This is a genomic window from Xenorhabdus budapestensis (assembly GCF_002632465.1).
GTDB classification, from domain to species: Bacteria; Pseudomonadota; Gammaproteobacteria; order Enterobacterales; family Enterobacteriaceae; genus Xenorhabdus; species Xenorhabdus budapestensis.
The window spans coordinates 1-56068 of sequence record NZ_NIBS01000017.1; the positions used below are offsets into that span (position 1 = coordinate 1).

The following is a 56068-nucleotide window of genomic DNA, read 5'->3' on the forward strand; positions in this document are numbered from 1 at the left end:
TGGTCCCACCTGACCCCATGCCGAACTCAGCAGTGAAACGCCGTAGCGCCGATGGTAGTGTGGGGTCTCCCCATGTGAGAGTAGGGCACTGCCAGACATCAATTCAGTCAGAGAAGCCATCCGTCCCCGGATGGCTTTTTTGCGTTATGAGAATAGTTCATAAATATAATTATCAGACTACTTATGCAGGTCATTCTTTTTATGTAAATCGTAAGGCTCCGGTGATCTCACCTTGTTCCGTCCATTCGGCTCATGCACGCTACAGCTTCTTATCTTTTATTTGGAGCCCCAATCATGCGCCGTAACCGATACACCCCGGAACAAAAACAGCAACATGTGACCCAATGGTGGCACAGTGGCCTGACCCGAAACAGTATTGTGAGCAGCACCAGCTGAACTTTTCCTCTTTTCGGGACTGGATCGCCGACAGTAAAAAAATCCGCCGAGACCCCAACCCGAGTTTGTCAGCAGTGTTACCCGTTTCACTCCAGCCGGCCCAGACACACACAGTCACCCTGCAGACGCCCGACGGCTATGCCACATCTGCCCGCTGGCATTATTGCCGGAGGTGATTCAGGTACTATTGAACCTGCGCTGGCAGGAAGAGGAGGCATTTGTTTTTTCAACAAGGCCCGCTCCCGCCTCAAGGTGTTGCGCTGGGATCGCCGTGGTGTACTACGAGTTGCATCCTGGCCGCATGCCCGGCGCAAGTTTTTTGACTATTACTAGGCCAGCCAAAGCCCGGTGGCAAAACAGGCGTTGGACGGTATTCGGGAACTGTATAAACTGGAGCGAAAAATCCGGCGGCGCCCCTCGGATAAACGGCGGCAGCGTTATGCACGTCCCTGGCTACAAACTTGTCAGGCCAAAACCGCGCCCAACTCGGGATGACACAAGGCGATAACCTATACGTTGAAACGCTGGGCGGCGCTGGTGTGCTATCTGGATGATGGCCGGGTCCCGATAGACAAAAACCGGGCGGAAAATGCGCTCCGGGGTGTGGCCGTGGGACGAAAAAACGGGCTGTTTGCGGGCTCATTAGCCGCAGGGCAGCGGGCCGCCATGGTGATGAGTTTGTTGGAAACGGCCAACGCGAATGGTCATGATCCCTGGGTCTGGTTGCGTGATGTCCTCCGCCGATTATCCACCTGGCCGAACAACCGGTTGAATGAACTCCTTCCCTGGTCTGAAAACCCGTTTAGCTAAATCCCACTTTGTGCTTATCTGGCAAAGCAAGGTGAGATCACCGGACGCTTACGCTGATGGCAGTGCTTTGTGGTTTTTATCTGTGGATGGTGGATATATTTAACGTGATTAGAAACAAAATCACCGTCTGGAAGGCAGTTGAAATGGGGTAATGAGGAAAAATAGGAAGTAGATTATTTATGATGTAATCAATAAATCCTGTTATTTTCAACGAGATTTGTCAGCAGTCTGAAACCGCTTTTAAAGCGGTTTTCACATTTTTTCCTGAGTAGTACGTTTACTGTTTTGCCCCAATTTTGGTATCAACCGAATATAAATCAGTTCGCTGACAAGTTCGACCATGGTCTGCGTCACTATAACCGCAGGCAGTACTGGAACCGTGCCCGGAACCGCCAGAGCAAGAGGGAGAACAACCAGTGAATTGAGTGTAGCCGCGCTGAAAGCAACTGCTCTTCCAGACGGAGTATCAAGTTGGAAAAGACGAGCCACTGCCCAGCCGACAAAAGGTGCTGTGACAGCGAAAGCTGTATACATCGGTAGGATATGTCCTGCTGCTGCTTTTCCCAGTTGTGGAACCATTGCTGTCACTACAATGAAAAGCACCAAGGCGGTGGCTGGCACAGGCAAGAATTTAAGTCTGTCTGACACCTGTTTCCCAGATTGACTGCGACCGGCCCAGAATTGGGTTAATGCCGCCAGGCACAGGGGAGCTGCAATCAGCCACATAAATGCATGGAGGAATGGCCCTGGACGGACAAGATCGACTGCGTGGCTACTGAGGAAAAACCTCAGATAAATAGGTAGTAACAGAATCTGCATTATCAACAGAATCGGAGTTGACGCCAAGAGTAGCCGGGAATCAGCTTGGCCAAATTGAGAAAATGTCACAACATAATCAATGCAGGGGGTAAGCAATACCAAAAGAACACCAGGAATGAGTATGGGGTCGGTAGGCAGAAATTGAATCAGTATCGCAACCAGTAACGGAACGGCTACAAAATTGGTTAGGAGAAGAGGGATCAAAAAACGGACTCGGATAGCGGCCTGGCTGAGTTCAGTTACCGGCATTTGCAGGAAAGTGACAAAAAGCATCAGCGCCAGAGCCGGATTAATTGCCGTTTCGAGCTCGGATGTCCACGGTAACAGCCAAGCAGTAGCAGCCGCCATAACCACCACAGCAAAATAAATGATGATCTGGTTATTTTCCAGGCGCTCTCTCATCATTTCCATGCTATGTTCTCTTTAATATTTTTCACTTCAGAAAATGAAGGATGATACGTGGCAGAAACTTTATGTAAAGCATAAAGAGATTCGTTGTACACTCTATATGCAGGTCATTCTTTTTATGTAAAAAGCCCGATTTTTCTTGAGATAGCTAGGCTTTTTTTGACCTATGTTGTGATTAGTTTTATTTTGAAATTGCTACAGTTGGATAGGTAAAAGAGATAGAGTTTGTAGCGCATTTAAGGTTAGGGTATACTGCTTTCCCGTCCTGTTATATTCATCATCCTTTTAAACCTAAACTTTCAGGTTCAGCATGAAAACTAATTATATTTTTGTGACCGGCGGGGTCGTATCCTCTCTGGGTAAAGGCATTGCCGCAGCCTCTTTGGCGGCCATACTCGAAGCCCGTGGACTCAATGTCACCATTATGAAACTGGACCCGTATATCAACGTTGATCCAGGTACAATGAGCCCAACCCAACACGGGGAAGTTTTCGTTACCGAAGATGGCGCTGAAACTGATCTCGATTTAGGCCATTACGAACGTTTCATTCGAACCAAAATGACACGTCGCAATAATTTCACGACAGGTCGTGTTTACTCCGAAGTTTTGCGTAAAGAACGCCGTGGCGATTATCTGGGCGCAACCATTCAGGTTATTCCTCACATCACTAATGAAATCAAAGACCGTATCATCCGGGGCGCGGAAGGTTACGATGTTGTGCTGGTAGAAATTGGCGGTACTGTAGGTGATATTGAATCTCTGCCATTCCTTGAAGCTATCCGTCAGATGGCGGTAGAAGTAGGCCGTGAGAATACGCTGTTTATGCATCTGACTCTGGTACCTTATATGGCAGCAGCAGGCGAAGTGAAAACTAAACCTACCCAGCATTCTGTGAAAGAGCTGCTTTCCATTGGTATTCAGCCGGATGTTTTGATCTGCCGTTCAGATCGCACTATCCCCGCTAACGAGCGAGCAAAAATTGCACTTTTCTGTAACGTACCAGAGAAAGCCGTTATCTCTTTGAAAGATGTTGATTCTATTTATAAAATTCCTGGCCACTTGAAATCTCAGGGTTTAGATGATTATATTTGTAAACGATTCAGCCTAGAATGCTCAGAAGCTGACTTGTCTGAATGGGAACAGGTCATTTATGAAGAAGCAAATCCATCAGGCGAAGTGACCATCGGTATGGTGGGCAAATATATTGAGCTGCCGGATGCGTATAAATCAGTTATTGAAGCACTGAAACACGGTGGTTTGAAAAAACGTCTGACCGTCAACATCAAATTGATTGATTCTCAGGATGTGGAAACCCGCGGTGTTGAAGTATTGAAAGGTCTGGATGCGATTCTGGTGCCAGGTGGCTTCGGTGGTCGTGGCATCGAAGGCAAAATTATGACGGCACGCTACGCCCGTGAAAATAAAGTCCCTTACCTGGGAATTTGTCTGGGCATGCAGGTTGCCCTGATTGAATTTGCACGCAATGTTGCAGGTATAGAAAGGGCTAACTCTACTGAATTTGAGCCTGAATGTAAGTTACCAGTTGTAGGTCTGATCACTGAATGGCGTGATGAGAACGGCAACTTAGAAGTACGCAGTGAAGAGAGCGATCTCGGCGGAACGATGCGTGTTGGTGGCCAACAGTGTCATCTGACTGAAAACAGTCTGGTACGTAAACTTTATGGCCAGGACGATATTATTGAACGTCACCGCCATCGTTACGAAGTGAACAATCTATTGTTGAAACGCATTGAAGACGCGGGCTTACGTGTTGCCGGCCGCTCAATCGACAATAAATTGGTGGAAATTATTGAGAACCCGAACCATCCATGGTTTGTGGCATGTCAGTTCCACCCTGAATTTACTTCAACGCCTCGCGATGGTCATCCGTTATTTGCCGGTTTTGTTGAAGCCGCGCGCAAATACCAGAAAGGCCAGTGAAATAAGATATGGGATGATTGATGGGGTTTCACTTGATCCTTTGAGTGACCATCAATTGCCCGGAATTTAACTTGTACTGAGGAAAACCTAATGTCCAAAATCGTTAAAGTGCTCGGCCGTGAAATCATCGACTCCCGTGGTAATCCAACGGTAGAAGCGGAAGTACATCTGGAAGGCGGCTTTGTTGGTCTGGCTGCGGCACCATCAGGTGCATCAACGGGTTCTCGCGAAGCGCTGGAACTGCGTGATGGCGACAAATCCCGCTTTATGGGTAAAGGTGTACTGAAAGCAATTGCAGCGGTTAACGGCCCAATTGCTCAAGCTCTGGTTGGTCAGGATGCGAAAGATCAGGCCAATATCGATAAGATCATGATTGAGTTGGATGGTACTGAAAACAAATCTAACTTCGGTGCTAATGCGATTTTGGCCGTTTCTCTTGCGAACGCCAAAGCGGCGGCAGCGGCAAAAGGTATGCCTCTGTACGAGCACATTGCTGAACTGAACGGTACTCCGGGTAAATTCTCCATGCCTCTGCCAATGATGAACATCATCAATGGTGGTGAACATGCTGACAACAACGTAGATATTCAGGAATTCATGATCCAGCCAGTAGGTGCGGGCACGCTGAAAGAAGCGGTACGTATGGGTTCTGAAGTTTTCCATAATCTGGCAAAAGTACTGAAAGCAAAAGGCATGAGTACTGCGGTGGGCGATGAAGGTGGTTATGCACCAAATTTAGAATCTAACGCAGCAGCACTGGCAGCTATTAAAGAAGCCGTAGAAAAAGCAGGTTATGTGTTGGGTAAAGATATCACTCTGGCGATGGACTGTGCTGCTTCTGAATTCTATAACGAAGAAACTGGTAACTATGAACTGAAAGGCGAAGGCAAAACTTTTACTTCTCAGGAATTCACTCACTATCTGGAAGAACTGACTAAAGAATACCCAATTGTTTCTATCGAAGATGGCCTGAATGAATCTGATTGGGACGGTTTTGCTTACCAGACCAAGGTACTGGGCGATAAAATCCAATTGGTTGGTGACGATCTGTTCGTAACCAATACCAAGATCCTGAAAGAAGGTATCGAAAAAGGTATTGCTAACTCCATCCTGATCAAATTTAACCAGATTGGCTCTCTGACTGAAACGCTGGCTGCAATCAAGATGGCGAAAGATGCAGGTTACACTGCGGTTATCTCTCACCGTTCTGGTGAAACTGAGGACGCAACCATTGCTGACCTGGCAGTAGGTACTGCGGCAGGTCAAATCAAGACTGGTTCTATGAGCCGTTCTGACCGTGTTGCTAAATACAACCAGCTGATCCGTATCGAAGAAGCATTGGGTAACCGTGCTCCTTTCAATGGCTTGAGAGAAGTGAAAGGTCAGGCATAATCGCTGACTGGCTTCGATAAAAAATAAATATTATTTATATTTTGGCGGAAGAGTAATACTCTTTCGCCTTTCTTAAAAAGGTAATTTTAGCTATGTGCTTTTTTTCTTTATTGCATAATAGAGGATTATTTAACCATTCGTAAAATAAGAAATGTGACATAACCTATTAAAATATGCTCTTTTTTTACTCCTTTGATTAATAATTAAGCAAATCTCGCGTGGCAGATCCCAAAATCTCACACCTTGTATTTTATTTATCGTTCAGACTCCTTATTATTTCATATGTAATGTAATTCATTAACATTTAGAGCAATGATTCATCAATTATTATTTTTACATTACAGGGTTATGTTTCATTGTTGTATGGAGTCTTCATGGATGCTTCAGAATCTTTAACCCCAGCGGTTGGGCCAATACCCTCAAGTAAAAGAGGCTTAATTATTCTCGCGCTGGATATCATTTTGCTAATTGCTTTGCTGAAGTTTTTGCCTTATAGCGAAAAAGCAAATGCCGGTTTGGCATTAATGGCATTTATCGGGGTGTTATGGCTGACTGAAGCCATTCACGTCATTATTACTGCACTTTGTGTTCCAATTCTGGCGGTCGGAATGGGATTGATGAATACAGGTGACGCGCTGAAATCTTTTGCAAACCCGATTATCTTTTTGTTCTTTGGTGGCTTTGCACTGGCGACAGCACTACATATTCAAGGTCTGGATAGACTGATAGCTAACCGTCTTCTGATGATTGCCCGCGGGCGTTTATCAGTGGCGGTCATGCTGATATTTGGTATCACGGCTCTACTTTCGATGTGGATCAGCAATACAGCGACCGCAGCGATGATGTTGCCACTGGTTCTGGGTATTCTGGCTAATCTGGATGTCCGTACTGAACGTAATACATTTGTTTTTGTGTTGCTGGGTGTGGCATATAGCGCCAGTATTGGTGGTTTGGGCACGTTGGTAGGTAGCCCACCCAATGCAATTGCAGCAGCACAGTTAGGTATGGATTTCATTACATGGATGAAGTACGGCGTACCAATGGTGATCATCCTGTTGCCAGTTATGGTAATGCTGATGTATATCATGTTGCGTCCGAATCTGAATCATAAATTTGATCTGGAACTGGAACATCTGGAATGGAATAGTAAACGTGTTATCGCCATGTTTATTTTCCTGCTGGCTGTTGTGTGCTGGATTTTCAGTTCCTTCATCAGTGACGCTCTTGGCGGTATCAAAGACTTAGATACTCTCATTGCTGTGAGTGCAGCTATTCTGATTGGCATTACTGGTATATCAACATGGTCACAGATCCAAAATAACACTGAATGGGGCGTGTTGATGCTGTTTGGTGGTGGTCTGACACTGAGCGCTGTTCTGAAAAACTCCGGTGCAAGTGAAGTTATGGCGAATGGCATGGCTGCAACATTTGGCTCAAGTTCGTGGTTTGTGATTATTGTTGCTATTGCTACATTCATTATCTTCCTGACCGAATTTACCAGTAATACAGCCAGTGCCGCGTTACTTGTGCCTATTTTTGCCACAGTTGCAGAAGCTCTGGGAATGCCAGTTATCGTGTTGACCATGATTATCGGTATTGGTGCATCTTGTGCATTTATGCTACCTGTAGCCACACCACCGAATGCCATTGTTTATGGCACTGGCTATATCAAGCAGATTGAAATGGTGCGGGTGGGTCTTGTGCTGAACTTGGCATGTATTGCGATTATTTCTGTAATTGCCTGGTTCTTCTGGATGTAATTTGTATCAATAAATAAATTATAAATGAAATCGCTACCTAAAAGGTGACGATTTCATTTCAGACTAAGGGGCCACTAATTCACGGATGAATTCAAAATCAATGGCTGCCTCTAATTTGCGAACCGGATGATTTTTAGGCACGAGTTCGTCAAGCGAGAGAGAAAAATCTGGGGAGGGGAAGTTCTTGACATAGTGGTAAGCTCCGTTTGGTGAACGGAACTTGATTAAAGCAAAGTGCCGGATAAAAAACCGCACTTTGTCAATAACCGAAAACCGCCCCCATATGTGGGCGGCTTGTTTTACTACAGCAATATATTATGTAATGTTTTAATCACAGTAATGTTTGTAGTGATATTATTTTTTTATAACCAAACTTATTTGATAAATAAAGCAGATTATTTTATTGATTCGTATTTAAATATTTAGGATAGAAAGCACTTCCCGAATGATAAGTGACTTTTCCTGAAGAAGTATCTCGTTTTATAGAAATAAAAGAAGAATGACTCAGATGTTCTGGTATTTGATGCTTACTATCACTGGAATCGAGATTCAGAAGAGAAATAGTCACTCTGCGTTTAGATTTACTTAACTTATGAGACATGCCCAACAACCTTCTTGCAGCTCTATTACTAAACATAATCAACTCCTTTTCAGTTGTAAGTGAGTCTCTCAGTATAGCAACTTATTAGAAAACCAAAATATTGTCGGCATGATTATTTATTAAGATATCGTTAATATCACATATCTCTGTAGAGAAACCAGATTAATTTGTATTAAAAAAATGAAATCTGTTTATAAATAAAAAACTGCACCTTAAATGCGTAGAGAATATAAGGTACAGTTTTTCCGAAGGATATTATCAGAGACTTAATGCTACTGAGCTACCCTTCAACACGCACAGACTCACCGTTAAAGGTAACAACTTTCCCAGAGACGATTTTGCAGCGTTTGCGGGTTTCCACCTGAGAATCAACTTCTACTAAACCCTCTGCAATTACAGTCTTCGCAGCAGCACCACTTTCACACCACCCTTGAAACTTCAGCAGATCACACAGTTCTACATAAGGGTGACTATCTAAATAAAAAATTTCCATCAGTATCCTTCAGTTGTATCTACATCATGGTATTCCTCACATGCCTGCAAGGTATTTTGAATTAATGTCGCAACTGTCATCGGGCCGACACCACCCGGCACAGGAGAAATCCAACTTGCGCATTCAGATGCCTTATCGAAATCGACATCCCCAATGACTTTACCATTTTCCAGACGGTTGATGCCGACATCAACCACAATTGCCCCGGGTTTAATCCATTCACCAGGAATGAAGTTGGGTTTACCAACAGCCACGACTAATAAATCGGCCTGTTCAACATGCTGGCGCAGATTCTTGGTAAAACGATGCGTTACTGTGGTGGTACAGCCTGCTAACAGTAATTCAAGGCTCATTGGACGCCCGACAATATTGGAAGCACCAATGATAACGGCATTCAGCCCATAGGTATTGATATTACAGCGCTCCAGTAACGTCACAATACCTCGTGGAGTACAAGGGCGCAGCTTTGGTGCACGTTGACACAATCGGCCGATATTGTAAGGGTGAAACCCATCAACATCTTTATCGGGATGAATACGTTCCAGTACTTTAACATTATCAATACCGGCAGGGAGGGGAAGTTGAACTAAGATACCGTCGATTTCTGTATCTTTGTTCAGGTTATCTATCAAAGTGAGTAATTCGGCTTCGCTGGTGGTGTCTGGTAAGTCATAAGAGCGGGAAGTAAAACCAACTTCCTCACAAGCGCGGCGTTTGCTCGCGACATAAATCTGGGAGGCGGGATTTTCTCCTACTAAAACGACGGCAAGTCCGGGGGCACGTTTTCCAGTAGCAACACGCTGTCTGACTTTTTCTGCAACTTCTTTTCTGATTGTCTGCGCAATCGTTTTCCCATCAATAATTTTTGCTGGCATATATTTAAGATTCCATCATCGGGTATAGGAACAGGAGCTATTTTGTCAGAACATGAACCGCCTGTCAGTTATTAATAATTAATCATAAAATGAGCATATGAGCTAAAAGGTCATTGACTCAAGCCATTATGCCCGTATAATCCACCCCTGCATTAATTGTGCTTCTTATTTCACATCCCAATGCGCCCTTAGCTCAGCTGGATAGAGCAACGGCCTTCTAAGCCGTAGGTCACAGGTTCGAATCCTGTAGGGCGTACCATAAAATCAATAAGTTACGATAAAAAATGAAAAACCCGCCATAACAACGGGTCAGGTAATGGGTCAAGTTATCGCTACTTCTTCTCTCTCACCCAAGCCTCATAGACCTCTTCAGGCCATCCTAGAAATGTTCCACCAGCAGTTTTATCTGGTTTAGGAAACTCATTTCTTTTTGCATACATTCTCCAAAGGGTTGTTTTGCTTTTTCCTGTGAGTCGTTGCATCTCTTCACGCTTAATGTATCTTATCGCCATGACTTGCCTCCCTCTCTGATAGCCATTTCTCAAAACTCCCTTGCTTGTGCTCGGGCTATCTGTAGTAACAGCAGGGCGTATCTCTTGTTGTTTTGATTACTGATATGCATTGCTCAGTGTTTTGTTTGTTCCCAATGTGACGATGTAAGATGATATTTTTTCTGGCTCCATTTGAGCCATTTTATTTGCAGTTTCCATATAACAGACTTCTTTCGTGTTCTCTTCTTGTACGTAACCATTCTGAATTTAGAGTGAAACATTCCCCAGCGCAGGCGCTGTCATTCAGTTTTAATATTGATTGAAATTTATAGATTGTATTTATAGTCGTTTATTGTGTGGCTATTTTTATTACTGGCCGTGTTTTCTTGTCTGCTTTAATCAGAGGAATGATATCAATTAAATGCATATATCGTCCTCTCCGCTTATAGAGTGCATAACCGTAATCGACAATCAGTTCTAAATTATAGCAAGGAACAGGCTCTGTATGTTTTGGGCTGACTCGATACGTTGTTAAGATATGATGTTTAAATTCATCTTTATTTTGTATATCCATGCCGTGATTCTGGGTTTTGCCCTGATGATATTGATCTGCCAAAAAGGTGATATGTGTTGTTCCTGTATGCAGGCTGTTTGTTTGTGCGATATTGGCAACAATACCATTAATGGTGATAGCATTTTTTTGTTTTGTTGCCGGTTTCTTGATGATGGCAGAAATGAAGGTACGCATAAATCCTCTCGCTGACTATGGTAGTGATTATTCCTATCACTTTGATGTGGCTAACATTATCACTTAAATTTCATCAAATCCATACCTATAGTGATATATATCAAATTTTTTAATTATCTTATTGATATCAAATAGTTTTAATTTGATATTATTTGAATGATTTTGGATCTTGAGGGTGATAATAATTTCAATGAAACTAAAGATACTGCATTAAAAACAGTATCTTGTCGCAAATAGAGGCAGGGTTTGGCGGTGTTTAGAGCAGGGAGAGGAATGTTATCGTTTTCGCTTCATGTTACGGAATAAATAAACAATCACACCGACGATTTCCATGTCAGGAGAGAAGGTTATCAAGGGGATACGCGAGTCATCAACAGATAAAAAATTGGCTGCCCCCCCTTGTTTATAACGATAAACTGAATAGTGCTCTCCGATGCGTGCATAGACTAAATCATCATTGGCGATCTCTTCCTGTGTATCCACCACAATCACCGTCCTTTCCGGCGCTTCAGCGCAGCCGGTATTTTGGGTGATGCGATAAGCCCGGCAGGATTCAAACGAGGTTTGCTGTTCAGAAAAGGCCGGCACCATGAAGAACTCTGGGGTTTCTTGTTCTGCTTCATAAATTTTTACCGGTGCATAACGGTTGTCATGCCTGACAGCAAAATCAGTATCACCGGACTGCGATTTATGACCACTGCCATCACTAAGCCATTCCGGGCGCACGTCAAGCGCCTTGGCCAAATCAACGAGTCTGCCTGTTTTGACGGCGTTCCCGGAAAGTAATTTCCATATCATGGATTGTGCCATGCCGGCTTTTTTTGCCAGAGCAGATTGGGTCAGCCCCTTATCTGCCATGGCTTCTTTTAATCTATCAGCAAGCGTCATAAGTGCCTCATGAGTGGTTCCCGCATTTACGTGAAATACAGGTGATAAGCCCAAGAACCGCTGTCTTGGAACATTTTTTTCTTATTCTATCTCTAAAGTGATACCTTTACAAATACTCCAATAGTGATTTATATTGACTGTTAGTGATATTGTTATTGCCGTGGTGTTGGAGAAAGGAACTAATGAAAAACAGTGTGATAAAAAAAGTGATAGATATCGCAGGCAGTCAGGCCAAATTGGCTCAGGTTCTGGGGTGTGCGCAATCGCTCATCAGTGCATGGTTGTACGGAAAAAACGGGTTTCGGTATCACGGGTCCCCGATATTGTGGTTTTTTCAAACGGGGCGGTTCAGGCTCATGAATTGCGTCCTGATCTGCCTACCGTTTTCCCGCCACCTGAAGCCAAAACCCCTAAATAAATTTCCAATTACCACTGGTGGCGGATGATGCCGGGTGTTTGAGGTGCGTCCGGGATGAACATGGGGATGGGATTTAACATACGGTAACAGGGAGAAACAGCATGAGTATGAGTCTGATGGCAAAGGCAATGAGTATCCGGGTGGGCAATCCTCTGAGGAAACTGGTGCTGATTAAACTAGCCGATAATGCAAACGACAAAGGGGAGTGCTGGCCCTCGTATCAGCATATTGCAGATCACTGTGAATGCAGCAAAAGCGCCGTGCGAAGTCACATTGGTGTCCTGATTAAGATGGGCTTGCTGACCAAGGAAAATCGGCTGGGTAATCACAACGGGAAAGGGAATGCCTCGAATGTCTATTACCTGAATTTATCCGCTGACCCTGTGTCACCCAAAAGCATACCCCCTGTGCCACTGGCTGGCAGCCCTATGCCATCTGCTGACACCCCTGTGCCGCCAAATGGCAGACCCCCTATGCCGTCAGATGGCACCAGAATCAGTCACTCTTTTGAACCAGTCAAGGAATCAGTCAAAGAACCTATAAAACCCCAAGGGGCTGGGCAGGAAAAACAGGCAAAAAAATCAGTATTCGATCCCCTGACGGCCAAACCCGAGAATGTCAGTGCCGAAATGTGGGCGGATTGGGTGACATTCAGGCAGGAAATCAGGAAACCCCTGACCGAAACCAGTTGCCGCCAGCAGGCCAGGCAATTAGCGGGATGCACTCATCCTGACGAGGTGATTTGCACCTCCATTGCCAACAGTTGGCAAGGGTTATTTCCTGACAAGCAGAAATCTGGTCGGCAGCCCCAAGTCAACACCCATAGCGGATTTGAGCACAAGTGTTATGAATCACACGGCGCGAGCTGGACAAAAAATCTTTAAGGAGCAGCAGACGTGATGGAAACAACGGAACCGGGAATATTGAAAATCGTTCCCCGCTTTGCGCAGGCCAGCTTTGCCACCTACCAGCCACAGAACCGCAGGGCAGAAACCAATCTGAAAACCTGTCAGGGCTACGTCCAGACATGGGCGGAACGCAAGCGAGCAGGGGAAGGTATGATCCTGTGTGGGCGTCAGGGCACAGGCAAAACTCACCTTGCCGTCGCCCTCTGCCGTGAAATTGCAACAGGCTATGATGAAGCGGTTTTTATCACCACTGCGTCACGCATCATCCGGGCGTTTCGTCGCTCATGGAACAGCGAGGGTGAAATGAGTGAATTTGACACTCTGAAATTTTACAGCGAGCTGGATTTGCTGGTGATTGACGAAATCGGCGTGCAGTACGGCACGGAGTCTGAACGCCATATTCTGTTTGAGGTACTGAATAATCGCTATGAAGACCTGCTGCCCACCATTCTGATCAGTAATTTGCCCGTGACTGAGCTGGCGCAGTTTTTGGGTGACCGGACGCTGGATAGAGTGTTTCAGGGCGGCACGGTATTGGCCTTTGACTGGGAAAGCTACCGGAGGGAAATCGCATGAATGTCTATGATTTGGAAATGGCCGTTATCAGTGGCTTGTTATCCGGCGGGGCAACACCGGACGCTTACGATGTATTAGCGATGCTACCGGATGAGGCGTTCAGCTCCGTTCATCTGCGCCGGGTGTACGGAGAAATCAAAAGGCAGGCCCTGAGCAGTGCGATTATCGATCCCTTTTTCATTGCGGATGCGATGGGTGAAGAACGCGGTATTCTGGCTCACCTACTCGAACTGGCCAAAACGCCGGTCTGGCGAGCCAATTTAAAAGGCTATGCGGAAAAAGTCATGCGTTACTGGCGGGTACGTCAAGTCACTGAGCTGATTAACCGTTACCAGCAAGAGATTCAAGCCTGTGGCAATCACACGCAAGCGGAAGCACTGATTGAGGCGTTTGCGTCCCAGTTTAATGGGATATCCCAGAGCGAGAGTAGCTTACAACCTGTTGTCATCGGTACCTTACTGGACAGGTACGTTGAAACACTGGAGGCGCGCAATCAGGGCAAGACCGGTATGATCCTGACGGGCATTGAGCCGCTGGACGAACTGACCGGCGGATTTAACCCGACTGACCTGATTTTGCTGGGCGGACGTCCGGGCATGGGAAAAACGGAACTGGCCCTGTGCATGATTGACGGCATGACCTGCGACGGCGGTGGTGCTTTGTTGTTTTCCATGGAAATGGCGGCGCAACAAATTGCCGAGCGCATGGTGGCGAGTTCGGCGGCGATGCCGGTGTCTAAACTCAGGAACTGTGAACTGTATGATGAGGACTGGGGGCGGATTGGCAATGCACTGGGTTCGCTCATCGACCGGGATATTCATGTGCTGGATGCCAGCGACCTGAGTATCGAACAAATTTGCGCTATCAGTGAAACTCATAAGCGTCGTCACCCGAACTTAAAGGGCATTTTCGTCGACTATCTTGGGTTGATTAGAAAACCCCGGGCTGACCGCCACGACTTAGCTGTGGCAGAAATATCGAAAGCACTGAAAGGCTTGGCGAAACGGCTGCATACTCCGGTCACGGCTTTGAGCCAGCTCTCAAGGGACGTGGATAAGCGTCCTTTGCATCAGCGCCGCCCGATAGCGGCTGACTTACGTGATTCCGGCTCACTGGAGCAGGATGCGGATCGCATTATTTTTACTTATCGGGATGGGGTGTATAACCCACTCAGCCCCGCCAGTCAGTACGCGGAAATTATTCTGGAGAAGAACCGTCACGGGCAAACCGGCACGGTTTATCAGGCATTCCGGCACGGTCATTACCTGCCGACGGATCAGATATCGGCAGCCGAAATTTGCCGCAGGTCGCAACAAACCCAACAAAAACAACGTCGTTATGCCGACAGGGCGCTTTAATCACAGGGGAGTGCATGAATGCGTGATATTCAGTTAGTGATGGAGCGCTGGGGCGCATGGGCTGCGGATAATCGTGACGGGGTTTACTGGTCTTCCATTGCGGCAGGTTTCAAAGGGTTAATCCCGAACCGGGTGAAATCCCGCGTACAGTGTTGTGATGACGATGCCATGATTATCGCCAGTTGCATGGCAAAACTGAATCAACAGTGTAACGATGCGCACGATCTGCTATTTGATTATTACGTGTTCGGTAAAACCTTTATGCAACTCGCCCATGATCATCATTGTTCGGATACGCACATCGGGAAGCGATTACAAAAGGCCGAAGGCGTTATTGAAGGGATGTTAATGATGCTGGATATTGCACTGGACATGGATAAAGACATCCCGTTAATGCAATATCCATGATGTGACTGCATATAAAAATAACGCTTTACGATCGTAAAAACGGTGCTATTGTGATAAACGTGATAGCAAAGTCACCCAGCTTATTAATACCAGACAGCTTAAACCTTGCCCCGTGCAAGGTTTTTTTACGCCTGAAATAAAACATAAGACTTGCTGTTGTCTTTGGTCAGAGTTACATGTGTGTTCATGCATAAAAACTGCCCGGAGGGTTAAATTTATCATGCTAAAACATGAAGATATGACAATAACAGCCGCCTGTGTTTTAGACGCCGTTCCTTTGCATACGTGGTTTTCTGTTTCTGAAGTGTCTAAATTAATGGGGCTGCCTGAGCCCCGTTGCCAATTACTGTTAACGCAATTTCGTCTGGCGGGTTTAATGGAAAGCCGGGAAGATGACACGTTTTTCAAACGTTCTCCCTGATGGGGGTATTTCCCAGAACGTGAAAGTGTAGCCGGTAAATGCCGGCTTTTCGTGTTGTGGTTTTCCTGAGAACAGTCAGCGTCGAGAGGAAAAAAGCGGATGGATTTACGCCCTGTCACCTTAGTCAACGATGACTCCCTGAAATTTATCAAAACCCTGCCTGATAACTGCATCGACTTAATTGCCACGGACCCGCCGTACTTTCGCGTGAAAGATTGTCACTGGGATAACCAGTGGGAGGATGCCACGGCCTACCTTGCGTGGCTGGATGAAGTGCTGGCTGAATTCTGGCGGATACTGAAACCGAACGGCAGCCTGTATATGTTCTGCGGTTCGCGTCTGGCCTCGGATACGGAACTGCTGGTGCGGGAACGGTTTAACGTGCTGAACCATATTATCTGGGCGAAACCGTCTGGCCCGTGGCGCAGGCAGCATAAAGAAAGCCTGCGGATGTATTTTCCGGCCACAGAACGTATTATTTTTGCCGAACATTACCAAGGTCCCTATCACCCGAAAGGCGATGGCTATTTCAAACAATGCCGGGAACTAAAACAGTCGGTGTTTAAACCGCTGGTGGATTATTTTCGTGATGCTCGTAAAGCGTTAGGCATCACGGCAAAAGACATACACAAAGCCACCGGAAAGCAGATGGCCAGTCACTGGTTCAGCGATAGTCAATGGCAGTTACCCAGTGAAACTGACTACCAAAAGTTGCAGGGACTGTTTGAGCGTATCGCTAACGAAAAGCACCAGCGTGGTGAACTGAACACCCCGTATCCTGAGCTGGTGGACTCTCATTTCACCCTGTCGCGTCAGTATGATGAATTGCGGCAGGAATATGGCTTAATGCGCCGTTCGTTCTCAGTCACGGCAGCAGTGCCTTATACCGACGTCTGGCAGTTTGCACCTGTTCAGTATTATCCAGGCAAGCACCCTTGCGAAAAGCCCGCTGATTTAATGGCACATATTATCCAGTCCAGCAGCCGGGAAGGGGATGTGGTGGCCGATTTCTTTATGGGTTCTGGGGCAACGTTAAAAGCGGCGTTAAAGTTAAATCGTCGTGTTTTGGGTGTGGAGCTGGAAGAGGCACGGTTTAAGCAGACTGTACAGGAGATCAACGGGCAGTTGTCAACTTAGCGTTTACAACTCAACTCACCGGAATGACCGGATAGTTGAAGTGGTTCGGCAATACCTAACCACTTCATCATTACAGATGTGCAAATATCGGCCTGATTTCGGGGCGCTGTTGTTGAGAAGCCTGCCACAACTCATACTGGGACTGCATATTTGTCCACATTTCGGCACTGGTTCCTAATGCCGCTTCTAAACGAAGTGCCATATCTGCGGATATGCCTGCGCTGCCATTTAAAATACGGGATAAAGCCACACGGGTGACACCCAGCGCTTTCGCAGCTTCGGTAACAGAAATGTCGCCTAAATATTCGCGTAAGACAATGCCGGGATGTGCGGGATTATACATTCTGCTCATTATGTGATTCCTCAGTGATAATCTTGATAATTAACCAAGATGGCATCTTCGCCTTCAAAGCGAAATGTCAGCCGCCAGTTCCCGTTGACAGAAACAGCCCAGTGGCCTTTTAAATCAGCGCCTTTTAACGGGTGTAATTTCCAGCCGGGCGCGTTCATGTCATCGGGTTTTTTGGCGGTGTTTAACGCGGTTAATTGAATATTCAGTTTTACAGCATGGTTTGCCTGAATGCCTGCTGTAGAGCCTGTTTTAAAGAATTTTTCTAACCCTTTATGTTTAAAACTCTTAATCATTGTGCGCCGCCGTATACTGTATAGCGTCAGTATACGTTAAGTGTGTGCAGTGTCAACCGACTTTGCCACCGCAATCACTCTCATCACATCTGTATCCACGTATTGCGGCTGGCATCCTATTAACTCACTCACAAGGGCTGACGTCACTCACCCCACAGATACCTATTGCTCTAATGGGGGAATATGAAAATGAAAGAAGATCCTGATGTCTGGGGACACCTCGGTGACTGGCTTATTTCAATAAAAGAACAAGGCATAGGGGCGGTACTCGCCGGAACAATGGCATTTCTCCGAGGTCGCTATAATGGTGTAGGTTGGTTAAAAGTATCTATCGATGCCTTTATATGTGCCATGTTTGCCTGGTTCATTCGTGATGTATTAAATCTGTTTGGTCTGAATCCTGATTTAGCTTATATCGGCAGTGTGGTGATGGGTTATTTAGGGGCAGACTTTATCGGCCAATGGCTGCGTAAAGCGGCAGAGAAAAGAACGGGAGCATCTTCTGATGGAAATCAGCGATAAAGGCCTTGAGTGCATCAAACAATATGAAGGCCTGAAACGAAAAGCCTATCCTGATCCAGCAACAGGTGGCGTGCCTTGGACCATTGGTTATGGCCATATAAAAGGGGTTAAAAAAGGGGATGTGATTACAGAGCAGCAAGCCGAAGCATTCCTACATGATGATCTCCAACCTATTTACATCACATTAAAGCAATGGGTTAAAGTTCCTTTGAGTCAAAGCCAGTTCGATGCCCTATGCTCGTTTATATTCAATTGTGGCTGTGGTAACTTTTCGGGTTCCACTTTATTGAAGAAACTCAATCAAGGTGATTATTCAGGTGCAGCAGCAGAGTTTTCCCGCTGGAATAAAGTGGCAGGCAAGGTCATGCGTGGGCTGGATAATCGTCGGGCATCTGAACGCCAGATGTTTTTATCATGAAGTTCAATTTCACCTCCGGCGTTGTTATTGCATTGATGATTTCCTCATCCGCTACCTTCTTATACCGCTCTGGCTATAAGAAACAGCTCGGCATTAATAGCGACCAAATAACTGAAATCCAGCAACTGACTGACACTATTAACTACCAGAACACGCATATTGAAATACTGCATGAACTGGATACCCGCCACACTCAGGAACTTGCCAATGCCAAGACTGAAATTGACACTCTTCGGGCTGATGTTGCCGCTGGCCGTCGTAAACTGCTCATCCAAGCCACCTGTCCTGTGTCAGAAACCACTTCCTCCGGCAGCGTGGGCGATGCAGGGCCCCCACAACTTACAGAGTCAGCTAAACAAAATTATTACGATCTCCTCCGAATGATGGTGGAGAACGTGCAGCAGACCAAGTACTTACAAGATTACATCAAAACGGAGTGTTTGTACTAATAGCTATCCCACCATATTGAACAGTGGGGGATTATATAAACCGAGGTAGTTATTTATTCTGAATAGGTTAAAACTCAAGGTCACAAAACATATTGAAAGTTCCAATTTTTTTCAAGGATAATAACCTCACGATCACTTAATGAGGTTCTTTATGGATACAGATTTGATTAGTTTTGAAGCCATGATAGCGGCACAGCAATCAGCCAAATGGGCATATTGGGCAATGTTTGGTACTTGGTTTGCGGGAATTGCAACTTTTTTCGCTGTATTAGTAGCTTTGTTTAACGCGTCTGCTTGGAAAAATCAATTGATAGTGAAGGAAGAACAACTATGGGCTACTGCACTGATGCAATATATCTCTTGTCTTGACAAATGCCCTGATATAATAACAAGTGACGAAAGAATGCAATACTCAACTGAATTAAGCAAACTTGATGGTACTTATGATTTATTGCTTACCCAATTTGCATCATTAAAAATAGCATTAATGGTTAGCAAAACTGGAACCAACAAGTTTGAAACTAAATATAAGGATAAGTTTAATAACTTTATGCCTTTTCATTACTCTTATATCTGTGGAAGCATGGAAAGGGATGTATTATTAGATGTATTACCAGAACTGACTAAAGGTTTAATAGAATTCAAGTAAACCACCTTCGGGTGGTTTTTTGCTATGTGGAGGCCAGAATATGCCACCCCGCATCCCTCGCGCCTGCCGCAAGTCAGGTTGCCCCAAAACCACTACCGATCGCAGTGGTTACTGTACTGAACATCTGCACATAGGCTGGCAATATCACCAACAGGGTAAGAGCCGACATGCCCGTGGCTACGGCAACAAATGGGATAAGCTAAAGATACGAGTCAAACAGCGGGATAACCACCTGTGCCAGCACTGCTTACGGCGGGGGCGAGAGGTCACCGGCTCCACGGTTGACCATATCCAACCCAAAGCCCACGGCGGCACTGATGCGTTAAGCAACTTACAGTTATTGTGTGAATCCTGCCATCGACAGAAGACCGCGACAGAGCGATTACGCTAAAGGTTGAGTGAATATTAATTTCTAATGGCAATCATTGTAGATGTTATCGTTATCGGGGGAGGGGCGGGTCAAATCCCTACCTCTCTTGCTCCCAAGGACCGCCACCTTGGGTCTTTTTTCATACCCGCGAAAAATGAAATTTAAATCGGATGCTTTTATCCCTCTTTCACTGTTTTTGAGCACGGGAGGTGCTGTGTATGGCCGGAACGGCGGGCAAGTCAGGTCGTCGCCCCAAGCCGACGGCACGCAAAGCACTGGCAGGCAATCCGGGCAAACGCAAGCTGAACCGGGATGAACCGACTTTTACCCCGTTGATAAGTGTTTCACCGCCGGACTGGTTTGCTGAGAGTAAAATGTCGCTGGCTGGGGTGATGTGGGAGCTAACCAGCAAGGAGTTATGCGCACAGGGGTTACTGTGCGTGACTGACCTCGCGGTGCTCGAACGCTGGTGTGTGGCTTACCAATTCTGGCGCAACGCTGTGGTGAATATTGCCCAGCAGGGCAATACCGTGACCGGGGCAACTGGCGGCCCGATTAAAAATCCAGAGCTGACCGCCAAAAAAGAGCAACAGTCTGAAATGGATACGACCGGTTCCATGCTAGGTTTAGATCCCAGCAGCCGCCAGCGCCTGATTGGGGCGGCCGGACAGGCCAAAACGGACAACCCGTTTATGAGGATGATTTCATCATGAGCCGCAAAGCTTATCTGAATGTCAATGCCGCGAACCAGTACGCCCGTGATGTGGTACGCGGCAAGATTGAGGCCGGGCGTTATGTCAAAGAGGCCTGCCAGCGCCATCTGGACAACGTGAGTCAGGAAAAGACAAAAGCATTTAAGTATCGGTTCGATAAAGATTTGGCCGAACGTGCCGCAAAATTTATTCAGCTGCTGCCGCATACCAAGGGAGAATGGGCGTTTAAGCGTATGCCGATCACGCTGGAGCCGTGGCAGTTATTTATTGTCTGCTCGGCCTTTGGCTGGGTGCATAAAGGCAGCCGGTTACGCCGCTTTCGGGAAGTCTATACCGAAATTCCGCGTAAAAATGGCAAATCCGCAATTTCAGCGGGGGTGGCACTCTATTGCTTTACTTGTGATGACGAATTCGGCGCGGAAGTCTATTCCGGCGCGACTACGGAGAAACAGGCGTGGGAAGTGTTCCGGCCTGCCCGCCTGATGTGCAAGCGGACTCCGCTGCTACTTGAGGCATTCGGCATTGAAGTGAATGCTTCCAATATGAACCGCCCGGCAGACGGTGCCCGGTTTGAGCCGCTGATCGGCAATCCCGGAGATGGGCAGTCACCCAGTTGTGCGATTGTGGACGAATATCATGAACACGATACTGATGATCTTTATACCACCATGCTGACGGGGATGGGGGCACGGCGTCAGCCGCTGATGTGGGCGATCACCACGGCAGGTTACAACATTGAAGGGCCTTGCTATGACAAGCGGCGCGAAGTGATTGAAATGCTGTCCGGCAATGTACCCAATGAAGAGCTGTTCGGCGTGATCTATACCGTGGACGAGGGCGATGACTGGACCTCACCGGACGTATTACGCAAAGCCAATCCCAATATGGGCGTCTCGGTCTATGCTGATTTTTTGCTGAGCCAGCAACAACGCGCCCTGAATAACCCGCGTTTAGCCAGCGTATTCAAGACCAAACACCTGAATATCTGGGTGTCTGCGCGGGAGGCTTACTTCAATATGGTGAGCTGGAAGCAGTGTGAAGATACTTCACTGACGCTGGAGCAGTGCGAGGGTCAGCCCTGTTTTCTGGCCTTTGATCTCGCCCGAAAGCTGGATATGAACAGTATGGCACGGCTTTTTTCGCGTGAAATAGACGGTAAACGGCATTTCTACAGTATCGCCCCACGTTTCTGGGTGCCATACGACACTGTATACAGTGTGGAGCAGAACGAAAATCGGCGCAGCGCCGAGCGTTTTCAGAAGTGGGTGGAAATGGATATGCTGACTGTCACAGAAGGCGCTGAAGTCGATTACCGTTACATTCTTGAAGAAGCCAAGCTCGCTTGTCACCTGAACCCGGTTAATGAAGCCCCGATTGATCCCTTTGGGGCAACCGGCTTATCTCACGCACTGGCGGACGAGGGTATTAATCCCATCATCATTACTCAGAATTTTACTCATATGAGCGATCCGATGAAAGAGCTGGAGGCCGCCATCCAGTCCGGGCGTTTCCATCATGACGGTAACCCGATCATGTCGTGGTGTATCGGTAATGTCGTCGGGAAAACGATGGGAGGTAATGATGATATCGTGCGCCCGATTAAAGAGCATAAAGACAGCAAAATTGATGGCGCGGTAGCGCTGATTATGGCGATGGGGCGGGCTATTTTGCACGAAGAACCCAGTCTCTCAGATCATTTGATCTCCCACGGTGTTCGCTCACTCTGAGGTTTTTTCATGAAAGGATTAATGATTGCTGCCCTGTTGGTTGGGCTGGCAGGCGGCACTTTGCTGTCTTACGGTGCATGGCTGCTGCTACCGGCCGCAGGATTTATGGTTGCCGGCAGCCTGTGCCTCGGCTGGTCGTATCTGGTCTCACGTATGTTGAGCCAGAAACCCGATAAGGAGACCTGATGTTTTTTCCCGGATTATTTTACAAATCCGCCGACCCCATGACCTCCCGTGACTTAAGTGAGCTGATCGGCCTGTCTTATGACTCTTACAGTGGACGGCGGGTCAGTCCGCAGTTAGCCATGCAGCTCACCGCCGTGTTCAGTTGTGTGCGGGTGTTGGCGGAATCGGTCGGCATGCTGCCCTGTTCGCTGTATGAGCAACTGGATCGCGGCAATAAACGGGCAACCCGTGAACGGCTGCATAAGCTGCTGTCGGTAAAACCCAATAACTACATGACTCCGCAGGAGTTCTGGGAACTGCTGATTGCCTGTCTGTGTCTGCGGGGAAATTTCTACGCTTACAAAATAAAAGTACTTGGGGAAGTGGTGGAGTTACTGCCCCTCGATCCGGGCTGCGTCACCTCAAAACTCAATAATGACTGGCAGCCGAAATATCAGGTGACCTTTCCGAACGGAGAAAACCGGACACTGACACAGGATGAACTCTGGCATGTGCGTATTTTTACGCTGGATGGCCTGACCGGGTTAAGTCCGATTGCCTATGCGCGGCAGGCGATAGGGTTAGGACTGGCGACCGAAGAGCACGGTTCACGGTTATTCGGTAACGGGGCAGTCACCAGTGGCGTACTGCAAACGGATCAGGCACTGAAAGACGAGGCGTATCACCGGCTGAAAACGGATTTTGAAGCCCGTCATCAGGGGCTGGTCAACGCTCATAAGCCGATGATTCTGGAAATGGGGCTGAAATGGCATCAAATCAGTTTATCGGCTGAGGATGCGCAGTTTCTGGAAACCCGCAAGTTTCAGCTTGAGGAAATCTGCCGCATCTTCCGGGTACCGTTGCATATGGTGCAGAACACCGACCGCGCCACCTTTAACAACATCGAAAATCTGGGGATCGGGTTTATTAATTACTCGCTGGTACCTTACCTCACCCGCATTGAACAGCGTATCAATGCCGGGCTGGTTAAAACTACTAAACAGGGGCGGTTTTATGCCAAGTTCAACACCGGGGCTTTGCTACGCGGGGACATGAAATCCCGCTTTGAAGCCTATGCCACCGGCATTAACTGGGGCATTTATGCACCGAACGAATGCCGGGAGCTGGAAGAACTCAATCCCCGCGAGGGCGGTGATATTTATCTCACGCCGATGAACATGACCACGAAACCCGAACAAGCCCCGACAAAAGAGGAAGAATCCCATGCCGATGATAACCAAGCAACGGCTTGATATGCCCCTGAGAATCAAATCGGTCAGCGATTCCGGTGAGTTTGAGGGTTACGGCTCAGTGTTCGGACTCAAAGACAGCGCTAACGACATCGTTTTACCCGGCGCTTTTGCCAATACGCTGAAGCAATGGGGCGAAAAAGGCGGCCTGCCTGCGCTGCTCTGGCAGCACCGAATGGATGAACCCATCGGTATCTATACCGAAATGAAAGAAGACGAGACAGGGCTGTATCTCAAAGGGCGACTGTTGATTGATGACGATCCGCTGGCAAAACGTGCCCATGCCCATATGAAAGCAGGATCACTCTCCGGTCTGTCTATCGGCTACATCCTGAAAGACTGGGAATATGACCGGACAAAAGAGGCTTTTTTACTGAAAGATCTCGATTTATGGGAAGTGAGCCTAGTGACCTTTCCCGCCAACGAGGATGCCCGGGTGAGCAACGTGAAATCGGCCTTTGCCCGAGGTGATATCCCCAATCCCAGTCGTATTGAACGGGTCCTGCGCGATGTTGGACTCTCCCGCTCTCAGGCCAGGGTCTTTATGGAGGAGGGCTACGGAGCCTTGTCTTTGCGTGATGCTGAGACCGTCTCGGCATTAACTGCACTGGAATCATTACATTTTAACTAACCGGAGTTTTTGATGGCTATTGAAGTCAAAGATGTACAACAGGTTGCGCAGGAAATTCAGCAGCGTTTCGATGAATTCAGACAGAAGAACGATCAGCGTATTGAGGCAATCGAAGCTCAGAAAGGTAAGTTGTCCGAGCAGGTGGATACCCTGAATGGCAAACTGTCTGAGCTGGACAGCTTGAAATCCGCGCTGGAAGAGGAGCTGGCGGGGCTGAAACGTCCGGCAGGCGGCAGCAATACGCCAGCGGTGAGCGAGCACAAAGCGGCGTTTGCCCAGTTTATCCGCAAGGGCAAAGAAGACGGTTTGTCAGAGTTGGAGCAAAAAGCGATGCAGACCACTGCCGATCCTGAAGGAGGCTATGCCGTCCCGGAGGCGTTGGATCGCAATATTATCAGCGCGTTGAAAGAGGAAGTGGTGATGCGGGCGGAGTGTAACGTGGTCTCCGTAGGCAGCCCGAACTTCAAGCGGCTGGTGAATCAGGGTGGTGCTAACAGCGGCTGGGTGGGCGAAACCGATGAGCGCCCGGAAACTAAAACGCCGAAGCTGACGCCAATCGAACCGACATGGGGCGAGATTTACGGCAATCCTGCCGCGACCCAGACCATGCTGGATGATGCCTTTTTCGATGTGGAAGCCTTTATCTCATCTGAACTGACACAAGAGTTTGCTGAGCAGGAGGAGAGTGCTTTTACCCACGGTGACGGCAAAAATAAACCGAAAGGTTTGCTGGCCTACGGCAGTGATGTGCAGGAAGACAAAGACCGTAAATGGGGTAAGTTACAGCATCTGATGCTGAAAAAAGCGACCGAGGTGACCGCGGATGAAGTCATGCAACTGATCTACACCCTGCGTAAACCGTACCGCACCGGAGCAAAGTTCATGATGAACAACAAAATGCTGTTTCAGGTACGCACTCTGAAAGACAGTCAGGGCAACTATCTGTGGCAGCCGGGTCTGCAACTGGGGCAACCGTCTTCTCTGCTGGGTTACGGTATCGCGGAAAACGAGCAGTTTGCTGATTTGAGCACAGGTGCCGTGCCGATGGCGTTCGGTAACTTCAAACGCTGCTACACCATTTTGGATCGCCTCGGGGTGCGTATGTTACGTGATCCGTACACGCACAAACCGTTTATTCACTTCTACACCACTAAACGGGTGGGTTCTCTGCTGGTGGACAGCAACGCAGTGAAACTGCTGAAAGTAGCAGAAGGTAAGGCCTAACCACCTTATTATCAGGAGAGTACATGCCTTTTCCCACGCTTGATCTGCTTCGGCAGCAGTGCCGTATCGACAGTGATAACCCCGCCGAAGATGATTTATTAAACACGTATTCCCGCGCGGCCATCAAACGGGCAGAAAGCTACCTGAACCGTCGCCTGTATGAGAACGCAGTGCCGGAGGATGATCCTGATGGTCTGCTCGTTATCGACGATGTGGCACTGGCGATTATGTTAATTGTAGGGTTCTGGTACGACAACCGGGAGGCCCAGTCATTACCGATGGGCTTTCAGGCATTGCTGGAACCCTATCGTTTTATTCCGTTATAGGAGAACCACATGAAAGCAGGGGAACTGCGTTATCGCATCCGGTTACTTCGTCCGGTGAGCAGTCGTGATGAACTGGGTTCAGAAATGATCAGTCATCATGATGTTGCCACCGTCTGGGCGAAAGCCGAAGCCCTGTCAAACCGAAAGATCCGTACTGCTGACCAACAACAGGTGGTCGAGGTACAGCAATTTACCGTCAGGCCCCGGCGTGATATCGAACCGGGCTGGCTGATTGAACATCAGGAGCGGAGGTTCACGGTACGCACCATTGATCGCAACCTTGCTGACCGCGCAGTGATTACCACGGAGGCAGATGTGCGTCATGATTGAATCTGAACTTAAAGCCGATTTAGAACGGTTAACGAGCCTGCCGGTTTATCCGTTGATATTGCCCTCGACGGTATTAGAGGGAGTGACCTATCAGCGCATCAGCGATCCCCGATTTAATATCGGGCTGGTGGCTTCGCCGTTAATCGAAGCGCGCTTCCAAATCAGCATTATGGTGCTGAATGATTACACCCAGGCCCTGAGGCTGGAAGCGAAAATCCGTTCCGCATGGGAATCCGTGCAGCATGGCCTGCTCGGTGGTTATCCGGTGCAAACTGTTTCACGCGGGCTCTTGCATCAGGAGGCGGAAGAGCTGACCGGAAATCGCAAGCGTTACCGTATCACACGGGACTTTATCATCACTTACACGGAGAATCCGGCATGATCACAGCACAAACGACGGGATGGGCAGAGCTGGGACGCAAATTGCAGGCGCTGGATACCACTCTCCAGACTGACATGATGCGAAAAGCCGGTAAAGTTGCGATGCAGATTGTACAGGAAGATATGCAGGCTCATGCCGGTTATGACAAGAAAAGCAACGCCGCGCATCTGCGGGATAATATCCTTATCCGCACCACAAAATCCACGAAATATCAGGGGGACGTGATGATCACGGTTGGCCCGGCGAAAACACACCGCATGAAAGCACTGGCGCAGGAAATGGGCACCATCAAACAAGTGCCAAAACCGTTTATCCGTCCGGCGCTGGATTACAACAAACAGGCCGTTTTAAACGTGCTGGCGCGGGAAATCCGTGATGCACTGGACGGTTACAACCAATAAGATTGGAGTAAAACATCATGGCAACGTCCCCTGAATACGCTGTATTGCCGGTAGGTACTTTGGTGAAGTTCGGCAAACCGGGCGATAGCGTGACGCAAATGAAACCGTTAATTAACTGTAAGACACTGGGTGCAACAGGGCTGACCGGCAGTTTTGTCGACTGCACCACCCTGATGGATACCAATAAGCAGTTTATCTCCGATATGCCGGAAGGCCCGGAAAAATCCCTCGGTTTTATTGATGATCCGGCGAACGAAAATTTCGTCTCTTTCCTGAACGCGGCTGAAAAGCGCGAAACCGTGCAGTTTTACATCGCTCTGCCGAATAAACGTACTGCCACGATGGTACTGGCGCTTTCCGGCTGGGAAATGAACGACATTAACGCCCCGGCGAATGAAGTGATCCAGATGACCGTCAAAGGCAAACAAAACAACCTTGTTTGGGGTATCGCAGACATCAAAACAGGAGTGACCCAATGAAAGCACTGAAAGCGGCCTTACTCACTCCGCGTCCGCAGATTAAAGTGGTGGAACTGTTCGGTACTCAAATCAACCTGCGCCGGATGACGGCACTAGAACTGCTGGAGCTGGAAGAAAAAGCTGAAAAGCTGAGTGAAGCGGGAGACGGGCGTGGGGCCTCCCGCCTGAATGTTCAGATGGTATTGGATTGTCTGGTGGATGATAAGGGTAAATCTATTCCCGCCGATTATCTGCCCACCGCAGAGGAATTGATGATCGTCCATGATAACGCCACCCTGATTGAAGCCATCCAGACCGTGAAGCGTCATTCCATCGGCACACTGGAGGAGGCCGAAAAAAACTAATCTACTCGCCGTGGCTGCATTTTGCCTTCACGTTAGCTGAACAGCTCGGTGAAATCGACCCTTATCGTATCTTGTCCTTGCCTGCGTCCACGCTCAACGAGTGGCAGGTCTATTACCGACTGAAAAACCGCCAACAGCCAGACAGTCCGCCTGCTGCATCCGTATCTGCTCCGTGTGATACGGTCCGGGCACAGTGTGATGCTGTCATGAAATTATTGGGTTAAGTTATGGCTAATTTATCGACATTGACGGTCGGCTTGCTGGTTAATGCCACCGCGTTTAAATCCCGGATCATGGATGCCTATCGTTATGCCGGGCGGGAATCAGAACGTTTTACGGATAAGGCGGGATTGGATGCCAAGAAACTGAAAAAGACCTACAGTTCACTGGCATCACATATTAAATCCGTTTCCGGGCAACTGGCGTTACTGGCAGGCACCGGCTTTTCACTGAATACGGTTATCTCCCATACCCGTAAATACGGGCAGGCGTTATCTGACCTGTCCGCCATTACTGGTGCAACAGGCGAGCAGTTAAAGAAACTGGATGAAAACGCCCAACGGATTGGACGTACCACGGAATTCGGCGCAACCCGCATTGCTGAGGCGTTTAAGCTGATGGCCTCAGCAAAGCCAGAACTGCTGAAAAGTACCGAGGCACTGACGTTGGCAACCGAGAAAGCGGTGATACTGGCGCAGGCATCCGGTATTGATTTACCGGATGCGACTCGTGCATTGGCGTTATCGCTTAATCAGTTCGGTGCCAGTGCAGAACAGGCTGACCGCTTTATTAACATACTGGCGGCTGGGGCGAAATACGGTTCTTCCGAAATTAACGAAACGGCGCAGGCCATTAAAAATGGTGGCACCGCAGCGGCACAGGCAGGGATCAGCTTTGAAGAGTTAGGCGCAGCTATCCAGATACTGGCGGAACGTGGCATTAAAGGCGGCGAGGCAGGCACTGCCATTCGTAACGTGATACTGGCGCTGGAACGCTCGACAGACAAAAATCTGAAACCTTCGGTTGTTGGTCTGTCGTCGGCATTGGGATCCCTGACGGGCAAAAACCTCTCGACCGCACAGGCGGTGAAATTATTCGGGCGGGCGAATGTCAGTGCGGCGTCTAATTTAGTCACCGGGCGGGAAAAACTGGAAGAACTGACCCAAGCTCTGACCGGAACGCAGGTCGCTTATGAACAGGTCAGTGCGCGTGCTAATAACCTTGGGGCTGATCTGGATGTGCTGATGAGTGCCTTTGAAGGCATGGCTTTGAAAATCGGGCAGAGTGCTGACGGCTCATTACGTACCGGGGTGCAGGGGGCAACCAATGCGATTAATGCGTTGTCCGAAAACTTTAATCTGGTTGCCAGTGTGGCATTGCATACGTTAATTCCTGTGATGGCGACTAAGCTGACTGCGGGATTACGTGAAAATATGATGGCATGGCGCGCCACCGAAAAAGCAGCTCGTGATGTTGCTAAACAGCAGGCAGAAACCGCAAAACGGACAATTGAACAGGCCAATGCCACGCTGCGTTCAACGGAAGCACAGGGCAGGCACATTCAATATCTGGAAAGAACAAACCGTTTGCACGGTCTTTCCGTCAATTACGCAAAAGAAAAAAGAACCCTGATCCGGCAGGAAACTGAAGCTCTCAAATTGCAAACACAGGCAACCGGGCAACTTGAAGCGGCTAACCGCCGGCTTTCTTATTCCTATCGGGCATTATCTGCCGCCGGGGGAGTTGCCCGTGGCGCACTTGCCATGATTGGTGGGCCATTTGGTGCAGCGATGTTGGCGGGTTCAGCCTTGTATGGATTATATAACCATAGCGTTCAAGCCAGAGAGGGGTTGCGGCACTTAAAGGATGAAACCGTTGAAACGGTGGCTGGACTGCAACGTCTTTCCAGAATTAAGGTGGACGTCGAGCTTGATAAAACTGACGATGATATCAACCAACTGAAAGAAGAACTCAAGCAGATTGATAGCCAACTGGAACGGTATTCTCAAACCCGAATCAAGCGATTACAAAATCGTCAAAAAGGGTTCTTGAGTTTTCTTTATGAAGACCCGAAAGCAGTTGAAAAGCAAGGTCGGGTATTACTCAGTCGGCGAGAAGATGTTCTAAAAGGGATAGAAAATAAAACCGCCAGAAAGAAAAACCTGCAGGCAACATCGGTAGCGGGTATCTTTGACCAGCCACCGTCTGAGCCGCCAAAATACGAGGGGAACGGCACGGGTAATCCGTGGACAGGCCAGGATCTCATCAAAGAAGAGAAACAAGGCAAACAACTACTTAACCTTTATCAGCAGTTACGCAAGGAAATTGAGCAGACCCATGCCATCAGCCTGGATCGCATCCGATTCAGCGAGAAAGAAATGCTGGGTAAAATCCATGAAGTCGGCAAATCGGGTATGGCTTCGGAAAGTGAGCTTCAACGCTTAAAAGTACTCAATGCTGAAAATCACCAAAAACAGCGGCTGGAACTGGCAGAAAAATATGCTCCGGCAGCCGCATTGATCCGGCAGGAAAGAGACGCCAGTGCAGAACTGAAAGCGCTGTATAACGAACGGTTATTAACCGAACAGGAATACCTGTCCGCCAGTAAAACGCTGTATCAAACGTCGATGAAAGACAAATTAGCGGAACAGGCAAAGCAAATTGCCGCCCCGTATCTGGATAGGGCGGGGGAGGTCGATCCGGTTGTGCAACTGCAAAATCAGCTGACTGAGCAACAAGCGCTCTATGACAGCTATTACCGCAATGGCCTTATCAGCAAGGAACGTCATGAACAGTTAATGACTGCTGCCGCTTATCGTTCTAACGGCGCGCAATTGGCTGTCGCTAAAGATTTATACGCCTCGCAAGGGGATTTCCAGAAAATGCAGATGGATCTGCTGGATGTGGTCGAGCAACGTACGGGGAGTGCGTTAACCGGCATGTTGACGGGCACAAAATCCTTTTCAGAATCCATGCGGGAACTGTCGGCCTCACTGGCGCAATCTATTATTCAGGATCTGGTTCGTATTGCAGTACAGGCATTGATCACCAAAGCCCTCTTCGGTTTCTTTGGGGGTGCTATGGGAAGCATGGGTGCCAGCGCATTGTCTTCGGCGGGAGGCGGCCTGTCTTTGATGGGTTCTGGCACAACAATGACCCCGGATGTCTGGAAGAGTCCCATCATGAATGCGAAAGGCGGCGTTTATCAATCTGAGGATTTAAGTCAGTACAGCGGGCAGATTGTCAGTCAACCGACTCTGTTTGCTTTTGCCAAAGGCGGTGGGGTGATGGGGGAAGCCGGCCCAGAAGCGATCTTACCTTTAAAACGGGGTGCTGACGGCAAGCTGGGGGTTCAGGCCACAGGTAGTACGGGCAACCAGACCTTTAACTCCGTCCATATTGTGATCCATTCCGAGGGGACTCATGACACGAAAACATCGAGTGGTGCCGAGTCTGCGGGGCAGGACATCGCGAAATTTGTCGATCAGCGATTCAAATTTTTGCTGCATAAAAGTCTGAGTCAAGGTGGTGAACTCAGTGCTGCGATTAAAGGAGGCCGATGATGATAAAAACCTTTGATTTTCCTGTAAGGATAGGCGCGAGTGGCGAGTTTGAGCCGATTGTACGTGCTGTCCAATTCGGTGATGGTTATAAGCAGACATCCGGCGATGGGATCAACGCGCAGCGCGAAAATTGGCCCTTGTCTTTTGTCGGGACACTGTCTGATATCCAGCCGATTATCGCTTTTTTGCGTGAGCATCAGGGCTGGCGCGCATTTAAATGGCGTAATCCGCTCTCTGAACCGGGATTGTATCAGGCAGGAAAATTCACTGTTCAGGCCAATGGCGTTTATTTCACGCTCTCCGTGACCTTCACCCGTATCTATCATCCGTAAGGGATTTCATCATGACCATGAATGCAACACTTCAGCGGCTTGAGCCGGGAAGTAAAATTGTCTTATTGGCTGTCGATGGCTCGGTATTTGGCGGGCCTGTCTTGTACTTTCACAATCATCCTATCCCTTATACCGAGGCTGAGCTGGAAAATAGCGGGAACTTACCGGTGAAATCTCTCTGGTGGCAGGGTGTAGAATACAAACCGTGGCCCGTCAGCATTGAAGGGCTGGAAGTGACCAGTGATGGAAGGGCGGTATCTCCTACTCTCAATGTGGCCAATCTGGACGGCACGCTCAGTGCATTGTGTTTGGCTTACCAAAACATGGTGCAAGCGCGTGTCACGATCCGCATGACCTTTACGCATTATCTGGATGCGCGTAATTTCCCTGACGGCAACCCGCAAGCTGATCCGAAACAGGAAAAAATCGATGTTTTCTACATCGACAGCAAAACTCAGGAAGATAACGAAAGCATCCAGTTTTCGCTCTCTTCTCCCGCCGATTTACAGGGAATTAAAATTCCGACCCGGCAAATTCACAGCCTGTGTACATGGTGCATCCGTGGACAGTATCGCCAGTCACCGTGTGGCTATACCGGCACCCGTTATTTTAATGAAAGAGGCAAGCCGACTGATGATCCGGCCTCTGATGCCTGTGGGGGATTAATGAGCGATTGTAAAAAACGTTTTGGTGACACAGAGCAATTGCCCTTTGGCGGGTTTCCCGGTTCGGCTTTACTGAGGCGCTAACTATGACAATACTGAGAAAATCGACCACCCGCGCCATTATGGCGCATGCCCAAGCCGCCTACCCGGATGAATGCTGCGGGCTGATCATTCAGCAGCGTCGCCGACAGCACTATCTTCCCTGTCGCAATACCGCACCGTCATCCACGGAACAGTTCCGTATTCACCCGGAGGATTATACTGTTGCCGAAGACCAAGGCACGATTGTTGCCATTGTCCACAGCCACCCCGATGCGACGACACAACCGAGCCCGTTGGATATAGCCCAATGTGATCTGTCACAAACGCCATGGGTGATTGTTTCATGGCCGGAAGGGGATATCCGTACTCTGATGCCCATGGCAGGCATTAAGCCATTAATAGGTCGCCCGTTCGTGCACGGTATTTGGGATTGTTATGCCATCGTGAGTGATTGGTACAAACTGGAACGAACTCTTGAACTCCCTGATTTTGAACGTACCGATGGCTGGTGGGATCGGGGAGAAAATCTGTATATGAAACAGTATGCCGCTGCCGGATTTGTCGCGTGTAGCGGTGAATTACAGGCAGGGGATGTGATCATTATGCAGGTACAGGCCAATGAACCCAACCATGCCGGTGTTTATCTGGGTGACGGCCTGATGTTACACCATCTGTACGGGCAGCTCAGTAAGCGCGAACCCTATCATGGCTACTGGCAGGAACGCACCATCATAACCTTGCGTCACGCATCCGTTTCGGCGGATTTTTTGTTTAGGGGAGTCACATCATGAACACATTACGCACCGTGCGGCTTTACGGTGTACTGGGGACTCAGTTCGGCCGAGTGCATCAACTGGCTGTCTCTACCCCGCAGGAAGCAATCCGGGCATTATCCGTGCTGATGAAAGGGTTTGAACGCTTCCTGCTGACTGCCAAAGAGCAGGGGCTGACCTTTGCCGTGTTTAACGGAAAACGTAATATCAGCCGGGAAGAGCTGGTGTTTTCCGGACAGGACGATATCCGCATTGCGCCAATGATTATCGGCAGCAAAAATGCCGGTGTCTTTCAGACTATTCTGGGCGCGGTCATGGTGGTGGCCGGCACGTTCTTGTGGGCAACCCCGTTTGGTGCGCCGATGGTCATGTCCGGGGTGGGGATGATGTTGGGTGGCGTGGTGCAAATGCTCTCACCGATGCCGGGCGGACTGGCCCGGCGCGAAGATCCCGATAACAAGCCCTCCTATGCGTTCGGGGGACCGGTGAATACGGTTGCGCAGGGCAATCCCGTACCTATTGGCTACGGCAGACGCCGCATTGGTGGCGCTATTATTTCAGCCGGTATCTATGCTGAAGACCAACAATAACGTGCTGAGGATGAAGTATGGAAAAGCAGCCCATTTTGGGTAATAAAGGCGGACGCCAGCAGCCACGCACGCCGGTGGAAGCACCGGACTCGCTGCAATCCACTTCCTATACCAAGATCCTTCTTGCCCTCGGTGAAGGCGAATTTGCCGGCGAGCTGGATGGCCGACGTATTTTTCTGGATAACACGCCACTTATCGGTGCCGATGGCTCGCCTAATTTTGAAGGGGTCAAATGGGAATTCCGTCCCGGTACGCCCCATCAGGCCTATATTCCCGGTATGCCGGCGGTCGAAAATGCCCGAACGGTGAGTGCTGAACTGGTCAACTCGTGGGTCACGACGGTCACCAATACCCAACTGTCAGCGGTTCGCCTGCGGTTATCGTGGCCCCAGTTGCAGCAGCAAAAAGAGAACGGAGACACGGTGGGTTATCGCATTGACTATGCCATTGACCTTGCCACTGATGGCGGCGCTTTCAAGGAAATCCTGAAAACCGCTGTTGATGGCAAAACTACCACCAAATATGAACGTTCCCATCGGGTAGATTTACCCGCTGCTTATTCGGGCTGGCAGGTGCGCCTTCGGCGGTTGACGCCAAAACAAAACAGCAACCGGATCGCGGATGCCATGGTAGTGGAAGCCATTACTGAGGTGATCGACGCTAAATTAAGCTACCCGGAAACGGCCCTGTTATTTATTCAGTTTGATGCCAAACAGTTCCGCAATATCCCGCAAATCACCTGTGAGCCGAAGATGCGCATCATCCGCGTGCCCGCCAATTATAACCCGGACAGCCGCCGCTATTATGGTAGTTGGGACGGCACCTTCAAATGGGCATGGAGTGACAATCCGGCCTGGGTGCTGTACGACCTGATGATCAATGACCGATTCAGTATCGGCATCCGGGTGAAAGCGGAAAACCTGACTCTGGCAAAATGGGATCTGTACACCATCGCACAATATTGTGATCAGATGGTGTCGGATGGTGAAGGTGGCGAAGAGCCCCGTTTTACCTGCAATGTGTATATTCAGTCACAGGAAGACGCCTGGGTTGTGTTGCGTGATATTGCGGGGATCTTCCGGGGGATGACGTTCTGGGCCAATAATAACATGAACGTGCTGGCGGATATGCCCCGTGACAGGGATTATCTCTTTACGGGGGCCAATGTACGTGACGGTAAATTCACCTATGCCAGTGCCAGTGAGAAAACCCATTATTCTACGGCGATGGTGAGTTGGTCTGATCCGCAGAACGGCTATCAGGATGCGATCGAACCGGTGTTTGAGCATCGCCTGATACGTCGCTATGGTATCCGGCAGGCCGATATTACCGCCATTGGTTGTACCCGCCAGAGTGAAGCTATCCGGCGTGGAAAATGGGTACTGTATACCAATGAACACGACCGGACCGTCACCTTCACTGTTGGACTGGAGGGGCGTATTCCTCTGCCGGGTTACCTTATCGGCATATCGGATAATCTGCTGTCAGGAGCCGGCAGAAGTGGGCGTATTCAGGCTGTGCCGAGGCGATATATGCTCACGTTGGATCGGGTGCCATCAGCAAAATCGGGGGACTGGTTGGTCGTCAACCTGCCTTCCGGTAAAACAGGAAAGGATCTCATTACCGCGATCAACGGACAGGACGTTTCCGTGAGTAGCGGTGGCTATGCTTATTCAGATCTCCCGGAGGCGGGGGCCGTCTGGTCCATTGAATCCAGCTATAGCGTGGAACACCCTTTCCGGGTGATGGGTATCAAAGCAGGGGAAGACGGTGTCTCGTTTGAGATTACGGCAGTTGAGCATAACCCAGACAAGTATGCGCTTATCGACAGGAACACCCGTATTGACGAACGCCCCGTGGCTACTCTTCCACCCAGTGTTCAGCCCGCGCCGAAGCATGTCCGTATCGACAGTGATACGGCAATCAATCAGGGTATAATCACTGCAACGTTGCAAATCACATGGGATGCCGCCGACAGTGCCGTGGCCTATGACGTCGAATGGCGTAAAGACAACGGCAACTGGATAACCGCGCCCCGGACGACCGCCCGGCGTCTTGAGGTGCCGAACGTCGATGAGGGTCGTTATGAGGCACGGGTCAGGGCGATGAATGCCGCGGCAATCTCCAGTCTTTGGACGACCACACGGGATACCCTGCTGGAAAGATACACAAGGCCGCCATCGGAACCGCAGTCCTTCCAAACCACGCCGCTACTTTTTGGTATTCGGTTGGACTGGGATTTTGCTAATCCGGCCGATATTCTGCTGAAAACGGAAATTGGCTACAACAAAAGCGGAGAAGATGATGACACGTTGCAGTTCGCTGATATTGCCTATCCGCAACGCACCCACACGTTGCAGGGGCTGACAGCCGGGGAGAAACTGTACTTTCGGGCACGGCTGGTGGACAAATCAGGTCATGCTTCAGCGTGGACGTCTCTGGTCAGTGGCCACGCATCCAATGATACCGGCTGGATAGTGGAAGCCAGTCGGGATCATTTTCTGGATGCCGAAACCGGGCGGTGCTTGCAGGAACAGCTTGCTGAACAGGCCAGAGTCGATACGCGTCACAAGCAATCCGCTGCAGAGAATGCGCAGGCCATTGAGAAATTGCATGACATGCTGAAAGATCTTCAGCAACGCACACGGTAATCTGCTAACGATAGTCTCCGAGTATCATTATGGGTTCGGCTCCCATGGGTTGAGGAGCGTCACCCCTGAGGACTGAAAATCGGCTACGTTACGCGTGACTACCGTCATACCATGCACGAGCGCTGTCGCCGCAATCAGCGCATCACGCTCGCTGCATCTGTCTGGTACGTGCAATCGGGCGCAGCGTTGTGCTACGGCTGTATCGACAGGCAAGGTTCGTTCAGAGAACTCCGGTAAGACATGTTGCTCCAGCCACGCCCGCAGTATAGCCCCCTGTGTGGCGTCCTTACGCTCAATCAATAAAATGCCAAGTTCTAATTCCATGATGGTGATGGCGGACACAAAGAGATCGGCGGCATCAACTTTTTCAGCCCATGCCGCTACGTTCGGATCAGCCTTCCCAGCGCGAATTTTTCGTAGCTCGGACACGACATTGGTATCGAGTACATACATCATGAGAAATCAGCCGGACGAGTGCCGATAGTCACGGGCTGGGGTTCAAACTCAATGTCCGCAACGCCCGGCATCGCCAGCGAATCGGCAATGTTGCGATGCTGCTTTGTTAGCAGACGGTATTCTTCGATGCTCAACAGCACATGCGCAGGCTTGCCGCGATCAGTGATGAATACCGGGCCATTTTTGGTTGCTTTCTTCGCGCGGGTCACATCCTGGTTCAGCTCCCGGCTGGAGAGAGTGGTGATAGTCATGGTTGTACCTCCTGCTTAAATTAGCTATATAGGTACATTACTACATTATAAATAATAGTGCAAAGTTTGTTCACTTTGCCATTTTCCCAAATGGCGGCGGGTAATACGGCTGTTGGTTTTACCACTCTTTGATGTCCGGTATGAGGCAGCTATTCCGAGCCGATAGTCAATAGAAATGGAATACATTCGCTGTCGTTATTTTGCGAGCCGTTTTGCAAAGGTCATTTTTGTCAGTGGCATGTTATTTGGGCGGGGGATAGAGTGGCGGTGAAAATTTAGACGCGGCTTTAACGTGCTGGAAACACGATAAAACCGCTAACCACAACAACTACAGGACTAGTTCTTATGGCTAACGCGCATTCTACTGCAGGCACTCGCATTTACAAAATTTCCCAACCGGAACGTTATCAGAAAGTGGTTTACCGCCCCAAGGGGGTTAACCGCACGATCCCTGCCATCAATTTAAGCGGAAAATGGCTGCTGGAAGCCGGGTTCTCTATTAATGATCCGTTAAAAATCAGAGTGATGCCTGGTTGTTTGATCATCACGGCCCAAAATTTTCATGAACTGTGGCATTGCTTAAAAAGCCTGAATGAAGGCGAATGGGATGATATCGCCGTGGCACGCTGGCTGCGGCAATTTCCCGGAAAATTAAGTAAAAAGCTACCAGGATAAACTCATAATGCCATGTTTTATCAATTAAAACACAATATTGAACGCTCCTGCGTTAGTTGCGCTTTGCACTGAAATGGCAAAATTTTTCTTTTGCGAAGTCGCTCGCATTTTATTTTATTAATCAACAAAGAAGGAACCTATGGAACTTAAATTTTCTACTGAAGACGCTGCAAAACCAGAATGTGTGTTAAGTGGTGACGATATGCAGCAGATGGGATTTACGCCCAATACCCTGTTTCTTATCCAGCAATATAACAACGGGCTGATGTTGACGTTGGCGAAGCCTGACGATGATCCGGCTACCCTGTTCCACGCAGTGGAAGATGATCCGAAACAGGGCATTGATTGGGTACGTGACAATGGTGAGCTGTATCTGGCTGGCGATTGGTTAACGGAAACCGGTTTGCTGGATAACCCCGTTCAAATTGCTTTCGGCTACGGCAAGATTATGTTGATGACAGGCTCTGACCTGATACCTGTCTAAACCGTATAGTACTTTTTTATTGCTAATTGCATTGATGTGTTAACTATAGTTGACACATCATATCATTTATATACAATAATAAGGGGTACGCATGATATCCATTGAAAGGACTCAAGATTTTGAAAAATGGTTAAAATCCTTAAAAGACAGAATAGCCAAAGCCAAGATTTTAATCAGAGTTGAAAGAATGGAAGAGGGAAATTTTGGTGATGTTGAACCTGTGGGAAACGGAGTTTCGGAACTCAGAATACATTACGGGCAAGGCTATCGTGTCTATTTTGCTAATAAAAATAATAAAATCATATTATTACTCTGTGGCGGAGATAAAAGCGGCCAGCAGGCAGATATAAAGAAAGCCAAACAACTCGCGAAAGAATGGGGATTTTAAAATGAAAACAGCACCAAAAAAATTCGATGTTGTGGAGTTTTTAGAAACAGAAGAAGATATTCAGGCATACTTAAATGCCGCTATCGAAGAGAACGATACAAAATATTTATTTAAAGCGTTAGGCAACATTGCCAGAATAAAAAATATCAGCCAAATTTCTAAAGAATCAGGAATAAGCCGAGAGGGGATATATAAGGCATTATCCGGCGAAGGCAACCCATCGTTTAATACGGTATATAAAATATCAAAAGCACTGGGTTTGAAACTACATTTCATCGGGACTTAATCCAACCCTATTTTTAACATAAATAAGTTCTTTATTGATAAATTACATCATTACGATGTAATTTATCTTTTATTAACAAGGTCATTCAATAAACAAACCGCGAAGTATGGTTATTGTTTTCCTCCTCAATCAACTCTTTCATAATTGAGCAGAAACTGAGGTTTTCTGGAACAGAAACAATGCTGTTATATTCATCAGATTTCAACTCCATTGAAAACATGTCCTGACCATTTTCCAATAACCGGAGTCTATCCATCTTTTCAAGTTGGAAAAGAAGAAGATCATCTGCTGTTTTGATGATCATTTTCTCCACATAGGTTTTTCCTTTGGCTGAACCAGTATAATAAAGTTCACGTATCGGTTTATATTTTTCGGGTAAATTATCATTCAACGGAGCCAGTAAATAGCTACGTATCTCTTCTCTTTTTTTTATCATCTGATCATAAATATATTGATATACAGTTATCATGGTATTCCTTTTTGATTGTTGAAGTGAGAATATCACCTCTATGCCATGCTATAGCACTGCGCGCTATGTCAGGCGCATAACAATAAGCCGGAAGATCATGGGGATCTTTCCAGCTTTGTGTGCTAACAGTAGTGAAAATAAATGTCACTAATTAATTTTCCATCGTCTTGCATAACTGTTTTTACACCAAATTTATTAAGGTCTGCCAATATTCCTTTTACTGGAACATTTTCTCGTTGAATATAAATGTATAGCTCTTTTTTTCTTTCATTATCTGGTATGTACTTATCTACCAAATATGTAAGATTTTTTCTCAGTTCTTTCTCTGTCATTCTCTTCAATTTTTTATCTGCCATATTTCTACTCAAAAAAATAATAGTTATCCCTGACAGCGACGACACTCGCAAGATCCCGGCAACAATACAAACGTCAGCAGGTCCAACTCAGGATGTGTGTACTCATTGGCGACTATAAAAGCGCTAAGGGTAGAGATTGATCTGCTCTTAAAAAGAACAAAGCCGGAAGATCATGGGGATCTTTCCGGCTTTGAATTTATCACTTGTATTAGCTCTTTCTTATTTTTTGGTAATAATAAGCAACATCAACCAAGGTTGATATGACCCCTGTTTCATCAGGCCAATCCATGATAAATCTTGGATAAGATGGCTTATAAACTTGGGGATTCATAACTCTTATCATTTCCTCTAACTCTTTTTTTACCTGAGTTAACACATCGATAGATAATGGTGCATTCTTCCCACTTTGATGTAATTCAATTGCATCCTGAACCAATTGAAGAGCATCAATCAAAAACGTTTTACCCGAAGTTTTCATTTCATTAGAGATCCATATTTCCACGGTTCAAGTACAAACATTTGCTCTGCACCACCAGTATACTGAGAGCCAAATTCATATTGTGGTGCTGCTCGCCCTTTGATGATTGTCGTTCCTGGTTTTATCTGAAACTGTTGGATTCCTGTCATTCCATTCCAATCAGGAGGCAATGCTAATCCACTCCTATTGGTTTGCGGGGTGAAAGTTTCAAACACATATTGTCCTTCAGGTCTGGCTCTTTTTCCAAAATCATGGAAACGTGTACCGTAAAGGCTATCACTTGCTTTGTGTACAGACATTCCAGAAAGTTCAAATGAGTCAATGACCTGTTTTCTTTGATTTCTACCTACTCCCATAGAACGCAAATATTCGGATGCATCTCGAACTCCTTGATATGGATGTGGAGGTTCCCCTTTGTTGCCTACCCCGCCCGCAAGCCCATACGGATCGATCCACTTCGCTGGATTATGCACATACCCGTAAGGATTCACGCCCCCCAACAACCCAATAGGATCGGCCGAGATATACTGCGCCGTCTCCGGCGAATAATATCGGTGCCGATTATAGCAAAGCCCCGACTCCGCATCCTCATACTGCCCTAAAAACCGCAGGTTACAGCCAACATGATAATCCGGATTATTGGAGGCGATGACCTGAAAACGTTCTGCTTTGCCCCATGTCGTCAGCCGCTGCGCCCAGACCAGTACCCCTTCCTCGGACAACATTTCGCGCGGCGTACCCTGATGATCACTGACAATATAGTGTAGCTTGCCTTTTTCAAAACGTGCCGACGGCGTTAATGAACCGGGTTCATATAACCAACGGATACACTGACCTTCCACGGGGGTACCGTCGGCGTAAATCAGCGCTTCTTCGATAAGCTGGTTGCCGCTCCACAGGTAATCCTGCCCCATGATGGCATCGGCTCTTGGTGCTAAATCCGGTTTGCCTGCCAGCCACAACTGTAAATTAGCCGCGGCCAGTTTACCATCGTGAACTTTCAGTTTACGAATTCGGCGCCCAAACGCATCGTAGCGATAATGCCAACGCGATCCATCCGGGGTTTCACTGTGGGTAAGCTGATTTTGGGTGTCCCAGCGGTAGCGCCAGATTTGGGGGCGGAATCCGTCACGTTGTTTGGTTTTTTCCACCAGACGTCCATTGTCATCATAGCGATAGCGGATATCCCCCTGCTGCACCACCCGCCCGGCTTTTTGACGCTGCGTGATTTGTGCCATTGCGCCGTAGGCATCCACAGGCAAATGTTGGTTCAGGTTACCGTTAGTATCATAGCTGAATTGCTCTTCATGCGGACGCGCACCCTCGAACAGAGTATGCAGTATTTGGTCGTTGGCATTGTAACGGTAACGGGTTTGCCCCCAGCGGCTGTCGTCAATCACTCGCACATTATGAGCACGGTCATATTGCCAGCTCCGGTTGACCGCAGAGGCTTGCGGAGGAAAATGTGGGTCATTCTGTGTCAGCGTTTCCCTGAAAAATTGGGTAGCCTGTCCTGCCGACTGATGCGCCAGTAAACCGGTTGCGGTGTAGCGGCTGGCAAGGATAAAACCGTTGGCACTTTCGCGTACCGCTTCCCGCCCCAGTGCATCATGCTGGAATGTCAATGGCTCATGCTGGTTGAGCTGAAAGTGATTCAGGTCCCCCGACAGGTTATAACCAAAGTGCAGGGTATTGCCATCCACACTTTCACTGACTGGACGTCCGGTTAGGTTATCCCATTTGCGAGTGATTTCCCGTCCATTGATACGTTCACAGATCGGCTGGCCGGTGGTTTTGTCATACTCGTACTCAACGATAGCATCGGCATTAGTGGCTTTCACCAATTGATACCGTTTGTTGTATTCGTAAGTAGTGGTGTTTTTAAGCACCCGTTGGTTTTCTTCCGGCTGCCAGCTTTCCTGTTTGACCAGTAAGCCCGCAGTGGAATAGTACCAGCGAAGTTGCTGACCATCGGGATAGCTAGTCTGTATGCGGCGCCCCAGTTTATCGTACTGATATTCGAGGGTACGTCCGGTAAAATCGGTTTCCCGGATGATCTGGCCAGCGGCATCACGCTCATAGCGATAAGTTTCACCCGTGGAGGTGGTGACCGAATTCAGACGGGTCAGACGGTCATAGCCAAAGCGCAAGATAGTGCCATCAGGTCGGGTAACCTGATTGAGCAGGTCAAATGCGCCGTAAGTGTAGCGAGTGGTACGGCCTTCGCCGTCGGTGACCGCCACCACGCGCCGTTCACTGTCATATTCCAGTTTCTGAGTAACGCCATCCGGCAGTTCAACTTCGGTCAGGCTGCCATTGAGGCTGGCATGGGCGTCACTGTAGCGGTAGTGGGTTTGTTGTTTAAGGGCATCGGTGATTTGGCGCAGGCGACCCAGTTCATCCAGCTCCAGCCCCGTGGTTTCGCCGTTTGGCATCATCACGGCGGCGAGGCGCTGGTGTTCATCATAGGCGTAGTGCCACGTCTGGCCGTCCGGCAGCAAGCGCTGGCGTAATTCACCGTGGAGACCATATTGGTATTCTTCCCGATGGCCGAGCGGGTTGGTCAGCGCGGTCAGGTTGCCCTGTTCGTCATAATGCCATTGCCAGCGTTCGCCAGTAGGGAGGTGGCTTTCGGTCAGTTGTCCGTGTTCGTCATAAGCATAGACAAAGGTCTCTCCCGTCGGCAATACCACCTCGGTCAGCGCCCCGTCCGCATTGTAATCAAAGGTCGTCATCTGCCCTGATGGATTGCTTTCCCACATCAGCAGGCTGCCTCGCCATTGGCGGCGGGTGATGCGCCCTAGCGGGTCAATTTCCCGTATCACCAGCCCGTTTGGGTCGTAGTGGTAGTGGGTTTCGCCTCCTTCGCCATCCAGATAAGTGGTAATACGGGCGTTATCATCGTAGCGGAAGCGGTCATGCCAGTAGCCACTGGGTGAGGTGGTACTGAGTACCCGACCGCGTTCGTCATAGGTTATCGTCAGGTCAGTTTGGTCGGTATCGTGCCAGCGTGTCATCCGTCCCTGTTGGTCGTACTCGTGCCACAGGTGGTTGTGCTGGAAGGCATCACATTCGTTCAGATACCCCTGCGGATCATACTGGCAGGTCAGCAGGCGTTGCCCGACAAGTTGGCCATCGCGGATTTCATGCATATCAAGCGTGTGGAGCCGACCATCCAGATATTGCAGGCTTAACCGCAGGCCGTCATTACGGGTGACTTCAATCAGCCGGGCGTGTTTATCGTAGATAAAGTCAATCCGGTTCTGGCGTCGGTCAGTGATGGCGGACAATTTTCGTGTGCTGCCTGAAATCGGGCTGAAATGGTACGTCAACTGGGCGAGGCGGTCAGTCAGGCACAGTTCGCCTGTCAGTTCTCCCGTCAGCAGGCAATGGGGAAGATGTTGGTTACGGGACAAGACCCGGTTATCCGGAGTGACAAAATCGTAGACCACGCCATCGGTATGAGTATAGTGCATTTCCCCTTGACCGATAGCCAATTGCAGTGACCAGTCATCTGCCCATTTGGGACCGAACAGGCCGTGTAAATCCGCGGTGGAGCGGTAGGTCCGGTTGAGGCTTATCGGCAATAACCCCGGTATGGCCAGCACCGGCCAGACTTGCAGGAAGTCGCCGGTGGTCATGTCGACCGGGTCGCCCTCTTTGGTCGATAGCCCATTGTCATTGCCGTCTTTTTTGTTGGACGGTGTGGCGTCATCTTTGGGCGGCACTTTCTGGGGTTTCGCGTCCGGCGCGTCCTGGGGTTTTTCTTTGACTTTGGCGCCGGGTGCAGGTTTAGTGGCTTTAGCCGTCGCTTTCGCGCCTTGTTTGGCCGCACCTTTGACCAGCCCGCCCACGCCCGTAGCCAGGCTGACGCCATCAAAAATCAGCGCCCCCCCTTGTTCCGCCTTATCCGTGATGTCGAACCGGATGGCATCCACATGGCTCAACTCAACGGCCTTATCGACAACCTGCTTATTCCATGTATCGGCGGCGGCAAGAGCTGTATCGCCTAACGCGTCAGCGCCCGCGTATTTCAATACCGTACCAGAAGCGGACATCATGGCAGCAGGCATACCTGCTGTCGTTCGAAAGAGGAATTCACCCACATCAGGCACCGTATTCCACACCCCTTTTGCGGCACCGATGGCGGCTTTTCCCGGATTATCCCAAGCGGCACCCAGTTTTTCTCCGGCTTCTTTCCCCCATTTTGTTACGCCTTCTTTGGTCTCATCCCACCATTCTCCGGCCTTGTCCAAAAATCCTTTTTCTTGCTCGGTTTCCGGTGTGACGGCAGCATTCGCCTCCTGCGGCGGATTCGTCCCCTGTGATGCCTGACCGACGATTTTACCTATCGTGTTGCCCGTGCCGCTCGGGCTGTCATCGTGCGCTTTAGTAGGCAAAGACTCATTCGGTTCAGGGGGAGTATGTTTCCATTCCTCTAACGGAAATTCCCCGCTTTTGAATTTATCAATGACCTTGACGGCAAGCCGGCCTTCAGCTTCTGTAATCTGTTCAATATCCTCGGCGGTGAGCCAACGATTACCCATAGTCTCTTGTTGGATGAGGGCGGGTATGTGTTTTTGGATCGCTTCCGCCTCAGCCAAGGTCCGGATATTGTAAGCTTCACAAAATACTTTTTCATCACGGCCACCGGTAATGCTAATCGTTTCTCCCATTGCGATTCTTCCTTATGCTCCATTCATCCAGAATTCATCCCCATGGCGCAGCACCAGTTTGTTACCGGCCCGGACGGTTTGGGTATGCGCTTTCGGGTGGCATTTTGCGCCCACGGTGCCGCTTTTCACGCCGTTGGCCACCCCGGGCTGGTCGCCGAGTGTTTGCGGCACAAAACTCTGGGCGAAGACCACCACTGGTTGTCCATTGGCCCGCACCGATTTAACCGGCACATCGCTGCCCGCCAGTTTGGCGATGACCGGGTACGGAATGGGCGGGGTTGACGCGCCCATCGGGGTTTTGCATACGTCCGGCAAGATGCCGACTATCAGCCATTCGCCCGCAGTGCGGGCAATGTAGTTATCCGCCATGGGCGGTCTCCTTTTCAGGTTCAGGGGGGGCGAGTTTGAGTAACGGAGCATCCGGATCGATTTCAAACCGCGCCTCCGCCACCCGAACCGGCAGGCTGGTTTTAAAATTCAGCCGACAGGTGATATGCAGGGTCAGGGCATCGCTGTCGAGGATCAGCGTATCGAGGCGCATCGGCACGGGGAGCAACCCTCCTTCGTGCATCCGCAGCAGAATAAACGGCCGATGCCCCGGCAGGGTGACGTGCAGGTTGCCACCGGGAGTCATGCTCTGCAGGCTCAGCGAGATATCGGTGTCAGGCCAGTCAATCTGCTGATCCGCGGGGGCGCCGTTCCAGTATCTGAAGTCGAAGTCTTTGGGCAGATAAGGATGACGGTGGGCAAGCCAGTCGTCATCGTACGTGCCGGCGAGCTGGCGGCGGGGTAGCCACGGACGGCCGATAAAGCCCATGCCCTGCGGTTGGCTGGCTGGGGTATCGGCAGGCAGTGTTCCCCCTAGTTGAGCTGCAAAATGTTGGGCAGTGAACTGAGCATCCGGCCGGATAATACGCGGCGCAGGGTAACGGGTGAGCTGTTTCGCGTTGGCATACCACGGAGTGATAAACCCCGTTCCCAGCGGATTGCTTTCACAGGCGGCGTGAGCAATCGGTGATTTTTCTCTGTCCGGGTGCTGCTGGCGTTGTTCGGGAGTGAGCAGGTCACCTTCTTGGAGGTGCTGACTTGCTTCTTCGTCAGCATAGATTTTGCACTGACCGCCAAAGGCATAGCGGTAATCCAGCGGCAATGTTGCAAAGGGTTTCGGCGCGGTCAGTTGCCAGTTGCCGCCGGCATCGCGGATGAATTCCCGTTCGCCGCCGACGGTGAGCGTCTTATTGAGCAATGTTTGCCCCTGTTTGCTCTGCACCTGTAATCGAATGGGGAATTCGGTACAGGGCTTACCTTCCGGCGCATATGCTGTGCCATTGACAATCACATCACAGCGCGGTTTAAACGGGGCGAGGTCACTTTCCTGCAATACCGGTGAGGAGTTCATCGTCCCACGATATTCATCCTGTAAGCATAGAGGCGGTGCAGGCAGTAGTTCGGCATTATATTCCCCCTGCCCAGCAGGTAGGAGCTGGTAGCCAATTTTCATCACCACAACATGATGTTCGGTATCTTCGATATCGAGCATCTGATAGTTCATGACCGCAAAGGGGGTCAGGTTACGAAATTCCATCTCAGTACCTCCTTATCAGTTCAGATCGATATCTTTACCTGTGATTTGCATCGGGCCACTGGCCTCAAACTTGAGTTCACTGCCCTGAATGGTGATACGTCCGGCACTGTCCATGCGCAACACACTCAGGCCGCAGCGCAGTTCAATTACATCCCCGACTGCTATGGATAGGGTGTTTTTGATATTCACCTTTTTGTGCTTACCAACCGTGATAATGTAGTTCTTGCCGGTGGTCAGTTCACGCACCTCTCCTACGGTTTCTGTGCTGTTGAGTGTGACCGTCTCTTTTTTATTCTTATGAACCCTGATGGTTTGGTTTTTCTCCACGGTCTCGGTGTGGTTGGCGATCACATGAGTATCGCGATTGTTCAGTACCTTGGTATACATATCTTTCTGCGCATGTAATGCCAGCTGTTCACTGCCCTTGGCATCCTCAAACAGCAATTCGTTGTAGCCTTGACCCTTGTGGGTTTTGGAACGAAACGCCATCTGGGTCTTGCTGCCCGGCAAGGCACCCGGCGGGATGTTGCTGGCATGGTAAGTACGTCCGGTGACTATCGGTTGATCGGGGTCACCGTGCAGAAAGTCCACCACGACTTCCTGTCCGATACGCGGGATAGCCAACATCCCCCAGCCCTGACCGGCCCATGGTTGGCTGACCCGGATCCAGCAGGAACTCTGGTCGTCGCTGCGTCCGTATCTGTCCCACGGGAATTGCAGGCGCACCCGACCGTACTGATCACAGAAGATTTCTTCGCCGGCCGGGCCGACCACTTTGGCGATTTGTGGGCCATTAATCACCGGTTTGGGCAACGGCGCCGGGCGCCAGTTCTGGTTCTGTCGGATGAAGGAGAAGTGGCTGTGCAGCGTCGTGCCGGAGCCTGAGCTGGCGGTTTCCAGTGCCTGTGGCTGGCTGCCGCTGTGGCTGGCAGAGACGGTCTGCCATGACTGATTCAGGTCTGCCCGGGGATGGTTATCGAGGATGAACAGTTTGCCCGGTTGCAGGGCGATGGCATTGCCGCTGCCCTGTCCGGTCACGGCGTCGCTGCGCAGCGCCTCCAGTCGGTAGCGGGTAAAATCCTTGCCATGAGCCTCGTCCTTGAAGCGGCCCGGATAATCGTAGTGCTCGTAGTACAGCTGTTGCAGGTTTTCGTCTCGTATCTGCTGGTGAAATTCCGCCGGCCAGGCCGGGTTCTTGAAAGTATAATCCTTAAGTTGCACTTGAGCCGGGCGTACCTGCGCGCTGCTGGTCAGACTGCTGACCACCGGTTCGCCCAGCGTGCTGCCTTCTCCCGGCTGATAGGGCAGGCGGATGCCCGGTGGCACTGAACCGCAATCGTCGGCAAACACCAGTGTATTGCGCCCGTTACTGCATTCGAAGAAGTAGAAAATGCCTTCTTCGGCGGTCAGCCGTTGCAGAAAATCGAAGTCACTTTCCTGATACTGGAACCAGCTCAACTTCCAGTGAGGTCTGGCTAAGTAAAATAATTTTTATAAACTACAACAAAATCAGTGTGATCTCTTATTTTTACGTCTAGTTTAGTCTGTTGCAATCAATATGCAGTGCGGGGCATAATCTGGGGCACTTACCATTTGATGATGACTATTCGATTACAGAGATACCCTAATAATGAAACTCACCGCCCGACAAGTTGAAACCGCAAAGCCCAAAGAAAAAACCTACAAACTTGCCGATGGCGGAGGTCTCTATCTGGAGATCACGTCACGCGGATCTAAATATTGGCGCATGAAGTACCATCGCCCTACCGATAAAAAAGAAGACCGGATGGCGTTTGGTGTCTACCCAGCCGTATCATTAGCCGAAGCTCGTGCTAAACGTGATGAAGCTAAAAAGCTGATGACACAGGGCATTGACCCTAAAGCAGAGAAAAAAAGTCCATCTTCTCCGGCCAAAGTGAATACCTTTGAACAAGTCGCCCGTGTTTGGCATGCCAGTAATAAGCGCTGGGATGAAAATTACCGCCAGATAATACTACGTAGCCTTGAAAAATATATTTTCCCCTGCATTGGCACGCGTGATATCACCACATTACGCACTAGCCAACTTTTAGCTCCAGTCAAAGCCATTGATGAACAAGGCAAGCATGATACCGCTCAACGTTTATGCCAACGCATCACTTCGATTATGCGATACGCCGTCCAGAATGATATTCTGGAATTCAATCCAGCTAACGACATGGCAGGCGCACTGACTACCGCAAAATGTCACCACCGCCCGGCTCTGCCCCATGAAGATTTACCTGATTTTCTGAGACGCTTATCTACCTACCGTGGACACTTAATATTCAAAATAGCCGTCGAGCTGACACTATTAACATTTGTCCGCGCCAGCGAATTAAGATTCGCCCGCTGGCAGGAAATCGATCTTGAAAATGCCCTGTGGAAAATTCCTGCCACACGATCCCCCATCAATGATGTTCCCTTTTCTGAACGCGGTATGAAAATGAAAACTGATCACATTGTGCCTTTAAGCCATCAGGCAGCCCTGCTTATCAAAACCCTGCACAAACTGAGCGGTAACAGTGATGTGATGTTCCCCGGCGCTTACCATTCCACGAAAGTCATGGATGCAACAACTGTTAACAGAGTCTTACGCAACATAGGCTACGACACTCAAACCGAGATATGTGGACACGGATTTCGCACAATGGCACGCGGGGCAATGGGGGAATCAGGTCTTTGGAGCGATGACGCCATCGAGCGCCAGCTCAGCCATATCGAACGAAACAGCGTTAGGGCAGCGTATATCCACACGTCTAAACATCTGGATGAACGGCGGCTGATGATGCAGTGGTGGGCGGATTATCTGGACGCCAACCGGGAAAAATTCATCACGCCCTATGACTTCGCCAAACCGCTGCGCGACCGGAAAAACCGATAATGCAACCTAAAAATTAATTCTCATCGGGAGAAAAAGAGTTAACGCTGTTCATTATGTCTTGTTTTTTCAATAATCCTCCTGTCATCCAACAACGTCCACGATGAGCGCTCAAGGACTCGGTAACAGGAGAATAAAACATGACAATGGCAGCATTGAAAATCAGTCTGATCCGTCTGCCGGAAGTGCAACGCAGAACGGGTTACAGCAAGGCGTGGATCTACAAATTGATTAGTGACGGCGCATTTCCACAGAAAGTTAAAATTGGCCTGCGCTCCGTGGCCTTTATTGAAACAGAAATTGATCACTGGATTGCGCAGTGGATCGCTAAATCACGGGCGGCATAACGAATAAGAGAACATGACATAAGAAACAAACTATAAAACACAACGCCCCGAAGTGCGCTAACACTGCGAGGCGTTTCATCAACAATCATTAAGAAAGGTAAAAATGATGGCTGATACACAGTCTAACCAAACTCGACCTAAATTTACAGCCCCAAAAAAATCGGGCAATCAAAAACCGCTTGATCTTATCCAGACCGTGAAAACCTCCGCCATGTATTCTTGGTCTAACCTGCTGCCTGCGTGTGGTATTGATATCCCTGCAAAGGGTAAACATGGTGCTTGCCCTGTCTGCGGCGGTACTGACCGTTTTCACTTTATCGATGATCACCATCATGGCAACTGGCATTGCCGCCAGTGTGATATTCCAAACTATGGCGATGGATTGGATTTAGTGGCAAAAACTGAGGGGATCACGATTCTTGAAGCAGCAAAAATTGTTGCAAATGCTTTGGCATTACCTTTGCCAAAACCCAAGCCAGCCAAAGAAATCACTTATCCAATACAGCCGATTGCCGAAAGAATCGCGGCACTGATGGCGCAGACTATTTCCGGACAATCGCCTTATCTGACGGCAAAAGAACTGCAATATCCTAATCAGCGTCTGCTGAAAGATGGTACGTTGTTATTACCGCTGACAACACTGGATAAAAAAGTCACTGGCGCTCAGATCATCAAACCCGACGGTGAGAAAAAATTAGTCTCTGGCAGCCAGAAAAAAGGTGCGTTTATTTCCATCTCAGAGCTGGAAGATCACCCTGACACAGTGATTATTACTGAAGGTTACGCTACAGCACTTACGGTTAGCCAACTCTATAAAGGTGCTGTTCTGGCCGCACTGGATGCAGGTAATTTGCTCTCCGTCGCTCAATCAGTCCGGAAACGCTGGTCTGACACGAAAATCATCTTTGCTGCTGATAATGACTGGCATCATCCCGACGAATTGGATAAAAACAGCAAGCCAAAAACGAATGTCGGCAAGGTTTCGGCAGAAAAAGCCGCTCTTGCGGTTAATGGCTGGGTTACGTTGCCACCGACTGAGTACAAATCTGATTGGGACGGTTATCGCCAGAGTCACGGAATTGAAGCAGCAAAGCAGGCTTTTGGTGAGGGGCCTTATCAACCGGCATCAATCAAGAAAAAAGCAGCCGCTCAACCTAATGATACCGAATCTTCCAAGCTGACACTCTGCCAGATGGGAGCCAGCCAGCGCGGAGAGGTCTTGCTGGTGCGTTATGATAATGACTTAGCGTTGGATGGTGCTTCAGAAACCGTGCATCACTATGATGGCACTATCTGGCGTCCGGTCAGTGACCGCGATTTAAAGCGGGAAATGGTCGCGGCTTTTATGGAAGAGAAACTGCCATATTCACCGCATGGTATCAGCTCCGCCGTGGATGCTCTGAAATTACAGCTTCCGATGATGCAACCGCCAGAACGCCACTTAATCGGGTTCAGCAATGGCGTATTTGACCTGAAAAGCTGCCAGTTCCGGCCTCATCGTAAACATGACTGGCTGTTGCTGGCCAATGATGTCGCATTCAATTCCCCCGATTCAGGGGAAACCCTGCAAGATTATGCGCCTCAGTTCTGGCGTTGGCTCAACCGGGCAACAGCCAACTGTGAGCACAAATTTGATCGGGTACTGGCAGCCCTGTTTATGGTGCTGGCGAACCGTTACGACTGGCAGCTATTTCTGGAAGTTACCGGGGCTGGAGGCAGTGGCAAAAGTATTTTTGCTGAAATCTGTTCCATGCTGGCAGGCAAAGGCAACACGGTTTCTGCAAGCATGGCAGCACTGGAAAACCCACGGGAAAGGGCGTTGATTGTCGGTTATTCTCTGATTATCCTGCCAGACCAGACCCGCTATGTAGGCGATGGCTCTGGAATCAAGGCAATCACCGGCGGCGATGAAGTTGCTATCGATCCGAAGCATAAACAACCCTATTCAACCCGTATTCCTGCGGTCGTACTGGCAGTAAACAATAATGCCATGAGTTTTAGCGATCGCAGTGGTGGTGTGTCACGGCGTCGGGTAATTTTCAATTTTTCTGAGATTGTACCGGAAAATGAACGTGACCCACATCTGCGGGATAAAATTGCAGCAGAATTGCCCGTCATTATCCGGCATCTACTGCATAAATTCGCTGATCCACAAATTGCAAGGCGATTACTGGCAGAGCAACAGAAATCAGAAGAAGCACTGGATATCAAACGTGGCACCGATCCACTGGTCGATTTCTGCGGCCACTTGATTGCATCTGATGAAGCTGACGGCCTGTTAATCGGTAATGCGGAAATTATGCCGTTCAATCCCCGCAAATACCTTTATCATGCCTACCTTGCTTACATGAAAGGCAATAACCTGAATAAACCCGTTTCCGTAACCCGCTTTGGCATGGATATGCCGGGCGCACTGGCAGAATACAATCAGCAATACCTGCGCAATAAAAGCAAACACGGCATTCGCAGCAATTTGAGCCTGAACATTGAAACCGCTATCGAGTGGATGCCAAAACTGACAAGGAATAACCTGCCAGAAGAATAATTTTTTTCTTTATTGCTGATAATTTTCAAAGGAATATAAAAAAGTGTTCACTACTGTTCACCCTGTAATTTAAATCAGATATATCAATCTGTTATAGGGTGAAGAGTTATTTTTAAACTGTTCACAACTATTCAACCCTGTTCACCTTTTTTCAGCTTTGGGGTGAACGGTTGGGTGAAGAGTGGTGATGAGTTCAATTTCAAGTCATCACCCTTTAATAATATGAATTTAAATAAAATATTTAAAGGTGAACAGGGTGAACAGTTTTATCCCTATTTCTTTAATACGGTGGGGGTAAACAAAAAAGTTTTCTCTGGCAGGTGTTTTTCAGCTCTCCGATTTACCGGGGTAATGTATTAGCCCGGTAAATCGGAGAAGACAAGCGCAGCGCGTCAGTGCGGTTTAAATATGTTGCGCTTTGTGAAATTAACACTAAGTAATTTCCTGGTTTTATTTAAGAAGAGTGATTAATCACAATTTATCGGATGTACTTTTATTCATCGTTGTATGTGTAAATAATTCTACTGTATCCTGCTAAATAACGTACCTAAAGTCTGCAACAATGATTTCATCATTAAATGACTTTTGATAGTCAGACTCTCATTAAGGATTGATATACCCAAAGATTATGGAGCGTACAAATGAACAGGGTAATTGATAAAATCAGTCAGCGACTTGATCGCTCTGGTTTAGTATTTACGCTGATTACAGAAAATCTACCCGAACAAACCTTTGCTGTTGTTGATTTTTCCCTACACGAATCACTTTCTTCCCTCTTCCGTCTGGAAGCGACCTTGACCTGTAAAACACCGAATCTGGTCAGCCAAAAACCGGGCATTAACGTTGCCGATGTTCTTGACCGGAATGCTGCTTTTGCCGTTCACCGTAACGGGCAGATTGAACGACAAATCACCGGAATGGTGACGCACTTTTCACACATGTCTACCGGGCGACATACCAGCCACTACCATATCACTATTCAGCCTCTGTTATGGCGCGCCTCGCTGCGGGTCAATAGCCGGATTTTCCAGAACCAGTCCGTGATGGATATTGTGGAAACCCTGCTTAAAGAAAATGGGGTACGCAATGCTACATTTTTGGTGGGTTACAAACACCCGCCACGGGAATTCTGCGTTCAGTACGATGAAAGTGATCTGGCTTTTATGCAGCGTTTGCTGGCTGATGAGGGCATTTTCTATTATTTCACGTTCGACCAGGAACAGCATGAGCAACGCATCGTTTTTCATGATTCCTGCCTGTCGCTTAATAACGTGATCACTGTTCCTTATCGTCCTGAAGCTGATGTTACTGGCTCAACAACAAGCATTCAGCAGGTTAGCTGGTCAGAACAGGTTGGTGTTGCCACCGTGACAACCAAAGACCGGACATTTAAGAATCCACGTATGAACCGGGAGTTCTGGTATGAAGGGCATAATCTAGCCAACCAGCGCACGCTGAAAAACTACCACTATTACGATTTTCCCAGCCGTTATAAAGATGAAAATTTGGGGCAACAAGTCAGCCAGTATCGTCTGGAATACCTGCGCCGGGATACGCAGCTGGGAAACGGCAATGGTGACTGTTTTGCTATGTGGCCGGGGCAACTGGTTAATTTTGAAGATCATCCCAATGAAACCTTGAATGACCAATGGCAATTAATTCAGATAACCCACTCAGGCCAACAACCTCAAGCTGATGAAACCCAGCACAGCGGCAGTGGCACGTGGCTTTCCAACCAGTTTACTTTCACCAGCCGCAAAAACTCCTATCGCCCTTCTCCCTATCCGAAACCCAAAATGGAAGGGCCGCATATTGCTACTGTCGTCGGGCCGGAAGGCGAAGAAATTTTTTGCGATGAATATGGGCGCGTCCGTATCCAATTTGACTGGGATCGGTACGGTAAACTTGATGACAGCAGTTCTTGTTGGGTGCGTGTCAGTCAGGCATGGGCAGGGACATTGATGGGTATGATCGCTATTCCCCGCATTGGTCACGAAGTTTTGGTGGATTTTATCCACGGTGACCCTGACCAGCCGATTATTGTTGGTCGGGCATATCACGCCAATAATCTTCCGCCGAATCGACTGCCGATGGCAAAAACACAAATGTCAATCCGCTCGAAGACGCATAAGGGGCAAGGATTTAACGAACTGCGTTTTGAGGATGAAAAAGATCGTGAAGAGGTTTTTATCCATGCTCAGAAAAACCTCGCCATTCAGGTGCTCAATTCACGCGACGAACGCATCAACTATAACCGCACAACCAGCATCGGGCATGACGATGAATTGGTTATCGCCAATAACCGTAAAGTCACGGTTGAAGGCCAACAGGAGCATAAAACTGCCGGCAGCTATCTGGAACAGATTGACGGCGACCGTGCGTTACAAATCAAAGGCGATTTGTCTGAAAAAATTCAGGGTATTGTCAGTATTGATGCGCAGGGAGATTTGACATTACAAAGTGGCAGTAAGCTGACTTTGCGTGTCGGTGGGAGTTTTGTGGTGCTTCATGCTGGCGGCATCGATATTAAGGGTGCCGCCATTAATCTGAACTCCGGCGGTAGCCCCGGTGATTTATTGGCGCCTGCCAACCCTGCTATTTTGCTCGCGGCAGCCAGTGAAGGTTCAATGTTCGTCGCGCACTGTCCTCTGAAAGATAAGGAGAATCAGCAATGAGTCAGGAAAAACTCTACGCCATTATTGATGGGGCAGCAGAACCGGATTTATTTTTAGCCTTAGAGCGTTACGATCCGCCTTCTGCCTGCCTTTATGGTGAACCGCTCCAGCCTGAGCTGGTTAAAATCGCACCCTATCTGGTACAGGTTACTGAAGAAGTTAAAATCTGGCTGGAATGCCGCAGAACGCCGTGGGGTATTTTTGTTCACAGCGAAGCGGACATGAAAACCGTGCGGCAACATTTACGCAAATACCTGCAAGTATTGCTACCTAAACAGGAAAAACCCGTTTTTTTTCGCTTTTACGATCCGCGTAATATCTGGGATTTTCTCGGCATCTTGAGTGACTGGGAGCTGCATTGTTTTTTAGGGCCGATATCGCGCATTACGACACTTTATCTTGAGGCTGAACGCACGGATAACTTTGCTAAGGTGAGAGAACCTTTTCCCGTTGGTGCAACCAGCAAACGAAAAATGCTTGTTATCAACGAAGTTCAGTTGGAAAAAATACAGGCCATTTTCACTGAACGTTATATCGAAAAATTAGCCGGGTTTATCCCTGACTGGCTGGAAAAAGCGCCTTTTAACTTTATTCCTCACATCGATACGGTGGAATGTGCCCGGCAATTTTTTGACTGGTTCAGTGAAAACGGCATTACAGATGATCGTAATGTTCGTGGATTACTCCAGTTCTTTATCCTCCGGCATTACCTCACACTTGATGATCTGCCGAAAGCAATCTATTCCCAATTAACTGAGTACGGTCAATCGGGGCATATGCGTGCCGAACGTTTGTTAATTCAAGAATTGGGTCAAGTACCGCTTTAATCAAAAACAGAGAAATTACTATGGGTAACGCAGTTAAAATTGGCGATATCGGCACAGAACACGGCAATTGTTCCGCAACGCCTGTTATTACCGGAGCCAGTACCGTCAAAATTGATGGTGCTTATCTTGCGCGACAAGGTGATGCATTAGCACCTCACAATTCTCATCCACGAGCCATTTC

61 protein-coding genes, 1 tRNA gene, 1 rRNA gene and 2 pseudogenes (1 of these 65 cut by a window edge) are annotated in these 56068 nt (G+C 48.8%); 47 read left to right on the forward strand and 18 right to left on the reverse strand.

Features of this window, described 5'->3' with window-relative positions; translation table 11 throughout:
- The 3 genes and pseudogenes from rrf to Xbud_RS13890 form a co-directional block, all read left to right on the forward strand.
- Positions 1–97 (forward strand): 5S ribosomal RNA (gene rrf / locus Xbud_RS13880); the annotation flags it as partial.
- A gap of 322 nt (positions 98–419) precedes the next feature.
- A complete protein-coding gene (locus Xbud_RS21370) occupies positions 420–572 on the forward strand; it encodes a hypothetical protein (protein WP_422645752.1) in 153 nt (50 codons plus the stop codon).
- Positions 573–690: 118 nt separating this feature from the next.
- A pseudogene (locus Xbud_RS13890) lies at positions 691–1206 on the forward strand (IS66 family transposase); the annotation flags it as partial.
- A gap of 252 nt (positions 1207–1458) precedes the next feature.
- Here Xbud_RS13890 and Xbud_RS13895 read toward each other — a convergent pair.
- Positions 1459–2436 carry an arsenic resistance protein gene (locus tag Xbud_RS13895; protein WP_099136619.1) on the reverse strand — a complete coding sequence of 326 codons (978 nt, stop codon included), beginning with the start codon at positions 2434–2436 and terminating at the stop codon, positions 1459–1461.
- 307 nt (positions 2437–2743) lie between these two features.
- Here Xbud_RS13895 and pyrG point away from each other — a divergent pair, with 307 nt between their 5' ends.
- The 3 genes from pyrG to Xbud_RS13910 all read left to right on the forward strand — a co-directional run bounded on the left by pyrG (position 2744) and on the right by Xbud_RS13910 (position 7527).
- Positions 2744–4375, forward strand: coding sequence for a glutamine hydrolyzing CTP synthase (gene pyrG / locus Xbud_RS13900; protein WP_099136620.1), 1632 nt, complete (start codon positions 2744–2746; stop codon positions 4373–4375).
- 90 nt (positions 4376–4465) lie between these two features.
- On the forward strand, positions 4466–5767 hold the full coding sequence (gene eno, locus Xbud_RS13905; RefSeq protein WP_099136621.1) for a phosphopyruvate hydratase: 1302 nt from the start codon (positions 4466–4468) through the stop codon (positions 5765–5767).
- Positions 5768–6141: 374 nt separating this feature from the next.
- Positions 6142–7527 carry an SLC13 family permease gene (locus Xbud_RS13910; RefSeq protein ID WP_099136622.1) on the forward strand — a complete coding sequence of 462 codons (1386 nt, stop codon included), beginning with the start codon at positions 6142–6144 and terminating at the stop codon, positions 7525–7527.
- A gap of 400 nt (positions 7528–7927) precedes the next feature.
- On the opposite strand, the gene sra is transcribed toward Xbud_RS13910, so the two are convergent.
- From sra to folD, 3 genes are all read right to left on the reverse strand, one after another.
- Positions 7928–8164, reverse strand: a complete 237-nt coding sequence (gene sra / locus Xbud_RS13920; protein WP_099136624.1) for a stationary-phase-induced ribosome-associated protein — start codon at positions 8162–8164, stop codon at positions 7928–7930.
- A 244-nt stretch (positions 8165–8408) separates the two neighbouring features.
- A complete protein-coding gene (gene ybcJ / locus Xbud_RS13925) occupies positions 8409–8621 on the reverse strand; it encodes a ribosome-associated protein YbcJ (RefSeq protein WP_099136625.1) in 213 nt (70 codons plus the stop codon).
- Positions 8621–9496 carry a bifunctional methylenetetrahydrofolate dehydrogenase/methenyltetrahydrofolate cyclohydrolase FolD gene (gene folD, locus Xbud_RS13930; protein WP_099136626.1) on the reverse strand — a complete coding sequence of 292 codons (876 nt, stop codon included), beginning with the start codon at positions 9494–9496 and terminating at the stop codon, positions 8621–8623. Before folD ends, ybcJ begins: the two co-directional genes overlap by 1 nt.
- A 182-nt stretch (positions 9497–9678) precedes the next feature.
- Here folD and Xbud_RS13935 point away from each other — a divergent pair.
- Positions 9679–9755 (forward strand) — tRNA-Arg (locus Xbud_RS13935).
- A 73-nt stretch (positions 9756–9828) separates the two neighbouring features.
- Here the strand turns inward: Xbud_RS13935 and Xbud_RS13940 are convergent.
- The 3 genes from Xbud_RS13940 to Xbud_RS13950 all read right to left on the reverse strand — a co-directional run bounded on the left by Xbud_RS13940 (position 9829) and on the right by Xbud_RS13950 (position 11623).
- Positions 9829–10008: a helix-turn-helix transcriptional regulator gene (locus Xbud_RS13940; RefSeq protein WP_046335935.1), complete on the reverse strand. Its 180-nt coding sequence runs from the start codon at positions 10006–10008 to the stop codon at positions 9829–9831.
- A gap of 328 nt (positions 10009–10336) precedes the next feature.
- On the reverse strand, positions 10337–10735 hold the full coding sequence (locus Xbud_RS13945) for a hypothetical protein (RefSeq protein WP_099136627.1): 399 nt from the start codon (positions 10733–10735) through the stop codon (positions 10337–10339).
- Positions 10736–11011: 276 nt separating this feature from the next.
- The gene (locus Xbud_RS13950; RefSeq protein ID WP_099136628.1) at positions 11012–11623 is read right to left on the reverse strand and encodes a helix-turn-helix domain-containing protein; all 612 of its coding nucleotides are present in this window, start codon (positions 11621–11623) and stop codon (positions 11012–11014) included.
- A gap of 133 nt (positions 11624–11756) precedes the next feature.
- On the opposite strand from Xbud_RS13950, the gene Xbud_RS13955 reads away from it, so the two are divergent.
- The 7 genes from Xbud_RS13955 (at position 11757) to Xbud_RS13985 (ending at position 16849) form a co-directional block, all read left to right on the forward strand.
- The gene (locus tag Xbud_RS13955) at positions 11757–12041 is read left to right on the forward strand and encodes a hypothetical protein (RefSeq protein ID WP_422645750.1); all 285 of its coding nucleotides are present in this window, start codon (positions 11757–11759) and stop codon (positions 12039–12041) included.
- Between the two features lie 101 nt (positions 12042–12142).
- Positions 12143–12925: a helix-turn-helix domain-containing protein gene (locus Xbud_RS13960; protein WP_099136629.1), complete on the forward strand. Its 783-nt coding sequence runs from the start codon at positions 12143–12145 to the stop codon at positions 12923–12925.
- Positions 12926–12940: 15 nt separating this feature from the next.
- Positions 12941–13525 carry an ATP-binding protein gene (locus Xbud_RS13965; protein ID WP_099136630.1) on the forward strand — a complete coding sequence of 195 codons (585 nt, stop codon included), beginning with the start codon at positions 12941–12943 and terminating at the stop codon, positions 13523–13525.
- Positions 13522–14883 carry a replicative DNA helicase gene (locus tag Xbud_RS13970; RefSeq protein ID WP_099136631.1) on the forward strand — a complete coding sequence of 454 codons (1362 nt, stop codon included), beginning with the start codon at positions 13522–13524 and terminating at the stop codon, positions 14881–14883. The genes Xbud_RS13965 and Xbud_RS13970 overlap by 4 nt, the downstream gene beginning before the upstream one ends.
- 18 nt (positions 14884–14901) lie before the next feature.
- On the forward strand, positions 14902–15291 hold the full coding sequence (locus Xbud_RS13975; protein ID WP_099136632.1) for an antiterminator Q family protein: 390 nt from the start codon (positions 14902–14904) through the stop codon (positions 15289–15291).
- 220 nt (positions 15292–15511) lie between these two features.
- Positions 15512–15712, forward strand: coding sequence for a hypothetical protein (locus Xbud_RS13980; protein ID WP_099136633.1), 201 nt, complete (start codon positions 15512–15514; stop codon positions 15710–15712).
- 99 nt (positions 15713–15811) lie between these two features.
- Entirely contained in the window at positions 15812–16849 is a 1038-nt protein-coding gene (locus Xbud_RS13985; RefSeq protein WP_099136634.1) for a DNA-methyltransferase, read from the forward strand.
- A gap of 70 nt (positions 16850–16919) precedes the next feature.
- Here the strand turns inward: Xbud_RS13985 and Xbud_RS13990 are convergent, their stop codons facing one another.
- Positions 16920–17201, reverse strand: coding sequence for a HigA family addiction module antitoxin (locus tag Xbud_RS13990; RefSeq protein WP_099136635.1), 282 nt, complete (start codon positions 17199–17201; stop codon positions 16920–16922).
- 11 nt (positions 17202–17212) lie between these two features.
- Positions 17213–17494: a type II toxin-antitoxin system RelE/ParE family toxin gene (locus tag Xbud_RS13995; protein WP_038181334.1), complete on the reverse strand. Its 282-nt coding sequence runs from the start codon at positions 17492–17494 to the stop codon at positions 17213–17215.
- A 183-nt stretch (positions 17495–17677) separates the two neighbouring features.
- Between Xbud_RS13995 and Xbud_RS14000 the strand changes: the two genes are divergently transcribed.
- From Xbud_RS14000 to Xbud_RS14110, 23 genes are all read left to right on the forward strand, one after another.
- Positions 17678–18016 carry a phage holin, lambda family gene (locus Xbud_RS14000; protein WP_099136636.1) on the forward strand — a complete coding sequence of 113 codons (339 nt, stop codon included), beginning with the start codon at positions 17678–17680 and terminating at the stop codon, positions 18014–18016.
- A complete protein-coding gene (locus Xbud_RS14005) occupies positions 18000–18434 on the forward strand; it encodes a lysozyme (protein WP_099136637.1) in 435 nt (144 codons plus the stop codon). The genes Xbud_RS14000 and Xbud_RS14005 overlap by 17 nt, the downstream gene beginning before the upstream one ends.
- Positions 18431–18883, forward strand: coding sequence for a lysis protein (locus Xbud_RS14010; protein WP_099136638.1), 453 nt, complete (start codon positions 18431–18433; stop codon positions 18881–18883). Before Xbud_RS14005 ends, Xbud_RS14010 begins: the two co-directional genes overlap by 4 nt.
- 151 nt (positions 18884–19034) lie before the next feature.
- On the forward strand, positions 19035–19532 hold the full coding sequence (locus tag Xbud_RS14015) for a hypothetical protein (protein ID WP_145956640.1): 498 nt from the start codon (positions 19035–19037) through the stop codon (positions 19530–19532).
- A 40-nt stretch (positions 19533–19572) separates the two neighbouring features.
- Positions 19573–19923, forward strand: a complete 351-nt coding sequence (locus tag Xbud_RS14020; protein WP_046335920.1) for an HNH endonuclease — start codon at positions 19573–19575, stop codon at positions 19921–19923.
- A 197-nt stretch (positions 19924–20120) separates the two neighbouring features.
- Positions 20121–20615: a phage terminase small subunit P27 family gene (locus tag Xbud_RS14025; protein WP_046335918.1), complete on the forward strand. Its 495-nt coding sequence runs from the start codon at positions 20121–20123 to the stop codon at positions 20613–20615.
- Positions 20612–22342: a terminase large subunit gene (locus Xbud_RS14030; protein ID WP_099136641.1), complete on the forward strand. Its 1731-nt coding sequence runs from the start codon at positions 20612–20614 to the stop codon at positions 22340–22342. The genes Xbud_RS14025 and Xbud_RS14030 overlap by 4 nt, the downstream gene beginning before the upstream one ends.
- A gap of 9 nt (positions 22343–22351) precedes the next feature.
- Positions 22352–22528, forward strand: coding sequence for a hypothetical protein (locus tag Xbud_RS19850; protein ID WP_169923074.1), 177 nt, complete (start codon positions 22352–22354; stop codon positions 22526–22528).
- Entirely contained in the window at positions 22528–23760 is a 1233-nt protein-coding gene (locus Xbud_RS14035; protein WP_099136642.1) for a phage portal protein, read from the forward strand. Before Xbud_RS19850 ends, Xbud_RS14035 begins: the two co-directional genes overlap by 1 nt.
- A complete protein-coding gene (locus tag Xbud_RS14040) occupies positions 23738–24388 on the forward strand; it encodes an HK97 family phage prohead protease (protein ID WP_099136682.1) in 651 nt (216 codons plus the stop codon). The genes Xbud_RS14035 and Xbud_RS14040 overlap by 23 nt, the downstream gene beginning before the upstream one ends.
- 12 nt (positions 24389–24400) lie before the next feature.
- Entirely contained in the window at positions 24401–25612 is a 1212-nt protein-coding gene (locus Xbud_RS14045; RefSeq protein ID WP_099136643.1) for a phage major capsid protein, read from the forward strand.
- Between the two features lie 23 nt (positions 25613–25635).
- Positions 25636–25938 carry a head-tail connector protein gene (locus Xbud_RS14050; RefSeq protein WP_099136644.1) on the forward strand — a complete coding sequence of 101 codons (303 nt, stop codon included), beginning with the start codon at positions 25636–25638 and terminating at the stop codon, positions 25936–25938.
- 9 nt (positions 25939–25947) lie between these two features.
- Complete coding sequence (locus tag Xbud_RS14055) at positions 25948–26268, forward strand: phage head closure protein (protein ID WP_099136645.1); 321 nt, start codon at positions 25948–25950, stop codon at positions 26266–26268.
- Complete coding sequence (locus Xbud_RS14060) at positions 26261–26650, forward strand: hypothetical protein (protein ID WP_099136646.1); 390 nt, start codon at positions 26261–26263, stop codon at positions 26648–26650. Before Xbud_RS14055 ends, Xbud_RS14060 begins: the two co-directional genes overlap by 8 nt.
- Complete coding sequence (locus Xbud_RS14065) at positions 26647–27051, forward strand: HK97-gp10 family putative phage morphogenesis protein (RefSeq protein WP_099136647.1); 405 nt, start codon at positions 26647–26649, stop codon at positions 27049–27051. The genes Xbud_RS14060 and Xbud_RS14065 overlap by 4 nt, the downstream gene beginning before the upstream one ends.
- 17 nt (positions 27052–27068) lie before the next feature.
- The gene (locus tag Xbud_RS14070) at positions 27069–27530 is read left to right on the forward strand and encodes a phage tail protein (protein ID WP_099136648.1); all 462 of its coding nucleotides are present in this window, start codon (positions 27069–27071) and stop codon (positions 27528–27530) included.
- On the forward strand, positions 27527–27874 hold the full coding sequence (locus tag Xbud_RS14075) for a phage tail protein (protein WP_099136649.1): 348 nt from the start codon (positions 27527–27529) through the stop codon (positions 27872–27874). The genes Xbud_RS14070 and Xbud_RS14075 overlap by 4 nt, the downstream gene beginning before the upstream one ends.
- 227 nt (positions 27875–28101) lie before the next feature.
- Positions 28102–31437, forward strand: coding sequence for a phage tail tape measure protein (locus tag Xbud_RS14085; protein ID WP_099136651.1), 3336 nt, complete (start codon positions 28102–28104; stop codon positions 31435–31437).
- Positions 31434–31769: a phage tail protein gene (locus tag Xbud_RS14090; protein WP_339353662.1), complete on the forward strand. Its 336-nt coding sequence runs from the start codon at positions 31434–31436 to the stop codon at positions 31767–31769. The genes Xbud_RS14085 and Xbud_RS14090 overlap by 4 nt, the downstream gene beginning before the upstream one ends.
- An 11-nt stretch (positions 31770–31780) precedes the next feature.
- A complete protein-coding gene (locus Xbud_RS14095; protein WP_099136653.1) occupies positions 31781–32518 on the forward strand; it encodes a phage minor tail protein L in 738 nt (245 codons plus the stop codon).
- A 2-nt stretch (positions 32519–32520) separates the two neighbouring features.
- Positions 32521–33267, forward strand: coding sequence for a C40 family peptidase (locus Xbud_RS14100; RefSeq protein ID WP_099136654.1), 747 nt, complete (start codon positions 32521–32523; stop codon positions 33265–33267).
- Complete coding sequence (locus Xbud_RS14105; protein ID WP_099136655.1) at positions 33264–33839, forward strand: tail assembly protein; 576 nt, start codon at positions 33264–33266, stop codon at positions 33837–33839. Before Xbud_RS14100 ends, Xbud_RS14105 begins: the two co-directional genes overlap by 4 nt.
- Positions 33840–33856: 17 nt before the next feature.
- Positions 33857–36490, forward strand: coding sequence for a TipJ family phage tail tip protein (locus Xbud_RS14110; RefSeq protein WP_099136656.1), 2634 nt, complete (start codon positions 33857–33859; stop codon positions 36488–36490).
- A 27-nt stretch (positions 36491–36517) separates the two neighbouring features.
- Here Xbud_RS14110 and Xbud_RS14115 read toward each other — a convergent pair whose 3' ends face one another.
- The gene (locus Xbud_RS14115; protein WP_099136683.1) at positions 36518–36943 is read right to left on the reverse strand and encodes a type II toxin-antitoxin system VapC family toxin; all 426 of its coding nucleotides are present in this window, start codon (positions 36941–36943) and stop codon (positions 36518–36520) included.
- Positions 36943–37197, reverse strand: a complete 255-nt coding sequence (locus tag Xbud_RS14120; protein ID WP_099111885.1) for a type II toxin-antitoxin system Phd/YefM family antitoxin — start codon at positions 37195–37197, stop codon at positions 36943–36945. The genes Xbud_RS14115 and Xbud_RS14120 overlap by 1 nt, the downstream gene beginning before the upstream one ends.
- Before the next feature lie 345 nt (positions 37198–37542).
- On the opposite strand from Xbud_RS14120, the gene Xbud_RS14125 reads away from it, so the two are divergent.
- The 4 genes from Xbud_RS14125 (at position 37543) to Xbud_RS14140 (ending at position 39030) form a co-directional block, all read left to right on the forward strand.
- Entirely contained in the window at positions 37543–37872 is a 330-nt protein-coding gene (locus tag Xbud_RS14125) for a SymE family type I addiction module toxin (RefSeq protein WP_099136657.1), read from the forward strand.
- Positions 37873–38011: 139 nt separating this feature from the next.
- The gene (locus Xbud_RS14130; RefSeq protein WP_099136658.1) at positions 38012–38356 is read left to right on the forward strand and encodes a SymE family type I addiction module toxin; all 345 of its coding nucleotides are present in this window, start codon (positions 38012–38014) and stop codon (positions 38354–38356) included.
- Between the two features lie 91 nt (positions 38357–38447).
- On the forward strand, positions 38448–38744 hold the full coding sequence (locus tag Xbud_RS14135; RefSeq protein ID WP_099136659.1) for a type II toxin-antitoxin system RelE/ParE family toxin: 297 nt from the start codon (positions 38448–38450) through the stop codon (positions 38742–38744).
- Position 38745: 1 nt separating this feature from the next.
- A complete protein-coding gene (locus tag Xbud_RS14140) occupies positions 38746–39030 on the forward strand; it encodes an addiction module antidote protein (RefSeq protein WP_099136660.1) in 285 nt (94 codons plus the stop codon).
- Between the two features lie 85 nt (positions 39031–39115).
- Here the strand turns inward: Xbud_RS14140 and Xbud_RS14145 are convergent, their stop codons facing one another.
- The 7 genes and pseudogenes from Xbud_RS14145 to tssI (Xbud_RS14175) form a co-directional block, all read right to left on the reverse strand.
- Positions 39116–39499 (reverse strand): transposase, encoded by a 384-nt coding sequence (locus Xbud_RS14145; protein ID WP_099136661.1) that lies wholly within the window; start codon positions 39497–39499, stop codon positions 39116–39118.
- Between the two features lie 122 nt (positions 39500–39621).
- Entirely contained in the window at positions 39622–39831 is a 210-nt protein-coding gene (locus tag Xbud_RS14150; protein WP_099136684.1) for a hypothetical protein, read from the reverse strand.
- 232 nt (positions 39832–40063) lie between these two features.
- Complete coding sequence (locus Xbud_RS14155) at positions 40064–40333, reverse strand: hypothetical protein (protein WP_099136662.1); 270 nt, start codon at positions 40331–40333, stop codon at positions 40064–40066.
- Positions 40330–45009: an RHS repeat-associated core domain-containing protein gene (locus Xbud_RS14160; RefSeq protein WP_244589969.1), complete on the reverse strand. Its 4680-nt coding sequence runs from the start codon at positions 45007–45009 to the stop codon at positions 40330–40332. The genes Xbud_RS14155 and Xbud_RS14160 overlap by 4 nt, the downstream gene beginning before the upstream one ends.
- Before the next feature lie 12 nt (positions 45010–45021).
- Positions 45022–45378 carry a DUF4150 domain-containing protein gene (locus Xbud_RS14165; protein WP_099136663.1) on the reverse strand — a complete coding sequence of 119 codons (357 nt, stop codon included), beginning with the start codon at positions 45376–45378 and terminating at the stop codon, positions 45022–45024.
- Complete coding sequence (locus Xbud_RS14170) at positions 45368–46594, reverse strand: DUF2169 family type VI secretion system accessory protein (protein ID WP_099136664.1); 1227 nt, start codon at positions 46592–46594, stop codon at positions 45368–45370. The genes Xbud_RS14165 and Xbud_RS14170 overlap by 11 nt, the downstream gene beginning before the upstream one ends.
- 15 nt (positions 46595–46609) lie before the next feature.
- A pseudogene (tssI, locus tag Xbud_RS14175) lies at positions 46610–48040 on the reverse strand (type VI secretion system tip protein TssI/VgrG); the annotation flags it as partial.
- A gap of 184 nt (positions 48041–48224) precedes the next feature.
- Between tssI (Xbud_RS14175) and Xbud_RS14180 the strand changes: the two are divergent.
- From Xbud_RS14180 to Xbud_RS14205, 6 genes are all read left to right on the forward strand, one after another.
- Positions 48225–49496 carry a tyrosine-type recombinase/integrase gene (locus tag Xbud_RS14180; protein ID WP_099136665.1) on the forward strand — a complete coding sequence of 424 codons (1272 nt, stop codon included), beginning with the start codon at positions 48225–48227 and terminating at the stop codon, positions 49494–49496.
- A 137-nt stretch (positions 49497–49633) separates the two neighbouring features.
- Positions 49634–49840, forward strand: a complete 207-nt coding sequence (locus tag Xbud_RS14185) for a helix-turn-helix transcriptional regulator (RefSeq protein ID WP_074024862.1) — start codon at positions 49634–49636, stop codon at positions 49838–49840.
- A 106-nt stretch (positions 49841–49946) separates the two neighbouring features.
- Positions 49947–52385: a DUF5906 domain-containing protein gene (locus Xbud_RS14190; RefSeq protein ID WP_099136666.1), complete on the forward strand. Its 2439-nt coding sequence runs from the start codon at positions 49947–49949 to the stop codon at positions 52383–52385.
- A gap of 641 nt (positions 52386–53026) precedes the next feature.
- Positions 53027–55060: a type VI secretion system tip protein TssI/VgrG gene (gene tssI / locus Xbud_RS14195; protein WP_099136667.1), complete on the forward strand. Its 2034-nt coding sequence runs from the start codon at positions 53027–53029 to the stop codon at positions 55058–55060.
- Positions 55057–55887 carry a DUF4123 domain-containing protein gene (locus Xbud_RS14200; RefSeq protein WP_099116929.1) on the forward strand — a complete coding sequence of 277 codons (831 nt, stop codon included), beginning with the start codon at positions 55057–55059 and terminating at the stop codon, positions 55885–55887. The genes tssI (Xbud_RS14195) and Xbud_RS14200 overlap by 4 nt, the downstream gene beginning before the upstream one ends.
- 20 nt (positions 55888–55907) lie before the next feature.
- On the forward strand, positions 55908–56068 hold the 5' portion of the coding sequence (locus tag Xbud_RS14205) for a type VI secretion system PAAR protein (RefSeq protein WP_099136668.1). The gene runs 109 nt beyond the window's last position; the window shows 161 of its 270 coding nt (coding positions 1–161); it begins with the start codon at positions 55908–55910; its stop codon lies beyond the right edge, outside the window.

Excerpts from the sequence above, each read along its gene's own strand:
- Xbud_RS14135 (WP_099136659.1), top strand. The coding sequence starts at position 38,448 with ATGATATCCATTGAAAGGACTCAAGATTTTGAAAAATGGTTAAAATCC.
- pyrG (WP_099136620.1), top strand. The coding sequence starts at position 2,744 with ATGAAAACTAATTATATTTTTGTGACCGGCGGGGTCGTATCCTCTCTG.
- Xbud_RS14190 (WP_099136666.1), top strand. The coding sequence starts at position 49,947 with ATGGCTGATACACAGTCTAACCAAACTCGACCTAAATTTACAGCCCCA.
- Xbud_RS13950 (WP_099136628.1), bottom strand. The coding sequence starts at position 11,623 with ATGACGCTTGCTGATAGATTAAAAGAAGCCATGGCAGATAAGGGGCTG.
- Xbud_RS14060 (WP_099136646.1), top strand. The coding sequence starts at position 26,261 with ATGATTGAATCTGAACTTAAAGCCGATTTAGAACGGTTAACGAGCCTG.
- Xbud_RS14055 (WP_099136645.1), top strand. The coding sequence starts at position 25,948 with ATGAAAGCAGGGGAACTGCGTTATCGCATCCGGTTACTTCGTCCGGTG.
- Xbud_RS13970 (WP_099136631.1), top strand. The coding sequence starts at position 13,522 with ATGAATGTCTATGATTTGGAAATGGCCGTTATCAGTGGCTTGTTATCC.
- Xbud_RS14070 (WP_099136648.1), top strand. The coding sequence starts at position 27,069 with ATGGCAACGTCCCCTGAATACGCTGTATTGCCGGTAGGTACTTTGGTG.
- folD (WP_099136626.1), bottom strand. The coding sequence starts at position 9,496 with ATGCCAGCAAAAATTATTGATGGGAAAACGATTGCGCAGACAATCAGA.
- Xbud_RS14200 (WP_099116929.1), top strand. The coding sequence starts at position 55,057 with ATGAGTCAGGAAAAACTCTACGCCATTATTGATGGGGCAGCAGAACCG.
- eno (WP_099136621.1), top strand. The coding sequence starts at position 4,466 with ATGTCCAAAATCGTTAAAGTGCTCGGCCGTGAAATCATCGACTCCCGT.
- Xbud_RS13965 (WP_099136630.1), top strand. The coding sequence starts at position 12,941 with ATGGAAACAACGGAACCGGGAATATTGAAAATCGTTCCCCGCTTTGCG.
- Xbud_RS13910 (WP_099136622.1), top strand. The coding sequence starts at position 6,142 with ATGGATGCTTCAGAATCTTTAACCCCAGCGGTTGGGCCAATACCCTCA.
- Xbud_RS14120 (WP_099111885.1), bottom strand. The coding sequence starts at position 37,197 with ATGACTATCACCACTCTCTCCAGCCGGGAGCTGAACCAGGATGTGACC.
- Xbud_RS14110 (WP_099136656.1), top strand. The coding sequence starts at position 33,857 with ATGGAAAAGCAGCCCATTTTGGGTAATAAAGGCGGACGCCAGCAGCCA.
- ybcJ (WP_099136625.1), bottom strand. The coding sequence starts at position 8,621 with ATGGAAATTTTTTATTTAGATAGTCACCCTTATGTAGAACTGTGTGAT.
- Xbud_RS14150 (WP_099136684.1), bottom strand. The coding sequence starts at position 39,831 with ATGACAGAGAAAGAACTGAGAAAAAATCTTACATATTTGGTAGATAAG.
- Xbud_RS13975 (WP_099136632.1), top strand. The coding sequence starts at position 14,902 with ATGCGTGATATTCAGTTAGTGATGGAGCGCTGGGGCGCATGGGCTGCG.
- Xbud_RS13990 (WP_099136635.1), bottom strand. The coding sequence starts at position 17,201 with ATGAGCAGAATGTATAATCCCGCACATCCCGGCATTGTCTTACGCGAA.
- Xbud_RS14095 (WP_099136653.1), top strand. The coding sequence starts at position 31,781 with ATGACCATGAATGCAACACTTCAGCGGCTTGAGCCGGGAAGTAAAATT.
- Xbud_RS14115 (WP_099136683.1), bottom strand. The coding sequence starts at position 36,943 with ATGTATGTACTCGATACCAATGTCGTGTCCGAGCTACGAAAAATTCGC.
- Xbud_RS14015 (WP_145956640.1), top strand. The coding sequence starts at position 19,035 with ATGGATACAGATTTGATTAGTTTTGAAGCCATGATAGCGGCACAGCAA.
- Xbud_RS14100 (WP_099136654.1), top strand. The coding sequence starts at position 32,521 with ATGACAATACTGAGAAAATCGACCACCCGCGCCATTATGGCGCATGCC.
- Xbud_RS14035 (WP_099136642.1), top strand. The coding sequence starts at position 22,528 with ATGTTTTTTCCCGGATTATTTTACAAATCCGCCGACCCCATGACCTCC.
- Xbud_RS14155 (WP_099136662.1), bottom strand. The coding sequence starts at position 40,333 with ATGAAAACTTCGGGTAAAACGTTTTTGATTGATGCTCTTCAATTGGTT.
- Xbud_RS14045 (WP_099136643.1), top strand. The coding sequence starts at position 24,401 with ATGGCTATTGAAGTCAAAGATGTACAACAGGTTGCGCAGGAAATTCAG.
- Xbud_RS14040 (WP_099136682.1), top strand. The coding sequence starts at position 23,738 with ATGATAACCAAGCAACGGCTTGATATGCCCCTGAGAATCAAATCGGTC.
- Xbud_RS14145 (WP_099136661.1), bottom strand. The coding sequence starts at position 39,499 with ATGATAACTGTATATCAATATATTTATGATCAGATGATAAAAAAAAGA.
- Xbud_RS13945 (WP_099136627.1), bottom strand. The coding sequence starts at position 10,735 with ATGCGTACCTTCATTTCTGCCATCATCAAGAAACCGGCAACAAAACAA.
- Xbud_RS14075 (WP_099136649.1), top strand. The coding sequence starts at position 27,527 with ATGAAAGCACTGAAAGCGGCCTTACTCACTCCGCGTCCGCAGATTAAA.
- Xbud_RS14030 (WP_099136641.1), top strand. The coding sequence starts at position 20,612 with ATGAGCCGCAAAGCTTATCTGAATGTCAATGCCGCGAACCAGTACGCC.
- Xbud_RS14065 (WP_099136647.1), top strand. The coding sequence starts at position 26,647 with ATGATCACAGCACAAACGACGGGATGGGCAGAGCTGGGACGCAAATTG.
- Xbud_RS13960 (WP_099136629.1), top strand. The coding sequence starts at position 12,143 with ATGAGTATGAGTCTGATGGCAAAGGCAATGAGTATCCGGGTGGGCAAT.
- Xbud_RS14010 (WP_099136638.1), top strand. The coding sequence starts at position 18,431 with ATGAAGTTCAATTTCACCTCCGGCGTTGTTATTGCATTGATGATTTCC.
- Xbud_RS14140 (WP_099136660.1), top strand. The coding sequence starts at position 38,746 with ATGAAAACAGCACCAAAAAAATTCGATGTTGTGGAGTTTTTAGAAACA.
- Xbud_RS13985 (WP_099136634.1), top strand. The coding sequence starts at position 15,812 with ATGGATTTACGCCCTGTCACCTTAGTCAACGATGACTCCCTGAAATTT.
- Xbud_RS14025 (WP_046335918.1), top strand. The coding sequence starts at position 20,121 with ATGGCCGGAACGGCGGGCAAGTCAGGTCGTCGCCCCAAGCCGACGGCA.
- sra (WP_099136624.1), bottom strand. The coding sequence starts at position 8,164 with ATGTTTAGTAATAGAGCTGCAAGAAGGTTGTTGGGCATGTCTCATAAG.
- Xbud_RS14050 (WP_099136644.1), top strand. The coding sequence starts at position 25,636 with ATGCCTTTTCCCACGCTTGATCTGCTTCGGCAGCAGTGCCGTATCGAC.
- Xbud_RS14185 (WP_074024862.1), top strand. The coding sequence starts at position 49,634 with ATGACAATGGCAGCATTGAAAATCAGTCTGATCCGTCTGCCGGAAGTG.
- Xbud_RS14005 (WP_099136637.1), top strand. The coding sequence starts at position 18,000 with ATGGAAATCAGCGATAAAGGCCTTGAGTGCATCAAACAATATGAAGGC.
- Xbud_RS13980 (WP_099136633.1), top strand. The coding sequence starts at position 15,512 with ATGCTAAAACATGAAGATATGACAATAACAGCCGCCTGTGTTTTAGAC.
- Xbud_RS13940 (WP_046335935.1), bottom strand. The coding sequence starts at position 10,008 with ATGGCGATAAGATACATTAAGCGTGAAGAGATGCAACGACTCACAGGA.
- Xbud_RS14180 (WP_099136665.1), top strand. The coding sequence starts at position 48,225 with ATGAAACTCACCGCCCGACAAGTTGAAACCGCAAAGCCCAAAGAAAAA.
- Xbud_RS14170 (WP_099136664.1), bottom strand. The coding sequence starts at position 46,594 with ATGGAATTTCGTAACCTGACCCCCTTTGCGGTCATGAACTATCAGATG.
- Xbud_RS14165 (WP_099136663.1), bottom strand. The coding sequence starts at position 45,378 with ATGGCGGATAACTACATTGCCCGCACTGCGGGCGAATGGCTGATAGTC.
- Xbud_RS14160 (WP_244589969.1), bottom strand. The coding sequence starts at position 45,009 with ATGGGAGAAACGATTAGCATTACCGGTGGCCGTGATGAAAAAGTATTT.
- Xbud_RS13995 (WP_038181334.1), bottom strand. The coding sequence starts at position 17,494 with ATGATTAAGAGTTTTAAACATAAAGGGTTAGAAAAATTCTTTAAAACA.
- tssI (WP_099136667.1), top strand. The coding sequence starts at position 53,027 with ATGAACAGGGTAATTGATAAAATCAGTCAGCGACTTGATCGCTCTGGT.
- Xbud_RS14085 (WP_099136651.1), top strand. The coding sequence starts at position 28,102 with ATGGCTAATTTATCGACATTGACGGTCGGCTTGCTGGTTAATGCCACC.
- Xbud_RS14105 (WP_099136655.1), top strand. The coding sequence starts at position 33,264 with ATGAACACATTACGCACCGTGCGGCTTTACGGTGTACTGGGGACTCAG.
- Xbud_RS13895 (WP_099136619.1), bottom strand. The coding sequence starts at position 2,436 with ATGGAAATGATGAGAGAGCGCCTGGAAAATAACCAGATCATCATTTAT.
- Xbud_RS14130 (WP_099136658.1), top strand. The coding sequence starts at position 38,012 with ATGGAACTTAAATTTTCTACTGAAGACGCTGCAAAACCAGAATGTGTG.
- Xbud_RS19850 (WP_169923074.1), top strand. The coding sequence starts at position 22,352 with ATGAAAGGATTAATGATTGCTGCCCTGTTGGTTGGGCTGGCAGGCGGC.
- Xbud_RS14000 (WP_099136636.1), top strand. The coding sequence starts at position 17,678 with ATGAAAATGAAAGAAGATCCTGATGTCTGGGGACACCTCGGTGACTGG.
- Xbud_RS14090 (WP_339353662.1), top strand. The coding sequence starts at position 31,434 with ATGATGATAAAAACCTTTGATTTTCCTGTAAGGATAGGCGCGAGTGGC.
- Xbud_RS14020 (WP_046335920.1), top strand. The coding sequence starts at position 19,573 with ATGCCACCCCGCATCCCTCGCGCCTGCCGCAAGTCAGGTTGCCCCAAA.
- Xbud_RS14125 (WP_099136657.1), top strand. The coding sequence starts at position 37,543 with ATGGCTAACGCGCATTCTACTGCAGGCACTCGCATTTACAAAATTTCC.